Annotated in this window: 52 protein-coding genes, 1 tRNA gene and 2 pseudogenes (2 of these 55 running past the window's edge); 26 read left to right on the top strand and 29 right to left on the bottom strand. The window is 59.1% G+C overall.

Going from position 1 to position 57,671, the window contains the following annotated elements; all coding sequences use genetic code 11:
* The 3 genes and pseudogenes from FZE95_RS07430 to FZE95_RS07420 form a co-directional block, all read left to right on the top strand.
* A pseudogene (locus tag FZE95_RS07430) lies at nt 1-1,198 on the top strand (DEAD/DEAH box helicase); its annotated part reaches 284 nt to the left of the window's first position; the annotation flags it as partial.
* Between the two features lie 187 nt (nt 1,199-1,385).
* A complete protein-coding gene (locus tag FZE95_RS07425; protein ID WP_150300224.1) occupies nt 1,386-1,982 on the top strand; it encodes a DUF3617 family protein in 597 nt (198 codons plus the stop codon).
* Nucleotides 1,983-2,096: 114 nt separating this feature from the next.
* Nucleotides 2,097-2,888, top strand: coding sequence for a universal stress protein (locus FZE95_RS07420; protein ID WP_150300223.1), 792 nt, complete (start codon nt 2,097-2,099; stop codon nt 2,886-2,888).
* An 89-nt stretch (nt 2,889-2,977) separates the two neighbouring features.
* Here the strand turns inward: FZE95_RS07420 and FZE95_RS07415 are convergent, their stop codons facing one another.
* A complete protein-coding gene (locus tag FZE95_RS07415) occupies nt 2,978-4,162 on the bottom strand; it encodes an acyl-CoA dehydrogenase (protein ID WP_150300222.1) in 1,185 nt (394 codons plus the stop codon).
* Between the two features lie 245 nt (nt 4,163-4,407).
* Here FZE95_RS07415 and FZE95_RS07410 point away from each other — a divergent pair, with 245 nt between their 5' ends.
* Nucleotides 4,408-5,328, top strand: coding sequence for a LysR family transcriptional regulator (locus FZE95_RS07410; RefSeq protein ID WP_150300221.1), 921 nt, complete (start codon nt 4,408-4,410; stop codon nt 5,326-5,328).
* A gap of 9 nt (nt 5,329-5,337) precedes the next feature.
* Here FZE95_RS07410 and FZE95_RS07405 read toward each other — a convergent pair whose 3' ends face one another.
* From FZE95_RS07405 to FZE95_RS07305, 21 genes and pseudogenes are all read right to left on the bottom strand, one after another.
* Nucleotides 5,338-5,844: a nuclear transport factor 2 family protein gene (locus tag FZE95_RS07405; RefSeq protein WP_150300220.1), complete on the bottom strand. Its 507-nt coding sequence runs from the start codon at nt 5,842-5,844 to the stop codon at nt 5,338-5,340.
* Nucleotides 5,841-6,935: an NADP-dependent oxidoreductase gene (locus FZE95_RS07400; protein ID WP_150300219.1), complete on the bottom strand. Its 1,095-nt coding sequence runs from the start codon at nt 6,933-6,935 to the stop codon at nt 5,841-5,843. Before FZE95_RS07400 ends, FZE95_RS07405 begins: the two co-directional genes overlap by 4 nt.
* Before the next feature lie 41 nt (nt 6,936-6,976).
* Nucleotides 6,977-8,359 carry a DUF1329 domain-containing protein gene (locus tag FZE95_RS07395; RefSeq protein WP_150300218.1) on the bottom strand — a complete coding sequence of 461 codons (1,383 nt, stop codon included), beginning with the start codon at nt 8,357-8,359 and terminating at the stop codon, nt 6,977-6,979.
* 116 nt (nt 8,360-8,475) lie between these two features.
* Entirely contained in the window at nt 8,476-8,970 is a 495-nt protein-coding gene (locus FZE95_RS07390) for a nuclear transport factor 2 family protein (protein WP_150300217.1), read from the bottom strand.
* Nucleotides 8,971-9,072: 102 nt separating this feature from the next.
* A complete protein-coding gene (locus FZE95_RS07385; RefSeq protein WP_150300216.1) occupies nt 9,073-9,819 on the bottom strand; it encodes an SDR family NAD(P)-dependent oxidoreductase in 747 nt (248 codons plus the stop codon).
* A gap of 32 nt (nt 9,820-9,851) precedes the next feature.
* Nucleotides 9,852-10,271 carry a hypothetical protein gene (locus FZE95_RS07380; protein ID WP_150300215.1) on the bottom strand — a complete coding sequence of 140 codons (420 nt, stop codon included), beginning with the start codon at nt 10,269-10,271 and terminating at the stop codon, nt 9,852-9,854.
* 443 nt (nt 10,272-10,714) lie between these two features.
* Nucleotides 10,715-11,479: an iron ABC transporter ATP-binding protein gene (locus FZE95_RS07375; RefSeq protein ID WP_150300214.1), complete on the bottom strand. Its 765-nt coding sequence runs from the start codon at nt 11,477-11,479 to the stop codon at nt 10,715-10,717.
* Nucleotides 11,476-12,441 (bottom strand): iron chelate uptake ABC transporter family permease subunit, encoded by a 966-nt coding sequence (locus FZE95_RS07370; RefSeq protein ID WP_218573640.1) that lies wholly within the window; start codon nt 12,439-12,441, stop codon nt 11,476-11,478. Before FZE95_RS07370 ends, FZE95_RS07375 begins: the two co-directional genes overlap by 4 nt.
* Nucleotides 12,432-13,445: an iron chelate uptake ABC transporter family permease subunit gene (locus FZE95_RS07365; protein ID WP_150300213.1), complete on the bottom strand. Its 1,014-nt coding sequence runs from the start codon at nt 13,443-13,445 to the stop codon at nt 12,432-12,434. Before FZE95_RS07365 ends, FZE95_RS07370 begins: the two co-directional genes overlap by 10 nt.
* 117 nt (nt 13,446-13,562) lie before the next feature.
* Nucleotides 13,563-14,507 carry a siderophore ABC transporter substrate-binding protein gene (locus FZE95_RS07360; RefSeq protein ID WP_150300212.1) on the bottom strand — a complete coding sequence of 315 codons (945 nt, stop codon included), beginning with the start codon at nt 14,505-14,507 and terminating at the stop codon, nt 13,563-13,565.
* A 206-nt stretch (nt 14,508-14,713) separates the two neighbouring features.
* Complete coding sequence (locus tag FZE95_RS07355; RefSeq protein ID WP_150300211.1) at nt 14,714-15,289, bottom strand: YceI family protein; 576 nt, start codon at nt 15,287-15,289, stop codon at nt 14,714-14,716.
* Nucleotides 15,290-15,306: 17 nt separating this feature from the next.
* Nucleotides 15,307-15,879 (bottom strand): cytochrome b, encoded by a 573-nt coding sequence (locus tag FZE95_RS07350; RefSeq protein ID WP_150300210.1) that lies wholly within the window; start codon nt 15,877-15,879, stop codon nt 15,307-15,309.
* A gap of 155 nt (nt 15,880-16,034) precedes the next feature.
* A complete protein-coding gene (gene trpC / locus FZE95_RS07345; RefSeq protein WP_150300209.1) occupies nt 16,035-16,829 on the bottom strand; it encodes an indole-3-glycerol phosphate synthase TrpC in 795 nt (264 codons plus the stop codon).
* A complete protein-coding gene (trpD, locus tag FZE95_RS07340; RefSeq protein ID WP_150300208.1) occupies nt 16,826-17,872 on the bottom strand; it encodes an anthranilate phosphoribosyltransferase in 1,047 nt (348 codons plus the stop codon). The genes trpC and trpD overlap by 4 nt, the downstream gene beginning before the upstream one ends.
* Nucleotides 17,873-17,939: 67 nt before the next feature.
* The gene (locus tag FZE95_RS07335) at nt 17,940-18,536 is read right to left on the bottom strand and encodes an aminodeoxychorismate/anthranilate synthase component II (protein ID WP_150300207.1); all 597 of its coding nucleotides are present in this window, start codon (nt 18,534-18,536) and stop codon (nt 17,940-17,942) included.
* A gap of 10 nt (nt 18,537-18,546) precedes the next feature.
* Complete coding sequence (gene trpE / locus FZE95_RS07330; protein WP_150300206.1) at nt 18,547-20,025, bottom strand: anthranilate synthase component I; 1,479 nt, start codon at nt 20,023-20,025, stop codon at nt 18,547-18,549.
* 71 nt (nt 20,026-20,096) lie between these two features.
* Nucleotides 20,097-20,882, bottom strand: a pseudogene (locus FZE95_RS07325) (phosphoglycolate phosphatase).
* Nucleotides 20,883-20,884: 2 nt separating this feature from the next.
* Complete coding sequence (gene rpe, locus FZE95_RS07320) at nt 20,885-21,559, bottom strand: ribulose-phosphate 3-epimerase (protein WP_150300204.1); 675 nt, start codon at nt 21,557-21,559, stop codon at nt 20,885-20,887.
* Nucleotides 21,560-21,650: 91 nt separating this feature from the next.
* Nucleotides 21,651-22,439: a DnaJ domain-containing protein gene (locus tag FZE95_RS07315; RefSeq protein ID WP_150300203.1), complete on the bottom strand. Its 789-nt coding sequence runs from the start codon at nt 22,437-22,439 to the stop codon at nt 21,651-21,653.
* A gap of 2 nt (nt 22,440-22,441) precedes the next feature.
* Nucleotides 22,442-23,110, bottom strand: a complete 669-nt coding sequence (gene murU, locus FZE95_RS07310) for an N-acetylmuramate alpha-1-phosphate uridylyltransferase MurU (RefSeq protein WP_150300202.1) — start codon at nt 23,108-23,110, stop codon at nt 22,442-22,444.
* Nucleotides 23,107-24,132: an aminoglycoside phosphotransferase family protein gene (locus tag FZE95_RS07305; RefSeq protein WP_371923566.1), complete on the bottom strand. Its 1,026-nt coding sequence runs from the start codon at nt 24,130-24,132 to the stop codon at nt 23,107-23,109. The genes murU and FZE95_RS07305 overlap by 4 nt, the downstream gene beginning before the upstream one ends.
* Nucleotides 24,133-24,272: 140 nt before the next feature.
* On the opposite strand from FZE95_RS07305, the gene FZE95_RS07300 reads away from it, so the two are divergent.
* From FZE95_RS07300 to FZE95_RS07250, 11 genes are all read left to right on the top strand, one after another.
* Nucleotides 24,273-26,936 carry an LPS-assembly protein LptD gene (locus FZE95_RS07300; RefSeq protein WP_150300200.1) on the top strand — a complete coding sequence of 888 codons (2,664 nt, stop codon included), beginning with the start codon at nt 24,273-24,275 and terminating at the stop codon, nt 26,934-26,936.
* Nucleotides 26,926-28,215, top strand: a complete 1,290-nt coding sequence (locus FZE95_RS07295; RefSeq protein ID WP_150300199.1) for a peptidylprolyl isomerase — start codon at nt 26,926-26,928, stop codon at nt 28,213-28,215. Before FZE95_RS07300 ends, FZE95_RS07295 begins: the two co-directional genes overlap by 11 nt.
* Entirely contained in the window at nt 28,215-29,201 is a 987-nt protein-coding gene (pdxA, locus tag FZE95_RS07290; RefSeq protein ID WP_150300198.1) for a 4-hydroxythreonine-4-phosphate dehydrogenase PdxA, read from the top strand. Before FZE95_RS07295 ends, pdxA begins: the two co-directional genes overlap by 1 nt.
* A gap of 2 nt (nt 29,202-29,203) precedes the next feature.
* Entirely contained in the window at nt 29,204-30,013 is an 810-nt protein-coding gene (gene rsmA, locus FZE95_RS07285; RefSeq protein ID WP_150300197.1) for a 16S rRNA (adenine(1518)-N(6)/adenine(1519)-N(6))-dimethyltransferase RsmA, read from the top strand.
* Nucleotides 30,010-30,393 (top strand): Co2+/Mg2+ efflux protein ApaG, encoded by a 384-nt coding sequence (apaG, locus tag FZE95_RS07280; protein ID WP_150300196.1) that lies wholly within the window; start codon nt 30,010-30,012, stop codon nt 30,391-30,393. Before rsmA ends, apaG begins: the two co-directional genes overlap by 4 nt.
* 14 nt (nt 30,394-30,407) lie before the next feature.
* Nucleotides 30,408-31,229 (top strand): symmetrical bis(5'-nucleosyl)-tetraphosphatase, encoded by an 822-nt coding sequence (locus FZE95_RS07275; protein ID WP_150300195.1) that lies wholly within the window; start codon nt 30,408-30,410, stop codon nt 31,227-31,229.
* Complete coding sequence (glpE, locus tag FZE95_RS07270) at nt 31,222-31,548, top strand: thiosulfate sulfurtransferase GlpE (RefSeq protein ID WP_150300194.1); 327 nt, start codon at nt 31,222-31,224, stop codon at nt 31,546-31,548. The genes FZE95_RS07275 and glpE overlap by 8 nt, the downstream gene beginning before the upstream one ends.
* A 305-nt stretch (nt 31,549-31,853) precedes the next feature.
* Complete coding sequence (locus tag FZE95_RS07265) at nt 31,854-33,776, top strand: PrkA family serine protein kinase (protein ID WP_150300193.1); 1,923 nt, start codon at nt 31,854-31,856, stop codon at nt 33,774-33,776.
* 126 nt (nt 33,777-33,902) lie between these two features.
* Complete coding sequence (locus tag FZE95_RS07260; RefSeq protein WP_150300192.1) at nt 33,903-35,171, top strand: YeaH/YhbH family protein; 1,269 nt, start codon at nt 33,903-33,905, stop codon at nt 35,169-35,171.
* The gene (locus tag FZE95_RS07255; protein ID WP_150300191.1) at nt 35,168-36,721 is read left to right on the top strand and encodes a SpoVR family protein; all 1,554 of its coding nucleotides are present in this window, start codon (nt 35,168-35,170) and stop codon (nt 36,719-36,721) included. The genes FZE95_RS07260 and FZE95_RS07255 overlap by 4 nt, the downstream gene beginning before the upstream one ends.
* A gap of 233 nt (nt 36,722-36,954) precedes the next feature.
* Entirely contained in the window at nt 36,955-38,160 is a 1,206-nt protein-coding gene (locus tag FZE95_RS07250) for a multifunctional CCA addition/repair protein (protein WP_150300190.1), read from the top strand.
* Between the two features lie 10 nt (nt 38,161-38,170).
* On the opposite strand, the gene folK is transcribed toward FZE95_RS07250, so the two are convergent.
* Together folK and folB are read right to left on the bottom strand one after the other, a co-directional pair.
* Nucleotides 38,171-38,719: a 2-amino-4-hydroxy-6-hydroxymethyldihydropteridine diphosphokinase gene (folK, locus tag FZE95_RS07245; protein ID WP_150300189.1), complete on the bottom strand. Its 549-nt coding sequence runs from the start codon at nt 38,717-38,719 to the stop codon at nt 38,171-38,173.
* Nucleotides 38,713-39,072, bottom strand: a complete 360-nt coding sequence (gene folB / locus FZE95_RS07240; RefSeq protein WP_150300188.1) for a dihydroneopterin aldolase — start codon at nt 39,070-39,072, stop codon at nt 38,713-38,715. The genes folK and folB overlap by 7 nt, the downstream gene beginning before the upstream one ends.
* A 50-nt stretch (nt 39,073-39,122) precedes the next feature.
* On the opposite strand from folB, the gene plsY reads away from it, so the two are divergent.
* A complete protein-coding gene (gene plsY / locus FZE95_RS07235; RefSeq protein WP_150300187.1) occupies nt 39,123-39,707 on the top strand; it encodes a glycerol-3-phosphate 1-O-acyltransferase PlsY in 585 nt (194 codons plus the stop codon).
* A 181-nt stretch (nt 39,708-39,888) separates the two neighbouring features.
* Here the strand turns inward: plsY and tsaD are convergent, their stop codons facing one another.
* Complete coding sequence (tsaD, locus tag FZE95_RS07230; protein WP_150300186.1) at nt 39,889-40,914, bottom strand: tRNA (adenosine(37)-N6)-threonylcarbamoyltransferase complex transferase subunit TsaD; 1,026 nt, start codon at nt 40,912-40,914, stop codon at nt 39,889-39,891.
* Between the two features lie 90 nt (nt 40,915-41,004).
* Nucleotides 41,005-41,961, bottom strand: coding sequence for a DegV family protein (locus FZE95_RS07225; RefSeq protein WP_150300185.1), 957 nt, complete (start codon nt 41,959-41,961; stop codon nt 41,005-41,007).
* Between the two features lie 288 nt (nt 41,962-42,249).
* Here FZE95_RS07225 and rpsU point away from each other — a divergent pair, with 288 nt between their 5' ends.
* The 5 genes from rpsU to FZE95_RS07200 all read left to right on the top strand — a co-directional run bounded on the left by rpsU (nt 42,250) and on the right by FZE95_RS07200 (nt 49,319).
* Entirely contained in the window at nt 42,250-42,465 is a 216-nt protein-coding gene (gene rpsU, locus FZE95_RS07220; protein ID WP_150300184.1) for a 30S ribosomal protein S21, read from the top strand.
* A gap of 221 nt (nt 42,466-42,686) precedes the next feature.
* Nucleotides 42,687-44,540: a DNA primase gene (dnaG, locus tag FZE95_RS07215; RefSeq protein WP_150300183.1), complete on the top strand. Its 1,854-nt coding sequence runs from the start codon at nt 42,687-42,689 to the stop codon at nt 44,538-44,540.
* Between the two features lie 85 nt (nt 44,541-44,625).
* Nucleotides 44,626-46,479: an RNA polymerase sigma factor RpoD gene (gene rpoD, locus FZE95_RS07210; protein WP_150300182.1), complete on the top strand. Its 1,854-nt coding sequence runs from the start codon at nt 44,626-44,628 to the stop codon at nt 46,477-46,479.
* Nucleotides 46,480-46,613: 134 nt separating this feature from the next.
* Nucleotides 46,614-46,690, top strand: a tRNA-Ile gene (locus tag FZE95_RS07205).
* A gap of 328 nt (nt 46,691-47,018) precedes the next feature.
* Nucleotides 47,019-49,319, top strand: a complete 2,301-nt coding sequence (locus FZE95_RS07200; protein ID WP_150300181.1) for a putative bifunctional diguanylate cyclase/phosphodiesterase — start codon at nt 47,019-47,021, stop codon at nt 49,317-49,319.
* Nucleotides 49,320-49,403: 84 nt separating this feature from the next.
* Here the strand turns inward: FZE95_RS07200 and FZE95_RS07195 are convergent, their stop codons facing one another.
* A complete protein-coding gene (locus FZE95_RS07195; protein WP_150300180.1) occupies nt 49,404-49,721 on the bottom strand; it encodes a hypothetical protein in 318 nt (105 codons plus the stop codon).
* A 190-nt stretch (nt 49,722-49,911) separates the two neighbouring features.
* Here FZE95_RS07195 and katB point away from each other — a divergent pair, with 190 nt between their 5' ends.
* Complete coding sequence (katB, locus tag FZE95_RS07190) at nt 49,912-51,375, top strand: catalase KatB (protein ID WP_397387117.1); 1,464 nt, start codon at nt 49,912-49,914, stop codon at nt 51,373-51,375.
* An 83-nt stretch (nt 51,376-51,458) separates the two neighbouring features.
* Here the strand turns inward: katB and FZE95_RS07185 are convergent, their stop codons facing one another.
* A complete protein-coding gene (locus tag FZE95_RS07185; RefSeq protein WP_150300178.1) occupies nt 51,459-52,886 on the bottom strand; it encodes a threonine/serine exporter family protein in 1,428 nt (475 codons plus the stop codon).
* Between the two features lie 203 nt (nt 52,887-53,089).
* Nucleotides 53,090-54,040: an adenosine deaminase gene (locus tag FZE95_RS07180; RefSeq protein WP_150300177.1), complete on the bottom strand. Its 951-nt coding sequence runs from the start codon at nt 54,038-54,040 to the stop codon at nt 53,090-53,092.
* A 444-nt stretch (nt 54,041-54,484) separates the two neighbouring features.
* On the opposite strand from FZE95_RS07180, the gene FZE95_RS07175 reads away from it, so the two are divergent.
* The 4 genes from FZE95_RS07175 to ureC all read left to right on the top strand — a co-directional run.
* Nucleotides 54,485-55,342, top strand: a complete 858-nt coding sequence (locus FZE95_RS07175; protein ID WP_150300176.1) for an urease accessory protein UreD — start codon at nt 54,485-54,487, stop codon at nt 55,340-55,342.
* A gap of 13 nt (nt 55,343-55,355) precedes the next feature.
* Nucleotides 55,356-55,658: an urease subunit gamma gene (gene ureA / locus FZE95_RS07170; RefSeq protein WP_150300175.1), complete on the top strand. Its 303-nt coding sequence runs from the start codon at nt 55,356-55,358 to the stop codon at nt 55,656-55,658.
* 9 nt (nt 55,659-55,667) lie between these two features.
* Nucleotides 55,668-55,973, top strand: coding sequence for an urease subunit beta (locus tag FZE95_RS07165; RefSeq protein WP_150300174.1), 306 nt, complete (start codon nt 55,668-55,670; stop codon nt 55,971-55,973).
* A gap of 61 nt (nt 55,974-56,034) precedes the next feature.
* Nucleotides 56,035-57,671: the 5' portion of an urease subunit alpha gene (gene ureC, locus FZE95_RS07160; protein WP_150300173.1), read on the top strand. It continues 64 nt past the right edge of the window; 1,637 of the gene's 1,701 nt are visible here — the first part of the coding sequence; the start codon lies at nt 56,035-56,037; its stop codon lies beyond the right edge, outside the window.

The raw sequence follows: 57,671 nt of genomic DNA, 5'->3' as shown, positions 1-57,671 counted from the left end.
TCACCAGAGCTTCCAGACCTACGGCGGCGAGCTGGCCATGAAATCCGCCTGCGTCTTTGGCGGCGTGGGTGCCAATCCGCAGATGAAAGCGATCGCTCCAGGCCTCGACGTACTCGTCGCCTGCCCCGGCCGCCTGCTGGATCTGGTCGGACAGCGCGCGGTGGATCTGTCCAAGGTCGAAATTCTCGTGCTTGACGAAGCAGACCGCATGCTCGACATGGGCTTCGTTCATGATGTCAAGAAAGTCATCGCCAAGCTGCCTTCTGCCCGTCAGACGCTACTGTTCTCGGCGACCTTCTCCAAAGACATTACCGACCTGGCCAACAAGCTGCTGAACAACCCGGCACGTATCGAAGTCACCCCGCCCAATACCACCGTCGAGCGTATCCAGCAGAGCGTGTACCGCGTCGCTGCTGGCCACAAGCGCGCGCTGGTTGCCCACCTGATCACTCAGGGCGCGTGGGAGCAGGTGCTGGTATTTACCCGTACCAAGCACGGCGCCAACCGTCTGGCTGAATATCTGGACAAGAACGGCCTGCCCGCATCAGCCATCCACGGTAACAAGAGCCAGAGCGCCCGCACCAAGGCCCTGGCGGACTTCAAAGCCAACAAGCTGCGAATTCTGGTTGCGACTGACATTGCTGCGCGCGGCCTGGATATTGATCAGCTGCCGCACGTCATCAATTTCGAACTGCCTAACGTCTCGGAAGACTATGTGCACCGTATCGGTCGTACCGGCCGTGCCGGTCGCAGCGGCGGCGCGGTTTCACTGGTCAGCCCCGACGAAGAGAAGTTGCTCAAGGCCATCGAACGGATGACCCGCCAGCGCATTGAAGAAGGCGATCTGCAGGGCTTCGAGCCGCCGGCTCAGGCCGAGCTCAACAGTGACCGTCCGGAACGCCCGCGGGGCGCGCCAGGTGGCGGCCGTGGTCGTTCTGCAGCGAACGGCGCTCAGAAACCTGCTCGCAGCCCGGGTCGCAACGATAAGCCGCGCGCTGACAAGGCACGTTCCGACAAGCCCCGTTCAGACAAGCCACGCACTGGTGGTCGTCCTAACAGCGAGCCGCGTGCGGCGCGCCCGGGTATCAGCGAACCCCGTGACGCAGTAGCAGAAGAAAGACGCTTGCAAGCCTACGGCAACCGGGCAGTCCCGCCGAGTACGTCTCAGCGTGACAGTGCACCTCGCCCAAGCCGGCCCCAGCGGGAAAAACCAGCGCTGTTCAGCCGTTAACCGATAAGGCTTACCCAAGGCCCGGCAATGCCGGGCCATTTGCCATCTGCACCCAATGTAGCGTCGGTCTGTTCGCAGATTTGCCCGCCTTTTTTGCCCGCACTGCTCCCTCTATCTATAGTTGGCGAAGCCATACTATTCAGAGGAAATCTCGATGAATCACCCCCAGCGGCTTCTATTCGGCGCTTGCCTGTCAGCGGCAGCCGCTGTGTCGCAGGCTCAAACCATCACCCCACAACCCGAGCCAGGGCTTTGGCGCAGTCACGCGACTACGCTGGTCGACGGCAGGGACGCCCAGGCTGATATCCGCAAACAGCAGGAAGCGGTGTTGGCGCAACTTCCCCCCGAGCAGCGCGCCCAGATGGAATCAACGCTGGAGTCGGAAGAAGACCTGCGAACCACCACCGACTGCATAACCGCCGACGATGCCGCCCTGATGATCAACCCGCAGGCGCTCCTGGCCGAAGCACAGCAAAGCATGAGCGGCTGTGATCTACAGATCGAACAGGACGGCAAGTCGCGCCTTGCTTTTCATGGCACCTGTTCCGGAGATCATGGCTTTGTCGGTGACATGCGCGGCGACCTGGAGATGATCAGCAGCCGTGAGATGCGCTCGTCGTTTTCGGGCAAGAGTAATCACGCCGCCACAGCCAGTGAAGACGAGCCTGTGCTGATTGAGCATACGGAAGTATCGAAATGGATAGCAGCCGATTGCGGCGCGCTCGCTACGCAGGGCAATACGGCAGAGTGAGAAGAGCCAGCTTGACCGCCGTCGTCGCGCCCCCGCACCCAACCGGCAAGGAATTAAGCCGCCAGCGCAGGGTCAGATTTTCAAAGAGGCCGTCAAGATTCGCAAGGAGATACCATGCTGAAGCACTGCGTTCTGAGCGTCGATTATTCAGAGAAATGGGACAAGATATTTGATCACCTGCCGGGAATCATAAAACTGCTCGGCGTCGAACGGCTGAGCCTGACCCATGTGGTCGAGACACATAATCGCAAGCGTCTGGAAGATAACGACTCGGCGATTGCCCACCATCTGGAAAAGATCGAAAAACGGCTGCAAACCGAACTTGATGTGCAGGTGGATCATGTGGTGCGCCATGGCTTTCCTGCTGCGGAACTCGCGGCTGCGGCGCGCAAGCTCAATGCCGACGGAATTATTGCACTGAATCGCAACCACTCAGCGGGGCGCGCCGCGCTGTTTGGCAATGTGGTGTTGAATCTGACGCGGGTAAGCAGCGTTCCGGTAGTCGTGATTCCTGCCGATGCCGAACAGGCCGTGGCGGATTCACCGCTGATGCTGGCGACCGACGGCTCTGATTCATCGCGTAATGCCCAGCGCGCCTTCGAGAAGATGCTGAGCAGAATCGATCATGGATTTGTCGTCTGGATAAAGGCCGACGATGATGACGATCACGACGAAGAACGTGTCCAGCCGGTGCTGAAACACTTCGCTGAGACCTATCCGAAGGTTCAATCCAGACGGATCATGGGGGACCCTGCAGAGAAACTGGTCTCATTCGCCGAGCAGGAACATGTGGCGCTGCTGATTATCGGTAAGCGCGGCAATACACCCATTGCCGAACTACTGGTCGGCAGCACAGCTGAAGCGGTGGCCAGGGCCAGTCATCGTCCGGTATTGCTGATGCCCTGACCGCCCTGCGCCTCGTCAACCGCCCGGGCAGAAACAAAAACGGGGCTGAAGGATTTCTCCTTCAGCCCCGTTTTGTTTGCCTGGCAACCTTAGAAGAATGCCTGCAGGCCAGTCTGCGCGCGACCCAGAATCAGTGCGTGCACATCATGAGTACCTTCGTAGGTATTGACCACTTCAAGGTTGACCACGTGGCGAATCACGCCGAACTCGTCGGAGATACCGTTACCACCAAGCATGTCACGGGCAACGCGCGCTATGTCCAGCGACTTGCCGCAGGAGTTGCGCTTCATGATCGAGGTGATCTCAACTGATGCAGTGCCTTCGTCTTTCATGCGACCCAGACGCAGGCAGCCTTGCAGCGCCATCGTGATCTCGGTCTGCATGTCGGCCAGCTTCTTCTGTACCAGCTGGGTTTGCGCCAGCGGGCGGCCAAACTGCATGCGATCCATTGTGTACTGACGAGCCGTGTGCCAGCAGAACTCGGCGGCGCCCAGTGCGCCCCACGCGATGCCGTAACGGGCCGAGTTCAGGCAAGTGAACGGGCCACGCAGACCCGTCACGCCAGGCATGAGGTTTTCTTCAGGCACGAATACATCTTCCATCACGATTTCGCCGGTGATGGAGGTACGCAGGCCGACCTTGCCCTTGATAGCCGGAGCGCTCAGACCTTCCCAGCCCTTCTCCAGAATAAAGCCGCGGATGACGTCGTCTTCAGTCTTCGCCCAGACAACGAATACGTCAGCGATCGGGCTGTTGGTGATCCACATCTTCGCTCCGCTCAGACGATAACCGCCATCGACCTTGCGAGCACGAGTTACCATGGAACCCGGATCAGAACCGTGGTTGGGCTCGGTCAGACCAAAACAGCCGATGAATTCACCGCTGGCCAGCTTGGGCAGATACTTCTGTTTCTGCTCTTCGGTACCAAACTCGTTGATCGGTACCATCACCAGCGAGGACTGCACACTCATCATGGAGCGGTAACCGGAATCGACGCGCTCGACTTCACGGGCGATCAAACCGTAGCAGACATAGTTCAGCCCGCTTCCGCCGTACTGCTCGGGAATGGTCGCGCCCAGCAGACCCAGCTCGCCCATTTCACGGAATATCGATGCATCGGTCTGCTCATGACGGAAGGACTCAAGCACCCGTGGCATCAGTTTCTGCTGGCAATACTGAGCAGCTGAGTCGCGCACCATGCGCTCTTCTTCGGTCAGCTGCTGGTCCAGCAACAGTGGATCACTCCAGTTGAAACTCGCTTTCGAATCGGCCATGAGAACTCCGTATGTCGTTGTATCGGGAAGACACTGGGGCAGTGCCTCGGTTTGCGTTGGATGGTAGGGGCGGCACCGGCGATGAGCAACCGCGTTTTTTTCAGGTATCTGTGCTATTTTCGAACTCCGAAACTGACCAAGCCCCAGGGCTTTGGCGTCAGGTGCTCATCTGATGGTCATTAAAGTGAATTCCGAGGTGCTTGTCCCGTCCGGGCCTGAGCTCGTCGTTGTACATTGGAGACTCCATGCGTCGCAAGATTCCCCCGACTCAGGCGTTGATTTGTTTCGAATCATCGGCCCGGCACGAAAGCTTTACCAAGGCGGCTGAAGAACTGTCACTCACGCAAAGCGCTGTGTGCCGACAGATTGCCAACCTGGAGGAATTCCTGGATGTACAGTTGTTCCGGCGAACCCGCCGAGGCGTAAAGCTGACCGAGGCCGGACAGACCTACAGCCGGCGCGTAGCCAGTCGCCTGGATGCCGTGGAACGCGACACTCTTTCGGTGATGGGCAACCAGGGCACGGCGACGCTGGAGCTGGCGCTGGTGCCAACCTTCGGCACCCAATGGCTACTGCCGCGCCTGGGGCAGTTCATACAGGCTAACCCGCAGGTGACGGTCAACTTCACCAACCGCACGCGGCCTTTCCTGTTCGCTGATACCGAATTCGATGCATCCATCTATTTCGGTGACGGGGATTGGTCAGGTACCGAAGCGCATTTTCTGATGAAAGAGCATCCTGTGCCTGTATGCAGCCCGGCGCTGCTGGGCGATCGTGCCGAACTCGCCCCGGCTGACATAGCAAACATGCCGCTGTTACAACAAAGCACTCGCCCCTACGCCTGGCGGCAGTGGTTTGCCTCGCAGGAGATGCGCGTCGAACACGACCTCAACGGCACCCGTCTGGAACTGTTCTCCATGCTCGCCCAGGCCGCCATGCTGGGCATGGGTGTCGCGTTAATCCCGCCGTTTCTGATTCGCAACGAACTCGAAACCCGGCGCCTGGTCATCGCCAACCCGCATACTTTCGAAAGCGACAAGGCGTATTACCTGGTCATACCAGAGCGCAAGGCTGAGTCGGCTACTCTTCAAGCATTTCGAGACTGGATCACCACCGAAGCAGATACGTATCGTCGATCTGTCAACGGGGCCGCTGAAAAGCCATAAATCTACACGTCAGCCATTTTCGCCACGGGCGGCCAAATGCAGCGCGGGCTGGCCGGCGAGGAAACTATCGGCTGAGGGATCAGTTCGGACCCAGTCGACGATTTCCTTGCGCAGAGCAATCTTCCAGCCATCACCACGGCTCTCGTATTCGTCGTGGTAGCGGCCGGCCACAAACAGATCGTATTTCTCACCGTTTTCGGTGGTGCGATGGTGCGCGATGAAATACACCTCGCCGGTGGCGCGGTTGCCGTTCAGCTGGATATCAATCTGGCCGATGAGATGCTGGCTGGAATCAAAGTTTGCAAGAAAGCCCTGGGCGAAGTCGACGAAGCCAGCCGCCGAGCCAGCGTAAAGTCCGCAGTCCACCCAGGCATCGTCGTGAAAGGCACTCAGGTGCAGTGCGGGCAGCAAGCGGTCCTGACCGCGCATGTAGTTTCGCGCAGCTTTTTCGATATCTCGCCGTGCCGTCAGGTCGGCGACTTCGTCGCGCAGGGCCTGGAGCTCTTCTTCGCTCATGCTCTTGCCTCCTCGGTGTCGGCCGGCTCAGCGGCGGCACGAATCTCGTCAAGGGTCGGCGCCGGCTCGCTGATGTCGCGCAGCTTCACCATCAACTTTCCCTTGTTACTGCCATCGAACAGACGTGCGAAGGTGGCCACTGTATTCTCGAAGCCCTCGGCAATTTCCTCGGCAAACTGCAGGCGGCCCGCATCCAGCCAGCCGCGCATCTCGGCGACCGCCTCGGGAAAGCGGTCCTGAAATTCCAGCGCGATGTATCCACGCACCGTGAGGCTGCGGGCGAGTATCTGCCAGTAGTTGAACGGGCCAGGCACCGGCTCATCGGTGTTGTACTGGGCGATCGCACCACAGAATACGATGCGTCCGAAATTGTTCATATTCAGCAGTGCGGCGTCGAGAATGTTGCCAGTGACGTTATCGAAGTAGATGTCCACACCGTTCGGACAGGCCTCGGCAATGGCCTTCTGCATGTCACCGCAGGTCTTGTAGTTGATTGCGGCGTCGAACCCCAGCTCCTCGACGATCCAACGGCACTTTTCGTCACTGCCGGCGATACCCACCGTGTGGCAGCCTTTGATCTTGCCGATTTGTCCAGCCAGCGAGCCCACCGCCCCAGCGGCGATGCTCACCAGCAGAGTTTCGCCGGGCTTCGGCTTGCCAATTTCCAGCAGGCCGAAGTACGGCGTCAACCCCACTGCGCTGAACACGCTCAGGTGATAATTGACCGGGAAACCCTCGTCAGCGCTTACCACATAGTTCTGTTCGGGATCGATCAGGCTGAAATCTTCCCAGCCGTTACAGGCGATGCCCACAGCGTAGTCACCCACGCTGAACTTCGGGTGGTTGCTCTCAACGATGCGCCCCAGGGTCGAGCCGCGCATGGTCCCGCCGATGGGGATCGGATCCATGTAGCCGGGCTTGTCGCTCATCCAGAAGCGTGCCCCCGGGTCCATCGACAGGTAAAGGTTCTGCATCAACACCTGACCGGGGCCTGGACGCTTGAGCGGAACGCTGCGCGGACGGAGGTTGTCTTCGGTCGGCACAGCCTCGGGGCGGCTATGCAGGTACCACTGGCGATTCTGGAGAGTCATTTACACAGTCCTTCTTAGTTGTATTTATTGTGGGAGGTAGATCAGCGCACGCCGCTGCCTGTCAATGCACCCGGCTGATAGAACCTCGACGACTTGGCGTCGGCCGGATCGGTCACGATCATCATGCTCTTGCCGGCCTCGTTATAGTCCTGGCGCACATAGGCACCTTTGGTCAGGTCATAGGTTACGAACTCATGGGTGTTGTGACCGTAGGTTTCATAGAACGGGAAGTAATGGGTGGCAGTGACCCGATAGATGTCGCCAGCATCGTCATAGTTGTCGGCCATACCGACAGCGGGAAGATCTTCGTCCCAATAGAACACGCGTCGGGGATATACGTGGCGCTTGCCCTGCTTGAGGGTGGCTTCTACGACCCAGACCCGATGTTTTTCCCAACGCACGCAATCGGGATTGAGGAAGTTCGGCTGGAGCAACTGGTCGTCGCTGCAGCGCTCTGGATCCTGCAGGCTGAAGGTATTGTAAGGAATGTACATCTCCCGCTTGTCGAGCAGCTCGAAGTCATAGCGGTCGAGCGCGCCGTAGAACACCTGTGTCTCGTCAACCACTCCGACGCCGCCGCCGGAGGGACTTGGTGTGTCGTAGGCGATGTCAGGTGACAGCTTGACCCGACGTTGGCCGGGCAGATAGCTCCAGGCACGACGCCCCACGTTCTGCATATCCACCGAGTCATGGATGATGAGCTTCTCACCGGCCTTGCGCGCCGGAGAATCGTAGCTGATGCGCAGCATCTCGATGATTTCGTCGTCAGCGATCGGCTCTGTCCGCGCCGGGTCGTACGGCGGGAAGGTCTGATGCAACGACCATTGCCCGGTGAGCGTGCGACGCCCGCTGGAATCGATCAGCACCGAGTACTGACCTGGCGAGGCATAGGCATACTGGTCATATTTCAGGGTCCGGTTCCACATCACCTCGGAGCCGGTCTCCGGAAGTGGAAACGGCACGCCGGCATAGCAGGTTCCGGCCAATTGCAGACCGTTTTCGGTAAGCCGGCAGGTCTCGGCGTTCTTCAGCGTGTTAGCAATGACATAGTCGGGGTACTTGGCGGTGCGGTGCGAAGGATAGACGTCCATGCGAAAGCCGGGATACTTGCGCAGCATTACCTTGAAACCCTCGCTCACATGCTCAGCATGGTCGTCCAGGTTCTCCGCGGTGACGCTGAACAACGGCTTCTCGTCGGCGAACGGGTCCGGTCGAAAGCCCGGCCGGCTTGGGTCATAGCTTGACGGCGGTTCAAGCCCGCCGTTGTAAGGCGCAATGGTGCCGTCCTCATTGCCCGCCACAATGGCCCCCCAGGGCGTAAGGTCATTGCCCAGCCGAGCGATTTCATCGGCGCCGGGGGCCGCCCAGCCTTCACTGGCAATGCCCACCAGCAACAGCGGAGTCAAGCAGAGCTTCTTGTTCATCGGATCACCTGTTTTGCTTTTTGTTGTTGTCAAGTTAGTGGTTCGACAGCTTGGATAAGCGCCAGAACTCGCCCTTCACAGTGACGGCCGTAGCGCAATTCCGTGACGTTTGTCGGTTATCCCGGATCGCCCGGATTGCCCCAGAGTGCGGTGTACGCCTCGACCACAGCCGGGTCGACAAAGGTGGTTCTGACCCTGACCATGCGGAATTGCCAGTCGCCGTCCGTCCGCACGTACTGATCTTCATAGAGATTGGAAAACCACACCGGTTGCGGCCGCGCCTGGGTGGTAAAGGCAAATAGCCCTGACACTTGCCCCTCGGCCTCGTCGCCTTGCAGATCGATCACCGGGTTGAGCATGTAATGCATGGCGCACTGCCAGTCGACCGCTGCCGCGCGCAGCATCGAAGCGATCTCTTCCCGACCGCGCGCCTGGCCCATTCCAAAATCCAGCACACCGTCGACGCAGAACAGCGAAGCGAAGGCCTCGGCATCACCGAGCTGTCCGTCGACCACATTGGCCAGGTACGCGTACCGGTACCGCAAAGTGCGTATCGCCTCTAGATCGGTAAGGCGCTGTAGTTGCGCCTGCATTTGCTGCAGATCGGTCATTGCGCTTCCTCCGCTCCCAGTCTGGAAGCATTTTGAGTTCTCTCCATCGGCACGCCGTCACCAAGGCGAGACGCGATGTCCGCGTTTCGCTGGCGCTCTGACCTACCTGATGGTTTCGCAATTATCGATCACCAGCTGCGCGCCGTTGATATTGCGTGACTCGTCGGAGGCGAGGAACAGCACCAGGTTGGCTACGTCGACCGGCTGACCTTGACCCAGACTCTTGATCTGCTCCATCCCATTACTGTCGTCGTCCACCTGCTGCATTGCCTGGGCAGTCATCGGGGTGTCGTGGGCACCGGGCGCGATAGCATTGCAGCGAATGCCGTAGCCGTGGTTCTGGCAGTGCACCGCAATGCTGCGGGTCATTGAAAGAATGGCGCCCTTGGCCGCTGCGTACGCAACGATTTCACCGATGCCCTTGACCGCGCCAACGGACGAAACGTTGATGATCGAACCGCCACCGCCCAGCCGCATCGTCGGGATGGCGTACTTGCAGCCGAGCAGCGTGCCCTCGGTCATGACCGCATGGTGGAAACGAAACTCGTCCAGCTCAATTTGCTCGATATCGGCGAATCGTACCAATCCGGCATTGTTCACCAGCACGTCGAGACGGCCGAAGTGAGCCATCGTCTCGGCGATCACCGCTTCCCAGCGCCGTTCATCCCTTACGTCCTGCACCAGAAACAGCGAACCGGGAATTGTTGAGGCCACTTCCCGCCCCATTTCTTCGTTGACGTCCGTGAGCACCACCTTGGCGCCCTCTTCGGCCAAGCGCTGAGCGTCGGCGTAGCCCAACCCGGAGGCCGCACCTGTGACCAGGGCCACCTTGTTCTCTATTCTTCCCATTGTTTACCTCGCGTGTGCATCGATTGTTTTTGTTAGGAGGGCAAAGCCCTGCGCGACGTGCTTTTGGCGGCGACGCGGTACGGCCGCGCCTCGATCTCGCTTGATCGGTCTAATGATGGCCGGCAGGTCACAAGATCTGGCAGCCCTCGATGATCATGAAAAACACCATGTAAGGAAACGGGACGCAGTTTGCTCTTGAACTTGTAGAAATCGTTGAGAGGCACATGAAAGCCGCGTTCCAGCACATCGGTCGGCGAGGTAATGACCACCACGGCAGGTTGTATTGGCTTCTCGTGTGGAGCCCACTCGATTTCGGCGCGATGGCGCCTCAAGGAGACCGTCTGACAACAATCCATGCGATTCATGACGCAGATCAACCGGTCGTTGAGCGCCGTTAGCGTATGGTTGGCCTCAGCCTGCCTGAGCAGAGCGAGAATGGATGGATCGGTCAACTGCCTTTACCTTGTTGTTAGAAAAATCAGGTATTCGGGCTCTACGAGCAGATCTATGGCTACTCGTCTCGTGGATTCAAGCTAGCCCTGCTCTTAAAACAAGTCAAACTGTTTTTTATTTATTTCTAGACTGTCGAACGACGACCTGAAAACCGCGCACATCAGACCCGACGTCAGCCATTCATCAGCGGGCTTCGGCTCTCAAGGAAAGTAGTGAAGCGAATGTGTTCGAGCAGTACCAGGCATCATCGCCCAGGAACATCTGTTCCTGGGCTCTCCTCAGAGCAGCAGCTGCGGTGTTGAGCTGCTTCAACTGCTACGCAACAGTGGCTATCACCAGCCTGACATGCCAATAAGCACTGCTGCCCGCGCAGTACCAGCCGGGACTCACTGCAGGACTGGACAAGCGCTGACGACCCACACAGCAGAAATACTCCAGCTGATCACCCCATCCGGAAATAAACACAGATCCGCTGCCCATCCACGTCATGCACGCCGATATTCATTTGGTACAGGTCGCGCAATACCTCAGTGCGGATAATCTCCTCGGGCGTGCCCTGATACGCCGGTTTGCCATGGCGCATGGCGATGATGTGGTCGGAATAGCAGGAAGCAAAGTTGATGTCGTGGAGCACGACGACCACGGTCTTGCCCTTCTCGTCTGCGGCACGGCGCAACAGTTGCATCATGTCTACGGCAAAGCGCATGTCGATATTGTTCAAGGGCTCGTCGAGCAGTACGTATTCGGTGTCCTGGCACATAACCATGGCGACATAGGCGCGCTGACGTTGCCCACCGGATAACTCATCGATCGGCCGATCGCGGTAGTCATCCAGCCGCAGGTACTCCATTGCCTCGTCCACATGGCGATGATCCTCCGCGGTCAGGCGTCCGCCGGAATGCGGGAACCGGCCGAAGGCAACCAGATCGCGCACGGTCAAGCGTAGAGAGGTCTGGTTATCCTGGCGCAGGATCGATAGCCGCCGCGCCAGGACGTTTCCAGGCGTACGGGTTACGTCCATCCCGTCGACCATGACGCTGCCGGACGACATCGGCGTCAGCCGGCTGATCATCGATAACAGCGTCGACTTACCGGCACCGTTGGGGCCGATAATGGAGGTGAAGCCGCCACGGGGAATACTCAGAGAAACGTTGTCGACTACCAGTGTGTCGCCATACCGTTTGGATACTGCATGGGTTTCGATCATTGTCTGACTCCGCGCATCAGCAGCGCTATGAACAGCAAGCCGCCGGCCAGCTCGATGACCAGCGCCAGCGGCAAGGTTGAGGCAAAAACATGCTCCAGGAGCAACTGGCCGCCGACCAGACAGATCACACCGGCCATCACACTGGCCGGCAACGTCCAACGGTGGCGCTGAGACCCGGTAAACCAGTAAGCGAGATTGGCAATCAGCAAGCCGAAGAACAGCGTCGGACCGACCAGCACGGTGGCGACAGAGACCAGTATGGCGACCACCGCCATCACGCCCAGCACGACACGCTCATAGGCCACGCCCAGATTGATTGCTATATCTCGCCCCAGCGCCAGCACATCCAGACTGCGACGCCAGCGCATGAGCAACAGGCACGCCACCACCAGAACCACGACTGCGACAGCCAGTAACTCGGTATTCATGCGGCTGAAGCTGGCCTGGGCGACGCCCTGACTGATACCGAACTCACTGGGATCCAGCACTCGCCCACCCAGCTCGGACAGTTCCCGGAACAGCATGCCCGCGAGCATACCGAGCAGGATCATCAGGTGCAGGCTACGCACCGATCCGGAAAACAGCACCCGGAACAGCACCAGCGCCAGCGTCACCATGATCACCACCTGCACGGCGAAGCGCAGCGAAGGCGACCATTGCGCCAGTTCGCCGCCGAGCAGCAGCATGCCCAGGGTCTGCACCAGCACGTACAACACATCGAACCCCATCAACGCCGGCGTCAGCAGGCGACTGTGAGTGATGGTCTGAAACAGCACTGTGGAAATACCAATAGCGCAGGCGGCTAGCAGCATGGCTGCCAGGCGGCTGCCCCGGTATTCGAGAATGAAAGCCCAGTCACTCTTCACGTTGAGGGTCATGTAGCCCACCGCGCACAGCAGTGCCAGAGCCACCAGTATCGCCAGCCGAAGCGCGGCGGGATCACGCGATTGCTTCACGCCCACCTGGACCTCCCGTGCAACAGGACGACCAGAAATATCAGGCAGCCGGCAATCGACAGGAGGTTCGACGAGGGCACTTCATAGGGATGAATCAAGAGACGTCCAAGAAGATCCGCCACCAACAACAAGGCCGCGCCCATCAAGGCAATCAGCGGAACGGCCCTGCGCAGGTTGTCTCCAGTAATCAGACGCACCAGGTTCGGCGCCACCAGACCAATGAATGGAATGACGCCCGCGGTCACCACCACGCTGCCGACGATCAGCGATACCAGCACAACGCCCGCAACAAGCAGGCGCGTATAGTTCACACCGACGTTGGTCGCAAAATCGCGGCCCATGCCGATCACGGTAAACCGGTCCGCCAACAGCATCGCTGCGATGGTGAGTGCGGCGGCAATCCACAGCAGTTCGTAACGGCCGCGCAGCACCGCGGAGAAATCTCCGCTGCCCCAGGCGCGCAACGATTGCGCCAGGTCGAAATGGTGCGCCAGCAGGCCGCTGCCGGTATGTACCACAGCTGCGATTACCAGCCCAACCAGCGGAACAATCAGCGCCGAACGCAGCGGCATACGTTTCAGCACGCCCAGGAACAACAGGATACCGCCCGCGGCAAAGCTGCTTACCACAAGAAAACGCGCCAATAATGGCAGGCCTTCCGGCAACAGGATGGCCAGCACCAACATGCCCAGGGCAGCTGCTTCCATGGACCCGGTAGTAGAGGTATCCACCAACCGGTTGCGCGCCATCATCTGCAAAATCGCACCCGCTACCGCCAATGCGGCGCCAGCAAGGATCAGCGCAACAGTGCGCGGCAGCCGGCTGACGAACAGCAGCTTGGAGATACGGTCATCCGGATCGGCGCCGAAGACATTCAGCAGGTTCATGCGGCTGGCGCCGACATTCAAACTGCACAGCCCGAGCACAACGACCAGTGCCAGCAACAGAAACAACCACAGGGCCGCCCGCGAAGGCGACCCTGTGGAGGGTGAAGAAAGGTTATTGGTCATGCTTCCTGCCTGAACGACAAAAGAACCAGGTCTACAGAAACGTCTGCGAACGTAGCGCGCGCGGGTCAGGCATGGCGAAGCACAGCCTGACCGAGCGCAGCAGCGTTACAAAGTCCCTCAACGAGCGGCGGAGAACACCTTGATCAGTTCATCAACGCTGTTCTGCATGACGCCGATACCGCTGTTATCCAGCAGGTACCAGCTGGCCGGATCGAGGTAGACAATCTGATCCTTGCTGCCGGCCGTCGTGGCTTCGACCAGTTCGTTGTCCATCATCTCTGCAGCGGCGGTGCCTTCACGACCAATGGCGGCATCCCGATCCATGACGAACAGCCAGTCCGGGTCGGCTTCCAGCAGGAATTCAAAGGACACTGCCTGGCCATGGCGACCGACTTTGAGGTCTTTCACTGCTTCCTCAACACCGAACACATCGTGGATTAGACCAAAGCGAGTGCCAGGCCCGAATGCTGCCATGCGGCCGCCAGTGGTCAAAATCAATAAGCCGTCGCCGCGGTCAGCGGTCAGCTTTCTCAGTTCGGCAACCGACGCCTTAAGCTCCGCCGTCAGTTCGGCAGCCTTGTCCTGCTTGCCGAATATCTCACCCAGCAACAGCGTGTTGCGCTCGACGCTGCCCAGCAGGTCGTTCGGATCCGGCGTAAGGTCGATGGTGGTACCGAACTTGGTGACTTCCTCGAACTTGCCCTGGGCGCGGCGGCCGAGAATGATCAGGTCGGGCTTGGCATTTTTCAGCGCTTCGAAATCCGGTTCGAAGAGTGAGCCTGCCCTGACGAAATCGCCATCACGGTACTGCTTGAGCATTTCCGGCGGGTTGGACGAGGGAATACCATTCACCTGTACGCCAAGTTGTGCCAACGTATCGAGGGTCGACCAGTCCAATACCACCACGTTCTGAGGATTGGCCGCCACCTGCGTTTCACCACTGTTGTGCGTTACCTTGATCTCCGCTGCCGCCAATGCCGGGCTGGACAGACCCCACATCATGGCAGTAACCAGAAGGCAGCCGGAAAGACGGGCGGAAATACGACTTTGACGAAACGACATGAATAGCATCCTGTGTAAGTTGATGAGCAGATCTGGCCCCTCGCGGCCGGCGTCAGGTAGTTTTAGGGACCGAACCCCTAAACGCGATCAATTCTTGTTTGCATCCTATCAGCATTCGTTTCGCTTGGCTTCATCAGGTTGACAACGGATAGTTCCAGAAACGAAAACGGCGAGCTGAATGCTCGCCGTTTTATGGGATCAGTCGCTTACTGACGGATGCCTTCGATGCTCATTTCCAGCTCTACTTCGGCCGCCGCTGGGCCGAGATCCATGGAAATGTCAAAGTCTTTCATTTTGATAGTGGTGGTTCCTTCGAAACCTGCGCGGTAGCCACCCCAGGGATCCTCTCCCTCACCAATGAACCGGGCATCCAGCACCACCGGCTTGGTCACGCCGTTCAGGGTCAGGTCACCGGTCACCTTGGCGGTATTTTCACCGGTCATTTCAACGTCGGTGGAGATGAAGGTCGCCTGCGGATGCTCGCTGGTGTTCAGAAAATCGTCGCTGCGCAGGTGCTTGTCTCGCTCCGAGTGATTGGAATCGACGCTTGCTGTGTTGATGGTGACATTCACCTCGCTGGCTTCCGGCTTTTCCTCATCCCAGGTAAAAGTGCCGTCGAAGTCGTTGAAGCGGCCATGAAGCATGCTGAAACCGAGGTGGCCCGTCTTGAAGTTGATGAAGGCGTGCTGGCCTTCCTTGTCGATAATATAGTCCGCTGCCTGAAGCGAACCGGACAAGGCGAGCAATCCGCCCAACGCAATGCCTGCAAAGGTCTTTCTCATCTGAATCTCCTGTTTTTTCATGAACTTTGCCGAGGCGCACGTGGCCGCATGCCGAGCATGCGGCGCAGCGTGTCGTCCCGATCGATAAAATGGTGTTTCAACGCGCCCAGAGCATGCAGTCCGGCCAGTACCAATACACTGATCGCTACCCAGTAGTGCACAGCGCCGGCCCGGTCGGCCTGTTGAGGCAGGTCAGTCAGCACTGCGGGAATCTCGAACCAGCCAAACACACTGACACCCTGGCCCTTCGCGGTCGAAATAAGAAACCCACTGATCACAATCACGGCAATCAGAACGTAGAGCAGCGTGTGCACTACGGTGGCCATTCGTTTCTCCCATGGCTGATGGTTCGGGAGCGGCGCAGGACGGGGATTCACCAATCGCCAGACAAGCCGCAACACCATCACAGCGGCCAGGGTGATCCCTATGCTCTTGTGCCAGAAGGGTGCGCTGCGGTAGTAGGCGCTGTAGTAGGTCAGGTCGACCATCCATAGACCCAGAATGGCCAGTCCGATCACTGTCAGGGCGACTGTCCAGTGAAGGGCGACCGCAATCGCGCCATATCGACCGGGAGTATTCTTGAGGTGCATGAAGCCGTCCGTCCGTTGAGATGACAAGGATTCTCACATCGAAACGGTGGGAGTTAAAGCGCAATATGTAAGTAGGAGTTATCGATTAATTCGATGCTCAGCGATCACCGACTCCCGGGTCCTTTGGATCCTGAGTCGGTGGCTGCAGAGAACTACTAGAAGAACAAGCGTTTGAGCTCGGCGCCCGGGTCTTCAGCGCGCATGAATGCTTCACCGATAAGGAAGCCGTAAATGTCATGGGCGAGCATCACTTCCACGTCGGCGCGATTGAGAATGCCACTTTCAGTGATCAACATACGGTCTGCCGGAACCTGCGGGTACAGATCGAGAGTGGTCTCAAGGCTAACATCAAAGGTATGCAGATTACGGTTATTGATGCCAATCAGCGGAGTGTCGATCTTCAGTGCCCGATCCAGCTCGGCGCCGTCATGCACCTCGACCAACACATCCAGCCCGTGGTCCGCCGCAACGCTGGCGAGTTCCGCCATCTGGCTGTCCTCAAGCGAAGCAACAATCAGGAGGATGCAATCGGCGCCAATCGCGCGGGCTTCAACGACCTGATAAGGATCGACCATGAAATCCTTACGGATCACCGGCAGACTACAGGCCGCCCGTGCCTGGCGCAGGTAGTCGTCATGTCCCTGGAAAAAATCCACATCGGTCAGCACTGATAAGCAAGCCGCCCCGCCCTGCTCATAGCTGGCAGCAATATCAGCGGGGACAAAGTTTTCGCGGATGACGCCCTTGCTCGGCGAGGCTTTCTTGATCTCTGCAATGACTGCCGGCTGGCGCTCGGCGGCGCGCTTGCGCAGCGCATCCGCGAACCCACGCGGCGCATCGGCGGCGGCGCTCAAACGTTCCAGCTCGCTAAGTGGCGTCTGCGCGCGACGTTCTTTTACTTCCTCATGCTTGCGCGCAACGATGTTCTGCAAAATGGTCGGCAGACTCACTGGGCGGCCTCCTCTCTGAACACCTCGGTGAAGGCAACCAGCTCCGCCAGCTTTTCCCGCGCCATACCGCTATAGAGCGCATCGGAAGCCAGCTCGACACCTTCTTTCAGGGTAGAAGCGTGATCCGCTGCATAGAGCGCCGCGCCGGCGTTCAGAATGATCATATCCGCAGCCCGCTCGCCCGCCTCGGTCTGACGCTTGCCCAGCGCGTCGCGGATCAGGGTGAGGGATGCTTCGGGGCCGTCAACCATCAGTCCGATCAGACTGCGGCTCTCGATACCCAGATCCTCGGGGGTGACATCATATTCGGTGATTTCGCCATTACGCAGTTCGGCGATATGGGTTGCCGACGCCAGACTCAGCTCGTCCAACCCATCCCTGGCCGCCACGACCAGCACATGCTTGCTGCCGAGACGTTTGAGCACTTCAGCCATTGGCCGGCACAACTTGTCGCTGAACACTCCGAGTACCTGATGCTCGACATTGGCCGGGTTGGTCATGGGGCCGAGGATATTGAACAGGGTGCGCAATCCGAGTTCGCGGCGTGGCCCTACGGCGTGCTTCATTGCACCGTGATGCGCCGGCGCGAACATGAAACCGACCCCCACGCTGTCGACACAACGGGCGACCTGTTGCGGCGACAGATCCAGATTGACCCCCGCCGCTTCGAGCAGGTCGGCGCTACCGCTCTTGCCTGATACCGCGCGATTGCCATGCTTGGCCACCTTGGCGCCGGCTGCGGCAACAACAAAGGCCGCGGCCGTTGAGACGTTGAAAATATTCGCCCCATCGCCGCCGGTACCGCAGGTGTCGACCAGACGCTGGCCCGGGATATCCACGCCGGAGGCCAGTTCGCGCATGACCATGGCCGCACCGGTAATTTCGTCAATGCTTTCGCTCTTCATGCGCAGGGCGACCAGAAATCCGCCAACCTGCGCATCAGTGCACTGTCCGGTCATGATCTGGCGCATCACCGCCTGCATTTCCTCGGTGCTCAGATCGATGTGGTCGACCACGCGGGCCAGTGCTGCCTTGATGTCCATGGGTGCTCCTTGTGCAATCAGCCCGAGAGTCTGCCGAGGTCTTGTCGCGCGCCGCGACGCAACCTCGTCAGCTTCTCAGACCGCCCTGTTGTTTGAGGAAGTTGTCCAGCAGCTCGTGGCCCTGGTTGGTCAGGATCGATTCCGGATGGAACTGTACGCCTTCGATCATATAGTCGCGGTGGCGCAGCCCCATGATCTCATCGATCGAACCGTCTTCGTGCTGAGTCCAGGCGGTGATTTCCAGGCACTCAGGCAACGGCTCGCGGCTGACCACCAGCGAATGATAGCGTGTGACGGTCAAGGGATTCTCCAGCCCGGCAAACACCCCTGTGTTCTCGTGGTAGACCGGGCTGGTTTTGCCATGCATGACCTGACGCGCGCGAATGACTTGCCCGCCGAATGCCTGGCCAATGCTCTGGTGCCCCAGACAGATACCCAGAATCGGCAACTTACCGGCGAAATGCTTGAGCACCGGAACCGATACGCCAGCCTCGTTCGGTGTGCAGGGGCCGGGCGATACAACGATGCGCTCGGGCTTGAGCGCTTCGATCGCCTCCAGGGTCAGCTCGTCATTGCGAATGACGGTGACCTGCGCGCCAAGCTCGCCGAGGTACTGCACCACGTTATAGGTGAAGGAATCATAGTTATCGATCATCAGCAGCATGTCTTGATCCTCACTCGACGGACTGTTCAGCCAGGGCGACAGCCCTGAACATGGCACGGCGCTTGTTGATGGTTTCTTCCCACTCCAGCTCGGGAACCGAATCGGCAACGATGCCGCCGCCGGCCTGCACATGCAGTTCACCATTCTTGATGACTGCCGTGCGAATGGCGATGGCGGTATCCATATTACCGTTCCACGCCCAGTAGCCGACCGCGCCGCCATAGACGCCGCGCTTGACCGGCTCCAGCTCATCGATGATTTCCATGGCGCGAATCTTCGGCGCGCCGGACAGCGTGCCTGCGGGCAGTATGGCGCGCAGCGCGTCCATCGCGGTGAGCTCCGGAAGCAGCTGCCCCCGCACATTCGACACAATATGCATGACGTTGGAATAGCGCTCGATCACCATTTTCTCGGTGAGCTGCACCCTCCCGATCTGCGACACGCGGCCTACATCGTTACGACCCAGATCGATAAGCATCAGGTGCTCTGCCAGCTCCTTGTCATCCGAGAGCAGGTCCTGCTCCAGTGCCAGGTCAGCTTCCTCGGTGGCGCCGCGCGGCCGGGTACCGGCAATCGGGCGCACCGTCACTTCGCCGTCTTCGACGCGCACCAATACTTCCGGTGAGCTACCCACCACATGAAAGTCGCCGAAGTTGAAGAAGTACATATAGGGCGTCGGGTTCTGGCTGCGCAGCGCACGGTACAGATCGATGGGCTCTGCCTTGAAGTTGATACTCATGCGCTGGGACGGCACGACCTGCATGCAATCGCCGGCAAGAATATATTCCTTCACCCGATCGACTGCCTGCTGATAGTCCTCCCTGGTAAAGGTGGCGCGATAATCCAGCTCGCGGTCCAGCGGTACGTCCAGATTCAGGTTTGAACGCTGCGCCAATGGCTGGCGGAGTTTGCCGAGCAACAGGTCGAGCCGCGTGCAGGCTTCCTCATAGGCCTCGGGGCGAGCCGGATCAGCCACTACGATGGCGTGCAGCTTGCCGGCCAGATTGTCGAACACCACGATTTCCTCGGACACCATCAGCAGGATGTCAGGTGTTTTCAAGGGATCAGGATTCGGACACTGAGCCAGGCGTTGCTCGACGTAACGCACACAGTCATAACCAAAATAGCCAACCAGGCCGCCATTGAAACGCGGCAGGCCGGGAACGTCGGCGACCCGATAGCGCGCCTTGAAGGTCTCGACGAAGGCCAGCGGATCGGCGCATTCATGGCGCTCGGTCTCGACGTCGTCCACCAGCACCTGACACAGATGTCCGGTTACCCGCAGAACAGTCCGGGCAGGCAAGCCGATGATCGAGTAACGGCCCCATTTTTCACCGCCCTGCACCGATTCCAGCAGGTAGGAGTACGGACCATCGGCAAGCTTGAGATAGGTTGATAGCGGGGTGTCCAGGTCTGCCAGCACATCACGCACAACAGGTATGCGGTTGTAGTCCTGGCTGGCCAGATGGAGGAATTCTTCGCGGGTCATGATCAGCCTCACAGGGCGGGGTAATTGTCAGACACAAACCGGTGCCCGCGTAATACGCAGGCGGAACAATTTCAGGTACGCCAACGCCAGCGGGCGAGCGCCTTCATCATTCTCATCAGTATGCGGTTGCTGACAAACACGGCTGATCCATGGAGTACGGGGTGGAAGCCGTAAGGCTATATGAGCGCGTCAAGTGAATCAACCAGCAGATCGGGGTTTTCCTCAGCTATGGGGCGCCCGTGGTTATAACCGTAAGGCACCGCAACCACCCGCACACCGGCAGCACGCGCCGCCAGCACATCGTTGCGCGAGTCGCCGATGAACAGGCTGTGCTCTGGCTCCACCTGCGCCAGTCGCATGACGTGAAGCAGCGCGGCAGGGTCGGGCTTTTTAACTGGCAAGGTGTCGCCACCTATCAACCACTCGAAAAACCCTGCGATACCCATCTCCGCCAACAAGGGCGCAACGAAACGCTGCGGCTTGTTGGTGACCACCGCCATTTTCAAGCCCTGATGCTGCAGCCAATCGAGACATTCCGCGACGCCGGGATACAGGGTCGTGAGTTCGTGCGCGCCACCGTAGGCCTGCAGAAACACCTGCAGCGCCGCCTCGGCCTCATCGTCGTCGACACCGGCGTGATCCACCGACCCCGCCAGCGCCCGGCGCACCAGTACCGGCGCACCGTTACCCACCCAATCACCAACCTGTTCGAGACTGGCGGGCGCACGGCCGCGCTGACCGAGCATATGGTTTACCGCAGCGGCCAGATCGGGCACCGAGTCAACCAGCGTGCCGTCCAGATCGAACATCACCAGTTGCGGCAAACCGCCATCGAAGAGTTGGCGCAGTACTGACATGCTCAGCGCTGGACCTTGGCCAGCTCGGCGCGCATCTGGTCAATCACAGCCTTGTAGTCCGGCTTGTTGAAAATGGCCGACCCGGCAACAAAGGTATCGGCGCCTGCTTCGGCGATTTCGCGGATGTTGCCCTCGTTCACGCCACCGTCGATTTCCAGACGGATGTCACGTCCGCTGGCATCGATCAACGCCCGCGCCTCGCGCAGTTTATCGAGCGTGCCGGGGATAAACTTCTGCCCACCGAAACCGGGGTTGACGCTCATCAGGAGCACCATGTCGACCTTGTCCATCACATGCTTGAGGCTATCCAGCGGTGTGGCCGGGTTGAATACCAGACCGGCCTTGGCGCCCCCTTCCTTGATCAGCTGCAGTGACCGGTCGATGTGTTCGCTGGCTTCCGGGTGAAAGGTGATATAGCTGGCGCCGGCGTCGAGAAAATCGCCAATGATGCGGTCGACCGGTTTGACCATCAAATGCACATCAATGGGCGCGGTGATGCCGTATTTGCGCAGCGCGCTGCACACCATCGGACCTATGGTCAGATTGGGTACGTAATGGTTGTCCATTACATCGAAGTGGACGATATCCGCCCCGTCGGCCAGTACGCGATCGACTTCCTCGCCCAGGCGGGCAAAATCGGCTGACAGAATGGATGGGGCGATCGCGTATTCAAACATGACAGGACCTCAGCGGTAAATTCGGGACCGCCATAGTCTACCGCAAGGATTGCGGTCAGTTTTCATTTCGTGCAGCCGCTAGTGCCGCACATCAACGAAAATCACGGTGCCGTTTAAGCCGTTCGTAGGCTTGCTGAATGGCATGCATGCGCTCGCCAGCGGTGGCCAGTTCCTGCTGGCTCGCACCGATGAGCTTGTCCGGATGGTGTTTGCTGATCAGCCGGCGGTAGGCGCGCTTGATGGCGTCAGGCCGAGCGTCCGCATCGATCCCGAGCACACTTGCCGCCTCGTTCACCAAGTGTTGGGTAGAGACCGGCGCGCGCCGTGTGGTGTCGCTACCGCTGCGAGCCCGGTGGCGTTGATGCATCCGCTGCTGTTCTGGCCGGCTAAGCCTTGCCCGCTGCGCCCAGCCGTCCAGCAAGCGGGCAGAGGCAGGCCCCAGCGAACCGGAAAGGAGTGCCATACGCCAGCAGCAATCCATCAAATCAGCAGCGCGCGCCGGCTCGGCTTCACAGAGGCGCTCTATCATTCGATCAATCTTGATTCGCGGATCCTTGCCCCGATTGAATGCCTTCATCGCCTGCACGCGACCCGCATCCGATAACCGAAACTGCGACATGATTTCGCGCGCGAGCTGCAGATGCGCCGGCTGAACCTGCCCCTCGGCCTTGGCTAGCCTGCCCAGACTGATGAACAACACCTCTTCAAAGGTGTGCTGACGGCTTGCCGCTCGGCTCAGACGCTGCGGTAGCTCGCTCCAGCTTTGCAGGGCAAGATGGCGATCCAGCGCATGTCCCAGCACCGCGCCAAGAATGCAGCCCGGCGCGCCGCCTGCGAGTCCGCCCAGGAAGGTTCCCGCTACCGTTACCGGCCACAGCATGGTCAGCGCGCCTGCGCCTGTCGGTCGGCTTCAGCCAACCTTTCCGGCGTGCCGACATCAATCCAGACGCCGGAGAAGTACTGCCCGGTCACCCGGCCCTGGTCTGCCGCCTGGCGCAAAAGCGGTGCCAGCGCCGCTGCGCCCGGCTTGAGGCCATCGAACAATGCCGGATGCAATACCGCAATGCCGCTATAGGTCAGCGCGGCTTCGCCGGTCTGGGGGTTGCGGATCTGCCCATCAGCCAGAACGAAGTCGCCCTGAACCTTGTGCGCAGGGTTATTCACCAGGACCAGATGCGCCAGACTATCGCGGTCTTCACGCATGCCGGAAAAGTCGAAATCAGTAAAAATATCGCCATTCACCAGCAGGAACGGGGCATCACCCAGCAAGGGTAACGCCTGGAAAATACCGCCTGCAGTTTCCAGCGGTTCGCCTTCGGCTGACCAGTCGATCCGCACGCCGAGATGCTCACCGTTGCCGAACGTTCGCTCCAGTTGCTCGCCCAGCCAGGCATGATTGATTACCAGACGGGTCAGTCCGGCTTTGGCTAGCGCTTCGATATGCCACTGGATCAATGGTTTACCGGCAACAGGCAACAGCGGCTTAGGGGTCGTCAGGGTCAACGGGCGCATCCGCTCACCTTTCCCGGCAGCCAGGATCATCACCTTCATGCATGCAATCCCAGACTGTCCAGCAGCCGGGCCAGAGGCGCAAGACGGGCATCCTGCACGCAGGCTTCACGCAGGTATCGAATAAAGCGCGGCGCATCTTCAAGATAGCGGGCCTTGCCATCGCGATAGCGAATGCGTGCAAAAATGCCCAGTACCTTGAGGTGCCGCTGCACGCCCATCAAGCGCGACTGGTCAAGAAATGCCTCCGGATCGTCAGGGACCGGAACCCCGGCCTCCTTCGCCTGTTGCCAGTATTCGCGCAACCAGGCATCGCGCTCGGCAGCCGGCCAGCTGAAAAACGCGTCGGCAAACAGGCTGGTCGCGTCATAGCTCACCGGGCCGTATAGCGCGTCCTGAAAATCCAGCACACCCGGCTCGCCCGCAGCGGTCATCAGATTGCGCGGCATGTAATCGCGATGCACAAATACCCGGGCTTCATTAAGAATGCTGCCGAGCAGAACCGTGCAGACTTCGTTCCAATCCGCGGACTCCTCCGCCGTCATTGCACGGCCGATATGCTTGCCGACGTACCAGTCCGGAAACAGCGCCAGCTCGCGGCTCAGCACCGCCTCGTCATACTCAGGCAGCACGCCGGGGCGGCTGGTCGCTTGCCAGCGAACCAGCACCGCTATTGCCGCACTGAACAGCCGCTGGCGTTCGGCATCACTGATCCCGGCCTGGATACTTTCCAGGAAGGTATGACTGCCCAGATCTTCCATAAGCAAGAAACCCTGCTGGAGATCCGCTACATATATATGTGGCACGCGTACGCCAGCCTCGGCCAGTAGATCCGCCACCTTGACGAAGGGCGTCGAGTCCTCCCGCTCCGGAGGCGCATCCATGATCACCAGGCTGCGGACGCCATCGCGCCACCTGAAGTAGCGGCGGAAACTGGCGTCGGCGCTCGCGGTAGTGATTTCACCTACCGGAACAGTGCCCCAACTCTGTTCGCGATAGGCTGTTTCCAGCGCCGCAGGCAACCATTGGTGCAGTATCGTCTGTCTTGAATCCATCATTCCCATCCCGAGCGGACGGCGCTGGCTCTGGCGCCGCACAATGCTTTATTATCCACGATCTCTTTACGCAAACGCAGCATGCATGTTGCATTCTTCTCGCACAAGCAGAGCGAGCTCGCACCGACTGGAAGCCCGGAATAATTACAATGGCCTACCGCATACCTCCGTTTCGTTCTTCATTTCCCATGATGCTGGCAAGCGGATTGCTGTTGGCCCAGCCCATGACGAGCCTGGCCAACGATCAGGTGGAATGTCGCGCCAGCACTGACGGTTCGGGATGGAATTGCAATCCTCTGAGCACGCCAGCGACGCTGCCTCCACGCCCCGCACGGAGCGAGCCTCCAAGACCGGTCAAAGCAGATACCCGACCTGTCGACGAGACACTTGCACCGCGGGAAGCGTCCCGAACTCCCCCGCCGCCAGCGCAACCCACTCCCTTCAGCGAGCTGGACTGGGTACCCCGCGAACAGCTTGATGCCGCCCAGCTAGCAGCCATCGCGCCCTATTGCGGCGGCGCTTATATCGAGCCGGAACGCGCCGGACGAGACGATGAAACACCTTTCTCGGACTTGCCAATCCACGCCACCGCCGATACCAGCCGCTTCGAACAAAGCAGCCAGATCGGCGTTCTGCAAGGCGACGTAGTACTGCGCCAGGGCCGACTGCAAGCCCAGTCCAACAGGGCCACCTATGACCGTGGCGAGGATCTGGTGCGCCTGGAGGGCAACGTACGGCTACGCGACCAGGGCGTGTTGATGATCGGCGACGAAGCACAGATGCGCGTCGATACCGGCGAGACGCGCGTCAACCGCGTGCAGTATGTGGTACATGACGCCGCAGCCAGAGGTACCGGGGACAAGGTGATGCGCCGCGACGACGCGGTCATCGTCATGACCAACGGCACCTACACCACTTGCGAGCCCGGCGAGAACACCTGGTCGCTGCACGCCAAGGATATTGAACTGGATCGTGAGGAGGGCTGGGGCGAGGCCAAGCATGTGCGCCTGCATGTCAAGGATGTGCCGGTGTTCTATACGCCCTACTTCAATTTCCCGCTGGATGACCGCCGCAAGACCGGCCTGCTCGCGCCCAGCTATGCAAGCAGTACCGACAACGGCAACGAAGTCACCATTCCCTATTACTTCAACCTGGCCCCGAACTACGACGCAACCCTGTACCCACGCCTGATGTCAAAGCGCGGCGCGTTGATTGAGGGCGAGGCTCGCCATATGAGCCGGGTAAGCCAGAGCCAGCTCAACGCGGCGTTTCTGGACGACAAGGAGTTCGGCGAACAGCGCTGGATGTATCACGTACTGCACGCCCAGTCTTTGACCGACAGATTGTCCGCCCATATCGATACCGCGGACATGAGCGATCCTTATTATTTCCATGATCTGTCCTCGGCGCTGGAGTCGCGCCCGGATGATTATGTGAATCAGCGCGCCTCGATGAATTATGCCGGCGACACCTGGCGCCTGCAGGCGCTGGTACATGGTTATGAGCTATCCACCGTTACTGCCGTCACCCCCTACGAACGCTTGCCGCAGCTGCAACTGGACGGAGGTAACGGGCTGGGTGAGACCGGCTTGAGACTGGACTATAGCGCTCAGTACAGCTATTTCGATCGGGATCTGCGTACCGGCACTGTTATTGACGAGAACGGTTTCGCCATCGGCCAGCCCGATATCGGCCTGAGCGGCTTACAACGGGCCAACGGCCATCGGGTTAACGTGAGCCCGGCGCTGAGTTATCCGCTACGCAACAGCTGGGGTTTCATCATTCCGAAGACGCGGCTGGAATCGACCCACTACGATCTGGAGTTCGATGAGCGTGCAGGCGACGGTTTCGACTACGCCAGCGCCGACCGGACGCCCTCCACTACCGTTCCAGTCAGCAGCCTCGATACCGGCCTGTATTTCGATCGCGACACCAGCTGGTTCGGCAATGACATGCGCCAGACGCTGGAGCCGCGCGCCTTCTACGTTTACGCGCCGTACAGAGAACAGAGCGATCAGCCTCTGTTCGATACCAACGAAACCACGTTCAGCTACAACTCGCTGTATCGCGATGACCGCTTCAGTGGACGCGACCGGACTGGCGATGCCAATCAGGTCACACTGGGCGCAACCAGCCGCTTCCTCGATGACGCTGGCCGCGAGCGCATGCGCGGCAGCCTGGGCCAGATCTTCTATCTGAATGATCGCCGGGTGCAGCTAACCGACGTGACCGGCGAACCCGACCCGCGCGACAGCAATTCCACGTCCGCCTATGCGGCGGAATTCATGTACCAGATGCATGATGACTGGCGCCTGAGCAGCAACCTGCTGTGGGATCCGGATGACAGCGACAGCAATGCCGGCGACGTGCGCGTCAACTATCAGCCCGAGCCGCGCAAGGCAATCAACGTCGGTTACCGTTTCCGTAATGAGCTGAACACATTCGATACCCGCACCGGCGCCTATCGAAGTGATCTGAATAACAAGATCGACCAGTCAGACCTTTCCTTCATGTGGCCGCTCAGTCAACAATGGAGCGTTATCGGCCGCTGGCAGCACGATTTCGTCGAAGACCGAACCCTCGAAGCCATGGGCGGTCTGGAATACGACAGCTGCTGCTGGAAACTCCGCATCGTCAACCGCTACTGGGTCGATTACGACGAGTATGAATCGCTCGCCGACGACGAACCCAATCGCGGTATCTTCCTGCAAGTGGTCCTCAAGGGACTTGGCAGTGTCACCGGCAACCGTGTAGAAACCCTTCTCTCGGAAGGAATCCCAGGTTACAGAGAGCGTGAAAATAATGCCCTTTAAGTTATACACAGCAGTAATCGGCCTGTGTGCCGGTTTGTTTTTCAGCTCGAGCGCAGCGGCACAGGTAGTGCCGCTGGACCGGGTAGCAGCAATCGTGGATAACGATGTCGTCATGCTCAGCCAGGTGGAAGAGCGGATGGGCGCGGTACGTCAGCAACTTGACGAGCGTGATGCACAATTGCCGCCCGAAGACACACTGAAGCGTCAGGTGCTGGACCGACTGATTCTCGAAAGCATCCAGCTGCAGATGGGTGAGCGCGCCGGTATCCGAATCGACGACGCCAGCCTGAACCAGACCATGCAGCAGCTGGCCCAGCGTAACGGCGTGTCGCTTGAACAATTCCGCGCCGCGCTGGAGCGCGACGGCATCAGTTACCAGCAGGCACGCGAACAGATCCGCCGGGAGATGATCATCAATCGGGTGCGTCAGCGTCGGGTGGCCGAACGCATTCAGGTGTCCGATCAGGAAGTGCGCAACTTCCTCAGCTCCGAAGTGGGTCAGTACCAGACCTCCGCGGACTATCGCCTGGCGATGATCGTGCTGCCGGTATCTGAATCCGCCAGCGAATCGGAAGTCCGGGCGAAAGCTGAACTGGCCAACGAGCTGTATGACGAATTGCGCGCCGGTGCCGATTTCACCACGCTGGCGGTCAGCCGCTCGGGCGGAGACACGGCGCTGGAAGGCGGCGAACTTGGCTGGCGCAAGGCTGCGCAACTACCGCGCCCCTTTGCCCAGGCGGTCGGCCAGCTGGAAGTCGGCGAGATCACACAGCCGCTGCGCTCGCCTAGCGGCTTTCATATCCTGAAGCTGCTTGAGCAACGCGGCGGCGAAGGCCAGGTAGTGGATGAATACAACGTCCGCCATATCCTGATCAAACCAAGCGAAATCCGTACTGAAGGCGAGGCCGCGCAACTGGCTCAGCGTCTGTACGAACGCGTCCAGGCCGGCGAATCCTTTGCCAACCTGGCTCGCTCCTTCTCGGAAGATCCCGGATCAGCACTCAACGGTGGTTCGCTGAACTGGGTGACCGCCGATGCCATGGTGCCGGAATTCGGTGAGGTAATGACCCGCACACCAGTCAATCAGGTCTCCCAGCCGTTCGAGAGCCAGTTCGGCTGGCATATTCTGGAAGTGCTCGACAAGCGCAGCGTCGACATGACGCAGGACATGCGTAAGCAGCAGGCTGCGAACATGTTGCGCAACCGCAAGTTCGAGGAAGAACTGCAGACCTGGCTGCTCGAAATTCGCGACGAAGCTTACGTTGAGACAAAGATCTAGTGGCGGTTAACGCCATTGCAATCACCTCGGGCGAACCCGCCGGTATCGGGCCGGATCTATGTCTGATGCTGGCCGCACTTCCCTGCCCGCATCAACGCGTGGTGATAGGCGATGCCCGGCTGCTGGAAGAACGTGCGCGACAGCTCGGATTGACGGTTACCTTGAGTGCCTTCGATCCGTCGCAGACAGCCCGGCCCCAGGCAGCCGGAGAGCTAAGCGTGCTGTCGGTTCCGCTTGACGCACCCTGTCGCCCGGGAGAACTGAACAAGGCCAACGGCGCTTACGTGCTGGAAACGTTGCGCCAGGCCGGCCAGGGCTGTCTCGATGGTCGGTTTGCAGCGGTCGTTACCGCTCCCGTGCACAAGGGCGTGATCAACGAAGCCGGCGTGGCGTTCTCGGGTCATACCGAATTTTTCGCCGAGCTGACCGGCACCGATCAGGTGGTCATGATGTTGGCCTGTCCGGGCCTGCGCGTGGCACTCGCGACAACACACCTGCCGCTGCGCGCCGTGGCCGATGCGATAACAGGCCCCCTGCTCGACCGCGTCATACGCATACTCGATGCGGATCTACGCAACAAGTTCGGCATCGACAACCCACGAATACTGGTGTGCGGGCTCAATCCGCATGCTGGCGAAGGCGGCCATCTCGGCCGGGAGGAGCTCGACGTGATCATCCCGGCGCTCGATACACTGCGCCGAGACGGCATTCAGCTCGAGGGCCCATTGCCCGCCGATACGCTGTTCACACCAAAATATCTCGACCATGCTGATGCAGTACTGTCGATGTTCCACGACCAGGGGTTGCCGGTGCTCAAGCACAAAGGATTCGGCCAGGCAGTGAATATCACCCTGGGCCTCCCTATCATTCGCACCTCGGTGGACCATGGCACAGCGCTTGACCTCGCCGGCACCGGGCGCGCCGACCCCGGCAGCCTGCATGTTGCGCTGGACACCGCCATCAGCATGATCGAAGCCAGAGGATAAGCATGAGTCAGTTCGCACCACACCGGGCGCGCAAGCGCTTTGGTCAGAATTTCCTGCACGATCCGGGCGTCATCAACCGTATCCACCGTGCTATCGCGCCGCGTGCCGGCCAACACCTGGTCGAAATCGGGCCGGGTCAGGGCGCGCTGACCGAAGGCCTGGTCGATAGTGGCGCCAGGCTGGATGTCGTCGAGCTGGACCACGACCTGCATCCAATCCTTCAGGCCCGCTTCGGTCATCAACCGTTATTCCAGCTGCACAAGGGCGACGCGCTGAAGTTCGATTTCAGCCAGCTTACGGCGGATGGCGTAAAGCTGCGCGTAGTGGGCAACTTGCCCTACAACATCTCCACACCGCTGATGTTTCACCTGCTCAGCCAGTCTGAATGCATTGCTGATATGCATTTCATGCTGCAGAAGGAAGTGGTGCAACGGCTGGCTGCCGGCGCCGGCATGAACCATTACGGCCGTCTCGGCATCATGGTGCAGTATCACTGCCAGGTCGAACACCTGTTTGATGTTGGTCCTGGCGCGTTCAGCCCGGCGCCCAAAGTGGATTCAGCCATCGTCCGACTGACGCCCCATACGCAGTTGCCCCATCCGGCGGATGATCCCAAGCTGCTCGAACTGGTGGTACGCGAAGCCTTCAACCAGCGACGCAAAACACTACGCAATACACTGAAACCGCTACTGGATGCCGACAGCATCGCTGAAGAAGGACTGGATCCGACGACCCGTCCCGAGCAGGTGGACCTGGCCGGATTTGTTCGACTGGCCAATCGTCTGGCACGCCAGCAAAAGGATCTGACATGAACGCTTCACCTACCCATGCCATCACCGTCAAGGTGGAAACACGCTATCTGCGCGAACAGTCCGACCCCAGTGCCAGCCGGTATGCCTTCGCCTACACTGTCAATATCCATAACGAGGGCGCCGTTACGGCGCAGCTGATCGACCGGAAATGGATTATCACTGACGGTAACGGCGAGGTTCAGGAAGTCGAAGGGCCAGGCGTGGTCGGTGAGCAACCGGTGCTGGAGCCCGGCGCAAGCCACACATACAGCAGCGGCTGCCTGTTACCCACGCCCGTTGGCACCATGCAGGGCAGCTACGGCATGCGCGCCGAAGATCAGCACGAATTCCGCGCCGAGATACCACTATTTCGCCTGGCACAACCCAACGCTTTGAATTGACGTAAGGCTACGGCATGACTACCTACGCAGTCGGAGACATCCACGGTTGCCTGAAGCAACTGAAATGTCTCCTTGAACGAGTGGACTTCAATCCGTCGCGTGACGTGCTCTGGTCAGTTGGCGATCTGGTCAACCGCGGCCCACAATCCCTGGATACCTTGCGTTTCCTGGACGGCCTGGGGAATGCCTGCGTTGCTGTGCTGGGCAATCATGATCTGCATCTGCTGGCTGCCTCGCGTGACGCTAGCCGCTTGCGCAAATCCGATACGCTGTTGCCCATACTCAAGGCCGCCGACCGTACGACCCTGCTCGGTAATCTGCGGCAGCGCCCGCTGGCCTATTATGACGACTCGCTGAAATATGCGATGACGCACGCCGGGATTCCGCCTATCTGGACAGTCGCCGAGACCCTCGAGCGCGCCGCCGAAGTTGAGGCTGTATTGCGCTCCGGCACGCTACTGCCTGGCTTTCTGGATCAGATGTACGGCAATACGCCGGTACGCTGGTCGGCAGACCTACAAGGAGTCGACCGGCTGCGCGTGATCACCAATTACCTGACGCGCATGCGGTTTTGCAAAGCGGACGGCACCCTGGAGCTCAAGTCCAAGGAAGCCATTGGCAGCGCACCCACCGGCTTTGCTCCCTGGTTCAGCTTCCCGCGGCCTGATCCGCAGATCCGCCTGATCTTTGGACATTGGGCGGCGCTGGAGGGCAAGGTGAACGTCACCGACATCCACGGACTGGACAGCGGGTGCGTATGGGGCAACAGCATGACGCTGATGAACCTGAACACAGGCGAACGTTACGAATGTGACTGCGGAGATGAACATGACTGATTTCAAACGCATAGGCCCGGATGACGCAGCCAGGCTCATGGAACAGGGTGCCAACGTGGTAGATATCCGCGACGAGCAATCCTTTGCCAATGGGCATATGCCGTCTGCGACCCGCCTGGACAATACCAATCTACCGCAGTATCTGGCCGCCACGGACCACAGCAAGCCGCTGGTAATCTGCTGCTACCACGGCAACTCGAGCCAGTCCGCTGCGGCGTACCTGGCCAGCGCCGGCTTCGCCGAGGTGTATAGCCTGGACGGCGGCTTCGAACTGTGGCATCGCCAATATCCCGATCAGTACGAACGCGACGACGACTGACGCGCAAAAAATACCTTGCCATAAACTTTTTTTCATTTCCCCCCTGCCACTCTTCCATAAAACAACTATCCTGAAATCAAGGCGAATTATTAAGTGAAGGCCGGTCTGCCGGCTTCCGATAAAAAGGGAGCTGCCGGATCCGGCGCCGGCTCAGCGGCGCCCGGATCTTGCGGCATCCCCAAATGTCCGTTTTGAAGTGGTATGGGGGGATTCATGCGTAAAGAAATGCCGTCGCCCTGTACAGCGTCAGGCGGACAGCTGCCCGGAAGCCACAGACCTTATCCAGGCAACAGCGAGGTCGCGCCATGAGCATATTCAGCCACTTTCAGAACCGATACGAGACTACCCGGCAGGAAGAGTATTCCCTTCAGGAATACCTCGATCTATGCAAAGCGGATCCCACGGCGTACGCCTCGGCTGCAGAACGGCTATTGATGGCGATAGGCGAACCTGAGCTTGTCGATACGTCGCTTGACCCTCGATTGTCGCGAATATTCTCCAACAAGATGATCAAGCGCTACCCGGCCTTCGCTGACTTTCACGGCATGGAAGACGCCATCGAGCACATCGTGTCGTTCTTCAAGCATGCGGCCCAGGGCCTGGAAGAAAGGAAACAGATCCTTTACTTGCTGGGCCCGGTGGGCGGCGGCAAATCTTCACTCGCCGAAAAACTCAAGTCGCTGATCCAGCAGGTGCCCTTCTACGCCATCAAGGACTCCCCGGTCTTCGAATCGCCGCTTGGCCTGTTCAGCGCCGAAGAAGACGGTGCGATTCTCGAGGAGGACTATGGCATCCCACGGCGCTATATCAACAGCATCATGTCGCCCTGGGCGGTGAAACGCTTGCACGAATTCAACGGCGATATCAGCCAGTTCAGAGTCGTCAAGCTGTACCCTTCGATTCTGCAACAGATCGCCGTGGCGAAAACCGAACCGGGTGACGAGAACAACCAGGATATTTCCTCGCTGGTGGGCAAGGTGGATATCCGCAAGCTTGAAGAATTTCCGCAAAACGATCCGGACGCTTACAGCTACTCCGGCGCGCTGTGTCGGGCCAACCAGGGCCTGATGGAATTCGTCGAGATGTTCAAGGCACCGATCAAGGTGCTGCATCCGTTGCTCACCGCCACTCAGGAGGGTAACTACAACAGCACTGAAGGCCTGGGCGCGATTCCCTTCAACGGGGTGCTGCTGGCCCACTCCAACGAATCGGAATGGCACACCTTCCGCAACAACAAGAATAACGAGGCCTTCATTGACCGGATCTTTATCGTCAAGGTCCCGTACTGCCTGCGCGTCAGCGATGAGATCCAGATCTATCAGAAGCTGCTTTCGAACAGCTCCCTGGATACAGCACATTGCGCGCCTGACACGCTGAAGATGCTGGCACAGTTCACCGTGCTGTCGCGCCTGAAGGAACCTGAGAACTCGAATATCTATTCGAAGATGCGCATCTATGATGGCGAAAACCTGAAAGATACTGATCCCAAGGCCAAATCCATCCAGGAATACCGCGATGCCGCGGGCGTAGATGAAGGCATGAATGGTCTCTCGACCCGATTCGCCTTCAAGATCCTGTCCCGGGTGTTCAACTACGACCATAGCGAGATTGCGGCCAACCCGGTTCACTTGTTATATGTGCTTGAACAGCAGATCGAACAGGAGCAATTCCCCAACGAGGTCAGCGAGCGCTACCTGCGCTTCCTGAAGGAGTATCTGGCACCGCGCTACGTGGACTTCATCGGCAAGGAAATCCAGACCGCCTATCTCGAGTCCTACAGCGAATATGGGCAGAATATTTTCGATCGCTATGTAATGTACGCCGATTTCTGGATCCAGGATCAGGAATACCGCGATCCGGACACTGGCGAGATCCTCAACCGCGCTGCCTTGAATGAGGAGCTGGAGAAGATCGAGAAACCCGCAGGCATCAGCAACCCGAAGGATTTCAGAAACGAAATCGTCAACTTCGTATTGCGGGCCCGGGCGCACAACAACGGCAAGAACCCGTCGTGGCTGTCCTACGAGAAACTGCGGGTGGTTATCGAGAAGAAGATGTTCTCCAACACCGAAGACCTGCTGCCCGTCATCAGCTTCAACGCCAAGGCATCGACGGAGGATCAGAAGAAGCACAGCGACTTTGTAACGCGCATGGTAGAGCGTGGCTATACAGAGAAGCAGGTTCGCCTGCTGTCGGAATGGTATCTGCGAGTGCGCAAGGCGCAATAGCCCGACAAGGGCTGCGGCTGCAAGCGACAAGCAGTCTGCGTGACCGTAGCAGTACCCGAAGCAGCACGGTCAGCTTCAAGTAAGTCGCTTGCAGCTTGAAGCTGACCCTCCCCCGGAGGGGCTTGAATGAGCTATGTGATCGACCGACGTTTGAATGGCAAGAACAAGAGCACGGTAAACCGTCAACGTTTTCTGCGCCGTTACAAGGCGCACATCAAGAAAGCGGTTGAGCAGGCGGTGGGCCGGCGCTCCATTACCGATATGGAACACGGCGAACAGATCAGCATTCCCGGCCGTGATATCGACGAACCCATTTTTCACCATGGCCAGGGCGGACGCCAGACCCGGGTACACCCGGGCAACCGGGAATTCACTTCCGGCGACCAGATCGCGCGACCTCAAGGCGGCGGCGGTGGAGGTGGCTCGCAGGCCAGCAATAGCGGTGAGGGCGAAGACGATTTCGTCTTTCAGATCACCCAGGAAGAATTCCTCGACTTCATGTTCGAAGATCTGGCGCTGCCCAATCTGATCAAGCGCCATCTGGCTGGAACCGACACCTTCAAACCCGTCCGCGCCGGGATCACCCAACAGGGCAACCCGTCGCGTATCAATATCGTGCGCTCCATGCGCGCAGCTCATGCCCGGCGCATCGCACTCAGCGGCGGCAGTCGTTCCCGGTTGCGTCTGGCAGTACGGGAACTTGAACAGTTGCGCCTTATCCAGCCGGACAATCTTGACGATATCAAGGCACTGGAAGAAGAGATTCAGGTGCTGCGCCGGCGTGTTGCGCGCATTCCATTCCTCGATACGTTCGATCTGCGCTACAACCTGATCACCAAGGTGCCGCACCCCAGCTCCAAGGCTGTGATGTTCTGCCTGATGGACGTCTCCGGCTCCATGACCCAGGCCACCAAGGACCTGGCCAAGCGTTTCTACATCCTGTTATATCTGTTTCTGCAGCGAAATTACGAGCGCATTGAGGTGGTATTCATTCGTCACCACACCAGCGCCAAGGAAGTCGACGAAGAGGAGTTTTTCTACTCGCGCGAAACCGGCGGCACCATCGTCTCCAGCGCGCTGCGCCTGATGCAACAAATCGTTCAGGACCGCTATTCGCCGAATGAATGGAATATCTACTGTGCCCAGGCTTCTGACGGGGACAACTGGAATGACGACTCGCCGATCTGCCGCGATCTGTTGATCAACGAGATCATGCCGGCGATGCAGTACTACTGCTACGTAGAGATTACCCCCCGCGAACATCAGGCGTTGTGGTACGAGTACGAACAGGTCGCTGCGAAGTTCTCGGAAAGCTTCGCCCAGCAACAGATTGTCGGTGCCGGTGATATCTATCCGGTGTTCCGCAATCTGTTTCAGAAGAGGATGGCCTCATGAACCGGCAACCGATTTCAACCGGCTCGGAATGGACCTTCGACCTGATCCGTGAATATGACAGGGAGATCGGCCGCATCGCGCATGACATCTACGGCCTGGACACCTACCCGAACCAGATCGAGGTCATCACCGCAGAGCAGATGATGGATGCCTACGCCTCGGTAGGCATGCCGCTGGGCTACCACCACTGGTCCTACGGCAAGCACTTCCTGCACACAGAGAAAAACTACACCCGAGGCCAGATGGGCCTGGCCTACGAGATCGTGATCAACTCCGATCCCTGTATTGCCTATCTGATGGAAGAGAACACCATGACCATGCAGGCGCTGGTCATTGCCCACGCCTGCTACGGTCATAACTCCTTTTTCAAGGGCAACTATCTGTTCAAGACCTGGACAGATGCCAGCGCCATTGTCGACTACCTGGTCTTTGCCAAACAGTACATTTCGCGCTGCGAAGAACGTCACGGCATCGACGCGGTGGAAGATCTGCTCGACTCCTGCCATGCCCTGATGAATTATGGGGTTGACCGGTACAAGCGGCCCTATCCGATCTCCGCTGAGGAAGAACGCCGGCGTCAGATTGAGCGCGAAGAGCATATGCAGCGGCAGGTCAACGATCTGTGGCGGACTATCCCGGTCAATCCGAACCATGCCAGCGAACAGCGCGAAGAGCCACGCTATCCCAGCGAGCCGCAGGAAAATCTGCTGTATTTCATTGAAAAGAACGCGCCCTTGCTTGAGCCCTGGCAGCGTGAAGTCATTCGTATCGTGCGTAAGATCGCACAGTACTTCTATCCCCAGCGCCAGACCCAGGTAATGAATGAAGGGTGGGCCACCTTCTGGCACTACACCCTGCTCAATCATATGTATGACGAAGGCAAGGTCACCGATGGCTTCATGATCGAGTTCCTGCAATCGCATACCAGTGTCATCTACCAGCCGCCCTTTGACAGCAACTGGTACAGCGGCATTAACCCATACACCCTGGGCTTCGCCATGATGCAGGACATTCGCCGCATCTGTGAGGACCCTACAGAAGAAGACCGCCGCTGGTTCCCGGACATTGCCGGCAGTGATTGGCTGGAAACCATCAAGTTCGCCATGCACACCTTCAAGGATGAAAGCTTCATCCTGCAGTTTTTGTCGCCCAAGGTGATCCGTGATCTGAAGCTGTTTGCAGTCGTCGATGATGAAAAGCGAGACTATCTGGAAATTGCCGCGATCCATGACGATGAAGGGTATCGGGTCGTACGCGAATACCTCGCGGCGCAATACAACCTGGGCAATCGCGAGCCGAACATCCAGGTCTGGGAAGTAGACCGGCGCGGAGACCGCTCACTCAGCCTTCGCCACCAGCGACACGAAGGCAAACCGCTTGGTGAGACCACCGACGAAATGCTGCGGCATCTGCACAGGCTGTGGGGTTTCGATATCCATCTGCAAAGTCTCGATGGCGATACCGTGGTCGGCGAAGCACATATTCCGCCGCGCCCATCCCGGGAAGAGGAACGGATTCCCCGTTTCGATATGAACATTCCACCGATCTGATTGCATCTCTGGGGCTGTCGAGCGCCTCGGGCCGCGATCGGACTCGACGGCAATTGCATCAGCGACAAACTCAAACCCGGCGTAACGCAGGCGCGCTACACCCCCAGGGACATCCGCTGCCTCCTGGGGCTGTCGAGCGCCTCGGGCCGCGGGCAATCGTGCCAGCGATAATCTCCAACCCAGGCGACGGCCTTCCCGTGGTCTGGCCGCAAAAAATGCCTTAGAGTCTGCGCATGAAAAAACACTTCACCAAATATCTGGTGGGCGGGGCCGTGCGTGACCAGTTGCTCGGCAGGCCCGTGACTGAACGCGACTGGGTTGTTGTGGGCGCCACGCCGGAAATGATGCGAGAAGCTGGTTTTCGGCCCGTTGGGCAGGATTTCCCGGTTTTCCTCGAGCCTGGCTCCGGCGAGGAATACGCGCTTGCCCGCACCGAACGCAAGAGCGGCCGCGGCTATGGCGGTTTCACTTTTCACACCAGCCCCGACGTGACCATCGAAGAAGACCTCATACGCCGCGACCTGACAGTCAACGCCATGGCTCAGGCTGAAGACGGAGCATTGATCGATCCCTATGGCGGACAAAGGGACCTTGAGGCGCGCGTCCTGCGTCACGTTTCACCGGCATTCGCCGAAGATCCTCTGCGCGTGCTACGCGTCGCGCGATTCACTGCGCGCTACGCAGGCCTGGGGTTTACCGTGGCCGAGGAAACCCGCGAACTGATGCGACAGCTGGCGACTTCCGGCGAGCTCGAAGCATTAACCGCCGAGCGCAGCTGGAAGGAGATCAGCCGCGCCCTGATGGAACCGTATCCCGAGGTCTTCGTGGAGGTTCTGCGTGCGTGCTGCGCGCTGGAAAAACTTTTCCCTGAACTCGGCGAGCTATTCGACGACCCATTCCCCGAGCCCATCGGGAGCTTGGGCAAGCGGCTGTTGGAACGGCTGCGCATTGCAGCCAATATGGATATGCCGCTCGCCGGTCGCTGGGCCTGCTTGCTGCTTGATGTGGGGAGAGACGCCTCGCCGCAAGACAGCGCGCACGCCCTGGTGAAGCGAGTAAACCAGCGCTGCAAGGCGCCCCGTGACTGCCAGGATCTAGCCCTGCTGGCCTGCGATCATCTTCCATCGATCCATAGCGGTCCCGAGCTGTCGCCAGAAGCGTTGATGCAGCTGTTCAAATCCGTGGATATCTACCGCAGGCCAGAGCGCTTCGAACAGCTGTTGTTAGTTGGTGAAGCGGATGCCAGGGCAGTAGCCAGTCCCGATACTCGGTCTTACCCACAGGCTGAATATCTGCGTTCGGCAGCCGATACGGCACGCCAGGTCAGCATTCAGCCATTGCTCGAGCAGGGATTTCAGGGCGCAGAGCTCGGGGCAGCGCTGGATCGCGAGCGCAGCCGCGCATTGGCTGCTTATCGAGAAGCTTTCGGTAACCCCTGAGGAGAGAGGATCAGAGCGCCTGGGAGGGCCGATGCGCCGAGATCAACTCGCCCGGTGTCAGTGCCCGGCCGCACCATTCAAAGGGCACGGGCCACAGCGACTGATCGCCCTGCCAGCCAGCCCATAGCTCGGCGTAGCGCTGAGCGGTGCCGGGAAGAATCGCATGCGGGGCGAGCAGCGCCAACGGCCAGAGCACAAAGGCGTTGCGTGCAGTTTCACGTCGGGGCAACAGAATGCCCTGATGTATCCCGGTCAAACTGCCGTATACCAGAATATCGATATCCAGCGTTACTCGCCCCGGGACATTGGTTTCCCGGCGACCGCAAGCGGCCTCGATTGCTTTCAATGCGGCCTGCAGATCGGCGAGCGGCAGGCGCGTCTCGGCGCCGACCACCATATTGAAGAACCGTCGGCCCAGCACCCCTACCGCTTCGCTCTCAAAAACCGGTGACAGATCAAGGGGGCCCAGCAATTGCTCAAGCGCATCCAGACCGCGTGTCAGGTGACGATCACGGTCAAGATTGCTGCCAACGCCCAGGAAGATCGCGGTCATCAAGATTGAGCTCCGCGCTCGATCAGCACACCAACACCGCCGGCCGCCCCCGGCACAGCACCCGGTTTATTGATGCGCAAACGCAACCAGGGTACCGAGAACTCCTGCATGATCAATGCTGCCAACCGTTCTGCCAGCGTCTCGACCAGACCGAAGCTGCTGGCTGAAACATAATCAGTGATGCGCTGGCTTACTGCGGCGTAGTTCAGCGTGGCGCCTAAATCGTCAGTGGCGGCCGCAGGGGCGATATTCCAACCCATATCCAGATCAACAATCAGGCGCTGGCGTATATCGCGCTCCCAATCGTACACGCCGATTACTGCGTCCACGGCCAGGCCGTTGATGAATATCTGGTCCACTGATTACTCCGCTATCGACTACAATCTGGTTTTCGTCATGACTCAGCGCCATGTCCGTCGCACTGCCATTGTTACTTATCGCTGCCTATCTGCTCGGCTCGGTGTCCTTCGCCGTGCTGTTCAGCCGCCTTGGCCATTTGCCTGATCCGCGCCATATCGGATCCGGTAATCCTGGGGCGAGCAATATGCTGCGCCTGGGTAACCGTCCGCTGGCCTTCGCCACCCTGATCTGCGATATCGGCAAGGGCGCTCTTGCCGTTTGGCTGGCAGCTCGCTGCGAGCTGGGGCTGTTTGCCCAGGGGCTGGTCGGACTGGCAGCAGTTACCGGCCACGTTCTACCCCTCTATCATCAGTTTCGCGGCGGCAAAGGCGTAGCCGCTGCCGCAGGGGTGATGCTGATGCTTTCCTGGCCCGCTGCACTACTTGCCGCAACATTATGGCTGATAACCTTTAGCGTAGAACGCATGGCGTCTCTTGCCTCGTTGGTCGCCAGCATAGGAATGCTGCCCTGGCTCGCCTGGTATGCACCAGAATTGCTCGGCCCGGTCAGCTTGATGGTTGGTCTCATATTGCTGCGTCATCGACTCAATATTGGCCGCCTGCTCGACGGCACAGAGAACCGCTTCAAGCGTTAGGGTCTCTGTTCCCGTTTCATCGCGAGCCGCGTTGCTGTGTCAAATGGCGCCAGGCCGGGCGGCGTTCCGCAAGGCGCGAGGCGCAGGTAATGGTTGTTCCCTTACCGAGTCCCGCAACGCCGCATGGCGTCATTTGACACGCAACCCTTGGGGCGGGGCCGCGATGAAACGGGAACAGACCCTAAAGCGGCGGCAGCTGATCCATTGGCCAACGTGCCCGCGCCTCGATACCGCCCTGATCAGACTGCCCAGCCTTCAAACGCTGCCATCCAGCATAGGCGATCATCGCGCCGTTATCCGTACAGAACGCCGGACGGGCATAGAACAGTTCACCTTTGAGCCCAGACGCCATGTGCTGCAAGGAATCGCGCAGATGGCGATTGGCACTGACGCCGCCGGCTATCACCAGACGTTTCAGCCCGGTGCTCTTCAGCGCGCGTCGGCACTTGATGGTCAGGGTGTCCACCACCGCCTGTTCGAAGGCAAGGGCGATATCGCAGCGCGTCTGCTCGGAGTCGTCGCCCTCGCGCACGCCTTTCTGCCATGCATTCAAGGTAGCGGTCTTGAGGCCGCTGAAGCTGAAATCCAGACCCGGCCGATCGGTCATCGGGCGCGGAAACACAAAGCGTCCGGCCTGACCTGTCTGCGCCATCCGAGCGATTTCGGGCCCGCCGGGATACGGCAGACCCATGAGCTTGGCGGTCTTGTCGAAAGCCTCACCCGCTGCGTCGTCCAGGGATTCACCCAGCAGCTGATACTGGCCAATACCGTCCACCCGGACCAGCTGCGTATGACCGCCGGATACCAGCAGAGCGACGAAGGGAAACGCCGGAGGATGCTCTTCCAGCATGGGAGCCAACAGGTGACCTTCCATGTGATGGACTCCAAGCGCGGGCACTCGCCATGCAAAGGCCAGCGCGCGGGCACAGGCGCCACCCACCAACAGAGCGCCGACCAGTCCTGGGCCAGCGGTGTAGGCCACACCGTCAACATCGCCATGGGCAATGCCGGCACGCTCGAATACCTCGCGCATGAGCGGCACCAATCGCTTCACGTGGTCGCGCGATGCCAGCTCCGGCACAACCCCACCGTATACGCGGTGCAGATCGATCTGACTGAACAGAGCGTCAGCCAGCAGCCCACGCTCGCTGTCATACAGCGCAATGCCGGTTTCATCGCAGGAGGTTTCGATACCCAGGACACGCATAAACAACCCAGCCAGAGGAGAATCAGGCGCGCATGATAATCGCCGCGCCCGCCCCAGACCAGCCTTTCCAGCCCAACCGGGCTTACTGTCTCAGCGCATGTCCTCGAAGCGATGCGGCTCGGCAGCCAGCGCCAGGCCCGCGCCGCCAGGCCCTACGTAGATGTTGCTGGTGATATTGGCTGGCGAGGCCAGCAGCGTGACGTCATGCTCCTTGCATGTCTGAATCAGCCGATCGAAGCCCGGCAGGGCGAACATTTCGTGCTCTTCCATTCCGGCGCTGAACACCACGTAGGGCGACAAAAGTCCTTGTCGTATGCGTGCGCAGGCATAGTCGATCATGCGCTCGACCGCCGCTTCGAAGCTGCGACCCCGATAAACCGGTCCACCCCCCTCGCCCGACCCCGCGCCCCACAGTAGCGGTGTGATCTTCAAATGCTTGGCCAGGAAAGCCTGAAGCGCAGACACACTTTTATCGCCCCGCTGCCTGCCGCGCTGCCTGATGTACTCGAGATCGCGCGGAATGGCGCAGCCAAAAATGTGCTGGGTAAAATGACTTACCTCTTCACGCAACTGGTTCTTGCCGATCCCCTGATTGATCAGATGAACGGTGTGCGCCGCAAGCAATCCCTGCCCGGAAAAAAAGGTTTTGCTGTTAACTACGCGCATCGAGAACTTGCCGCTAAGCCCAGCGGCCTGCCGGTGCGGCCGATAGCTGGCGATAATCCGGTGCATCGCCGCTATCGCGTTCTGATAGATCTCGCTACGGTCTTCGGCAATGGTTTCAAGGAATGCAAAATCGTACTGATTAACGATTTCGCCCATGAACAGATTGTAGATCTGGTCGACGGTGTAGGCTTCTGTCGTAGCCTGGTGGCCCAGCTGCATGGAGCCGCTATCATAGAAGCGCCGGGTGGTCTGGGGATCGTGGTCATCGACGAAGGTGTGGCCGTCGACCTTGACCGTGACCGGAAGAATGAAGATGTTGTTTTCCTTGATAAAGGAATACGGCAATTCGCAAGCCGAATCGACAATCAGACCCACACGCATGGCAACACTCCATTGTTAGCAATAACTGCGTTTGCTCCGCTGACTGTTTTCCATACGCAGCGGTCGTTTCATTCTGGTACAGCCTGACGATACAATACAAGCGTCTCGCCCCCTACAGATTCCTTATGCAAAGCGCCGGGCGCTGGTCCACGCGAAACAAGCCAATCACCCTTTGCTTTTCCCCAATGAAGGCGGTAACATCCGGTCCCCTTGAAATGCATTCGCTGAAGGCAACCGCCAACAGCGTTGTAATGACACTCACAGCACAGTTTCTTAGAAAGGTACGAAATGCCTGCCGTCAAAGTAAAAGAGAACGAACCCTTCGACGTGGCCCTGCGTCGTTTCAAGCGCTCCTGCGAAAAAGCTGGCGTCCTGGCTGAAGTCCGCCGCCGCGAGTTCTATGAGAAGCCTACTACCGAACGCAAGCGCAAAGCCGCAGCTGCCGTCAAGCGTCACGCCAAGAAGTTGCAACGCGAGCACCGCCGTCGCGAGCGTCTGTACTGAGTTTAGCCGCTTGACCTGTCGGGCCTGATCACAGGCCCAGCGAATGTACGCCATCTGGCGCAGCATTCAACAGGCTGACACTAGAAGCTGAGCACGCATGTCCGGCCATCCAGAGCATGGAGTTGGCTGGATTTTTGCGTTCCCTGCTATAGTGTCTTGCCTCCGGTCAACCACTCGTCGACCGGAGCGCAGCCACTCAGAATCTCGCAAGGCACGCTTGAATGGCCGGGTTGATCCCTCAAGGCTTCATCGACGATTTGCTTGGACGGTCTGATATCGTCGAGGTTGTCGGTTCACGTCTGAAGCTGAAGAAGACCGGCAAGAATTATTCTGCGCTCTGCCCGTTCCATAACGAAAAATCGCCCTCGTTCAGCGTAAGCCCGGACAAGCAGTTCTATTACTGTTTCGGATGCGGCGCCGGCGGCAATGCGGTCAGTTTCATCATGGACTTCGAGCGCCTGGACTTTCCCCAGGCGGTTGAGGAACTGGCTCGAAACCTCGGCGTCGACGTGCCACGCGAAGAGCGCAACGGGCGTCAGCAAACGCCCCGGGCGCCACGCCAGGACAGTCCGCTTTACGCCTTACTTGATCAGGCCGCGGCCTTTTACCGGCAACAGTTGCGCCAGCATTCGCAACGCCAACGCGCAGTGACCTATCTGAAAAAACGCGGGCTGTCAGGGCAGATTGCCAAGCTATACGACATCGGCTTCGCCCCGCCCGGCTGGAATAACCTGATGGGTCATCTGGCTACCGACAGCACCGAAGAGAAGGCGCTGATGGAAGCGGGACTGGTGGTTGAAAACGAGAATGGCAAACGCTATGACCGTTTTCGCGATCGCATCACTTTTCCTATTCGCGACAGCCGCGGACGGGTTATCGGTTTCGGCGGACGGGTATTGGGTGACGACAAGCCCAAATACCTGAATTCACCTGAAACGCCGGTATTTCACAAGGGCCGCGAGCTATACGGGTTATATGAAGCCCGTCGGCAGAATCGCCAGCTCGATGACATCCTGGTGGTTGAAGGCTACATGGACGTGATCGCCCTGGCTCAACATGGCATTTCCAATGCCGTGGCGACGCTGGGCACCGCGACCAGCGAGGAGCATCTCAAGCGGCTGTTTCGCATCGTGAACAGCGTGGTGTTCTGTTTTGATGGCGACAATGCCGGACGCCAGGCAGCCTGGCGCGCCCTGACCTGCTGTTTACCGGTCCTCGACGATGGTCGGCACGTGCGCTTCATGTTCCTTCCGGAGGGCCAGGATCCGGATAGCCTGGTACGCAACGAGGGCCAGGATGGCTTTCGTGCACGCATGGCGCAGCAATCTGTGACGCTGACGGATTATCTGTTCCGTCATCTGGCGGAACAAGCCAACCCGGACAGTCTTGAGGGCAAAGCACATCTTGCCAGCCTGGCTTTGCCGCTTATCGAGCAGGTGCCGGGCACGCTGCTTCAGCGATTGCTCAGGCAATCCCTGGAAGCCAGAACCGGCATGGATCTGGATGCATTGCCGGCAGCGCCGCCGGGCACCGACCATCAGGAATTCGAGCCGCAGCCCTCAAGCTCATGGGCAGATCAGCCGATACCTGATTCATCACCGCGCGGCAGCTATCGCAAGCGTTCAGCACCAGCGGCCAGGTCCAATGGTGTTGAAAATCCGCTGCTTAACGCAGCGAGAACACTATTGCATCACCCGCATCTCGCCGGCCTGGTGAATCAGGCCAGCCAGTTTGCAAACGAGGACGAGGATGAAGCTGTTTTGCTTGTGGCATTGGTGGATGCCCTGCAAAAAAATCCAACGCTGACTACAATTCAATTGCTGGCCCGCTGGCATGGGACGGCAATGGGGGATCAGTTGAATCAGCTCGCAGAAAAGGAATGGTTGTTAAATATTCCCAGTGCGAACCTTGAACAACAGTTTTTTGACACCATTAATAACTTGCTGGCACGACAGACCGATCGCCAGATTCAGAAGCTCCTCGACAAGTCGGCGGTTTCGCCGCTCATTCCCGAGGAAAAACAGCAGCTACGAGACCTTCTAAATAGTCGTAAAACGTCGTCTACCGCCAAGTAACAGGTGGCCAAGTGGCGCTGAAGACTGAAATAAAGGTATAATCCGCAGCTTACTTTTTTGCACACCAAGGCATCCAAGGGTTGTTATGTCCGGAAAAGCGCAACAGCAATCCCGTCTCAAAGAGCTCATCGCCCGCGGTCGCGAGCAGGGCTATTTGACCTATGCGGAAGTCAACGACCACCTACCGGAGGATATCGCCGATCCGGAGCAGGTTGAAGACATTATTCGCATGATTAACGACATGGGGATCACGGTTTTCGAGGCCGCACCCGATGCCGATGCCCTGCTCCTGGCAGATAACGACGCCGACGAAGCCGCTGCCGAAGAGGCCGCCGCTGCGCTGGCCGCTGTCGAGAGTGATATAGGCCGAACGACCGATCCAGTACGCATGTACATGCGTGAAATGGGTACGGTGGAACTGCTGACCCGCGAAGGCGAAATCGAAATTGCCAAGCGCATCGAGGAAGGCATCCGCGAGGTCATGGCTGCCATTTCGATGTTCCCTGGCACCGTCGACAGCATTCTTGCCGACTACCATCGCGTAGTCGAGGAAGGCGGACGCCTGACCGACATCTTCAATGGCTATATCGATCCGGACGACGACGGCATGTCCGCGACGGGTGCCGTTGAGGCGCCTGCGCCGGCCGCCAAAGCCAAGACCGACGAAAAGTCTGACGACGACGAAGAGAACGAAGACGACGACACCGCTGAAGAAGAAGGCGATGGCGGCCCGGATCCGGAAGTCGCCCGTCAACGTTTCACCGCCATCGATGACCAGCTGGCCAAGGTCAAGAAAGCGCTGAAAAAGCACGGCCGCGGCAGCCAGGACGTTACCGACGAGCTGGAAGCGCTTGCCGTTCTGTTCATGCCGATCAAGCTGGTGCCCAAGCAGTACGAAGCACTGGTTCGACGCGTCCGCGGCACCCAGGATCAGATCCGCGCCCAGGAACGCGCCATCATGCAGCTCTGCGTGCGTGATGCGCGCATGCCGCGTGCAGATTTCCTGCGCAGTTTCCCTGGCAACGAGACCAACGAACAGTGGGTCGACAGCCTGCTGGCTGACAGCCCGCGTTATGCCGAAGCACTCGAAGCAGTCAAGCCTGACGTCATCCGTACGCAGAAGAAACTCGCTGCGCTGGAAGACGAAGTCGAGCTGAAGCTGTCCGAGGTGAAGGACATCAACCGTCGCATGTCGATCGGTGAAGCCCGTGCTCGTCGCGCCAAGAAGGAAATGGTCGAGGCCAACCTGCGTCTGGTTATCTCGATCGCCAAGAAATATACCAACCGTGGCTTGCAGTTCCTCGATCTCATCCAGGAAGGCAACATCGGCCTGATGAAGGCCGTGGACAAGTTCGAATACCGTCGCGGTTACAAATTCTCGACCTACGCCACCTGGTGGATTCGTCAGGCGATCACCCGGTCTATCGCAGACCAGGCGCGCACCATCCGTATTCCGGTGCACATGATCGAAACCATCAACAAGCTGAACCGCATCTCGCGGCAGATGCTCCAGGAAATGGGCCGCGAGCCTACGCCTGAAGAACTGGGCGAACGGATGGAAATGCCTGAGGACAAGATCCGCAAGGTACTGAAGATCGCCAAAGAACCGATCTCCATGGAAACACCGATCGGCGATGATGAAGACTCCCATCTGGGCGACTTCATCGAAGACGGTGCCATGGAATCACCTATCGACTCAGCGACTGTCGAGAGCCTGAAGGAAGCGACCCGCGACGTCCTCTCCGGACTGACTGCACGGGAAGCCAAGGTTCTGCGCATGCGCTTCGGCATCGACATGAATACCGACCATACGCTGGAAGAGGTCGGCAAGCAGTTCGACGTCACCCGCGAGCGGATCCGGCAGATCGAAGCCAAGGCCCTGCGCAAGTTGCGTCATCCGACGCGCAGCGATCACCTGCGCAGCTTCCTTGACGAATAAGCAACTGCACTAACGAAAACGCCCGGCTCACCGGGCGTTTTCCGTTGTGGAACAGGTATTTAACTGTCGTAGCGCCAAGCTATAGCCACCCGCCACGTCAATCCGTATAATTCCCCGGCTGTTGCACTATCAGTGGGCCTATAGCTCAGTTGGTCAGAGCAGTCGACTCATAATCGATTGGTCGTAGGTTCAAGTCCTACTGGGCCCACCATTCTCTTCTGTCGCGCAAGATCTCGTGCCCTGGTAACCATTGTTACCCGAGCTGGACGCCACCGCTCCCTCTCCGCCATTGCTCGCATTCGCGTTTCCAGATGACGAACTGAACGGTCTTCTGCTGTGATCAGACGACTGCATAGCTTCAGCCGGAGGCGATCCGCACGCATGTTAGTCCGGAAATGGCTGAGCCCACTGAGGTTGACTGCTGCCCTAATTGGCGCGGCCGCCCTCTAATTCACTGATCGATCGCCTATGCTGTGTTGACAGGATCCGCCGAACCGCGAGCCAACCTCAGGCCGGAGCAAAACGGAGAGCGAGTAGCAATGGATGTCCCGAGAAAAAATATATGGCTACTGTTCTTCGTGCTCGTACTTTCAAGCACGGTCCTGCTGGTAAGCATCTCGGTTTCTCGCTGGAACAGCCTCACCGAATATTACCGTGTCAGCCAACAAGGGCTGGCGGCCCAGTGGTTCGGTGCATTCTCGTCGATTCTGGAACAACAGGAAGTCATCCTCACCCTGATGGGCGAAGATCTGCTCAAGCCAGGGACCGATGAGCCTGAAGATCTCCAGGCCCGGCTCGACGAATTGATGAATCTGAACCCGGACTTTTTCTCAGGGTTCGCAGTGATTTCTCCCCGGGGCGAGGTGCTGGAACGCACGGCAAGTCTCGACAACGACGTGACCAACATCTTGCGCGCGCCTGAGGTGCGCGACTCCTTCGCCTACGCCCTGGAAACAGACAAGATGGTCCTTGGCCGCACCTACTTCGCGCCCCGCCTGGTTGTTCCCGCACGCAAGGCAATTCGCAACGACCAAGGCGAAGTCCTCGGGGTCATGACTGGAGCCCTTAGCGTCATGGGCGCAGACGGCTATTTTTCGCGAGGCCACATCCTGGGGGGCTTCCATCGTATTACCATTTTTCGCAGTCGCGATCATTACGTCCAATACGCCACCAGTGATGAGCTGGTCAAAAACTTCCACGAGCAGCCCATGGCCCAATCGGCCTATGGAAATCTCATGGGGATATTGCAGGATTTCTCGGAGCCTGATCGCTCCAGCAGCCGATCTGGTTTGGGGCCGATAGCTTTCCGTTGGGATGCGGGGGCCGAGCGAGGCATGGTCAGAGGCGTAGCCATATACCATCCCCGATATGAATTCTGGCTTATCTCCGAGATTGAAGATGCCTTCCTGATACGAGAGTTTCTCAATATCTTTGCCAGTTACCTGCTGGTCATGTTGGCGTTCACGGTGAGTATGTATTTGCTATTCCGTTACATTGACCGGATAGAAAAGGGCCGACGCAGGGAGCTCATATTTCAGGCCAACCATGATGCCTTGACCAGTCTGCCGAACCGCAACTACCTGATTTCAACCTTTGACGAGTGGATGCATGAGAAACCAGCTTTCTCACTTCTGTTCATCGATCTGGATAGCTTCAAGGGGATCAACGATAACTTTGGCCACAGCATCGGTGATGGCATTCTTGTTGAACTTGCCAAACGGTTTCACGCCAATACCAACCATAATGAATTACTGGTTCGCCATGGCGGTGACGAGTTTGTCCTTCTGACAGCGGGCGCTGACCGGGACCAGAACGAACAACGAGCAGCCACCCTGGTGTATCAGGCCTGTGACAACATCCGCGCCTTCGATATGACCTTCTCTCCCGGCTGCAGCATTGGCATCGCCCATTTTCCAGAGCATGGTACCCGTCTGGACGAACTGCTCCGGGCTTCAGACATCGCCATGTATGAGGCGAAGAAGAAACGCAACAGCGTCGCCGTTTTCAGGCCCAGCCTGGAAGAACATTACCTGCAACGGCTCAAGATTGAACAGTTACTCAGGGGCGCCGAACAGCGCGGTGAGATTTACATGACCTACCAGCCCCAGATCAATGCCGCAGGCCAGCTCCATGGCGTTGAAGCGCTGGTTCGTTGGCACCACCCTGAACTGGGACTTATCCCACCGGATCAATTCATCGGCGTAGCGGAACAGTCCGGCGGAATGGGCGAACTCGGCAACTATATAGTTGATCAGTCACTCCACCAGATCCAGACCCTTTCTCAGCGCTACAAAATGGATTTCAGGCTATCAATCAACATCTCTCTGCGCCAGTTTGCCGAGCCTGACTTTGCGGAAGATTTTCTGGCGAAGCTCAGCAACGCAGGCGTGCCGGTGCACGCTGTGTGTCTGGAAATCACGGAGAATCTGTTGATCGAGGATCTCGATCACTTCCGTGGCGTTCTGCAGACATTGCATTCAGCGGGCGTCCGGATCGCTCTGGATGACTTCGGAACCGGGTACTCCTCCCTCAGCATTCTTCGTGATCTACCTATTGATGAACTAAAGATCGACAAGAGCTTCGTCAACAACATTCTGTCGGACGATACCTCTCTGAAGATGGTCAAGAACATCATCAACATTGGCCGTATCTACGAGATGGCCATTCTCGCCGAAGGCGTAGAAACCGAGGAACAGCGGCAGATACTCGAAGATTGCGGCTGTGATCTGTTTCAGGGCTACCTTTTTGCGCGTCCGATGACAATTGACGCTCTCGAGAAATATATTCAGGACGAGGCCTCAGAACCTGGATCCAGGGTAAGCGTTCATTCCCCGAGATAGTGGACCTGATGCCCTTCACGCAGCGGCCTGAGCAAGCCTGGCGAGACCTTGTATTGCTTCCTGCTCTCAGTCAGCTTGCCCCACTCAATCCAATCCTTTCGCCTTCCCCGCACCCGCCGGCGTCAGCAACACATACAACGCCGGCACCAGAAACAGTGCTAACGCCGATACCGGGATCAAGCCGAGATAATCACCAAGGGTGAGCGGCTGGTAGAAGGGGCTGCTGATTGCGAGTGGAGCCAGGCCAACGATGGTGGTGATGTCGAAGGTCCAGAAGCCCAGGGCGGCGCCAATGACTGTGAGAGGCCTGGCGGCGATCACCAGTGCAATCAGCGCGGAGCCAAAGGTCTCGCTGGTGCGCGCCTGCATCCTGGCACGCGGCGCGGCGTTATCTATCTGCACACTGGCTCAAGTATTTGTGGAATATTAGCCTATCACCTTGATTATAAAGTTCTATTTAGATCAAGCGGACCGGCAACCTATAGTCGCTTGCGCAACCAATCAAGTGGACTATCAGGAGATAGAAATGTCGTTATTAGGTCGGACAGGTCGCGGGCTGAGCATATTCGCCGCCTGTTTTTTGAGCATTTCCATGGCGGTAGCATCGCCTTTGACCCGGGACAACGGGGCACCGGTAGGTGATAACCAGAACTCACAAACCGCCGGCGCCAACGGTCCAACCGTGCTGCAGGATGTGCACCTGATTCAGAAGCTCCAGCGCTTCGATCGTGAGCGCATCCCTGAGCGCGTTGTACACGCCCGCGGCACTGGCGTGCACGGCGAGTTCGTCGCGTCAGAGGACATTTCCGCGCTGACCAAGGCCAAAGTCTTTACGCCGGGAGAGAAAACGCCTGTGTTTGTGCGTTTTTCCGCGGTAGTACACGGCAACCATTCCCCCGAAACACTGCGTGATCCCCGGGGTTTCGCTACCAAGTTCTATACCGCTGATGGTAACTGGGACCTGGTAGGCAACAACTTTCCGACCTTCTTTATCCGCGATGCAATCAAATTCCCGGATATGGTCCACGCCTTCAAGCCTGACCCGCGTTCCAACCTGGATGATGACTCACGCCGTTTCGACTTCTTCTCCCATGTGCCGGAAGCTACGCGCACGCTGACCCTTCTGTACTCCAACGAAGGCACTCCGGCCAGCTATCGACTGATGGACGGCAACAGCGTGCATTCCTACAAATTCGTCAATGCCGATAACGAAGTTCACTACGTGAAGTTCCATTGGAAGAGCTTGCAGGGGATCAAGAACCTGCGCCCGCATGAGGTTGAAGAGGTCCAGGGCAAGGATTACAGCCACATGACCAATGATCTGGTCTCTGCAATCAACAAAGGCGACTTTCCGAAGTGGGATCTGTACATCCAGGTGCTTGAACCGGAAGATCTGGGCACGTTCGATTTCGACCCGCTGGATGCCACCAAGATCTGGCCGGATGTTCCCGAACAGAAGATCGGCCAGATGGTGCTGAACCGCAACGTCGACAACTTCTTCCAGGAAACCGAACAGGTAGCCATGTCGCCAGCCAACCTGGTACCAGGTATCGAGCCTTCCGAGGACCGCCTGCTGCAAGGCCGCCTGTTCGCCTACGCAGATACGCAGATGTATCGGGTCGGCGCGAACGGCCTGAGCCTTCCGGTTAACAAGCCACGTGTCGCAGTGAACAACGGCAACCAGGACGGCGCGATGAATGCCGGCCACACCAGTTCCGGGGTGAACTACGAGCCCAGCCGTCTGGCGCCGCGGGAACAGGTTGAACGTGCCCGTTACAGCGAGACTGCATTGCAGGGCACAACCCAGCAGAAAAAGATCCAGCGCGAGCAGAACTTCAAGCAGACCGGCGAGCTGTATCGCTCATACACCAAACAGGAGAAGTCTGACCTGGTGCAAAGTTTCGGGCAGGCCCTGGCGATCACAGATGACGAAAGCAAGCACATCATGCTCTCGTTCCTGTACAAGGCTGATGCCGACTATGGCACCCGCGTAACCAAGGTTGCCAATGGCGACCTGAGCAAAGTGAAGGCTCTGGCTGCCCAGCTGGAAGACTGACCAGGATGATGCCAGCCCGGCGGGCTGGCATCAGCTTTCTCCGACCTGATGCACTGCCTGTGCTGATCAGTCACCGCTGCGAACTACTTCCTGGCATCCTTTCGGTAAAACACACTGCCTAAACGCCGATACCAGGGCGCAGCAAACTGCTCCTCGGGCGTCGGCCAGTTAATCTTTTTGCTTTCGCATTTCACTATCCCGCTCGGCCCCAGCCGCAACCGCCAACGTTGGGCCTGGGAGAAGGGCTGACCTGCCTCGGTGTGCACCACCAATAGATTGTAGTCGAGCTGCTTTTCGATAGGGTGCGCCTCAATGGAAGCAAAGGGGTCTGCCTCGTTAGCAGGAACGAACAGGCGGTGCTTGCTGGTCTGAATCATTTCGCAGAGCTGTTCGCAATCCAGGCTCAACCGTTCCTGAATCTCATCCTGCTCCAGGGCATCCTTGTCCAGGTTGAGCTCCGAGCGGTAGCAGATGATCTGCCGTTCATCGTTGGATGCCCAGTTCCCGGAGTGCTCGAGTATCTGACGCGGCAATGCAGGCAGCCTGCGGTAGTCCAGCCAGACTCTTTGCAAGGCCAGTAGTTTTTGGGTGTATGGCATGAACAGGCGGATTTTCCAGCGCGGCTTACCCTTGCGTAGCCACCGGGTTATCCCGGTAATCATATCGTCACGCAACAGATCGCGGATGGCATAGACCAGTGCGATTCCCAACAGCAGCGCCAGCGAAAGCTTTTCACTGGCATCCCGCGCATTGAACAGGAAATAGGTAAACAGCGACATGATCAACATGGTCGACGCTGCCTTGACCAGCTTGCGCGTGCCCGCACCCAGCTCGGTGACTTTGGAGCGCAGCAATACCGGATATTCGAGCAGCCGGTGGTACAGACTCATGCGGTTCCAGACCCGGGTTGGCGAACCGCGGAAGTCACTCAGGTATTCGCGCTCCTTGCGATACTTGTGTTCCTGCCGCAAAAAGTCCGCTACCGCTTGTTTCAGCTCCTCGTCCAGCTCAGCAAAGCCCGGATGGGTCATGCACTCCAGCAGAAACTGCTCGGCACGCCACGAAAAATAGATATCCATCTGCCGGAAATAACGGCGCTGGTTGCTCTGCTCCGGACTGGATTTACGCACTCGCTGGGCGAAATTCTGACTTAACCGAAGTGCTCGCTTGAGCGGTTCGTCGAGGACGTCCGCGTTCTGAACCTGCTGGCGCAGGCGGTCGATAGACGCGCGATACTGGAACAGCCAGGAGCCGTACATGATCTCGTAGTAGGGAGAAAGGAGCACGAACGAACGGTCGGCCTTGCTCACGCGGTCCTTGTCCGGCAGCCCCAGCAGGCCGAAGCGGTGCTCCAGAGACGTGAAGAAGAATTGTTGCTCGCTCAGCGTCCAGACCGACAGATTGCTGTCGTGCGGGGTGAACAGGTACATCTCGACCTTATGCCGACCCGGCTTGCGCAGAGTTCGAGTCAACTGCAGACGGTAATCGCCCTTGCGCTTGAGTGAATACACGCCCCCTCCTCTGACATGCGGTGAACAAGCCGAGAAACTGATACCTGGCCCGGTTATCTTTGCGTGCGGTACGCGCCCGGGCGGGATCAACCCGAAGGGAAGTCTGCTGAATCGATCCGCATGCCGTCCCCCAGGTCCGTCGCCATCCTAGCATAGAGCGTGGACGCCGATGGTGAGGCCCGCCTGTGCCCAGGGGCGCGATTTCAGACCAGCCTGGCATCGAGACTATTCTGCGCGAGCAGCCTGGCCTGGTCGTCAGTCATCCCCAGGCTTTCGTGCAATGCCATGAAGTTTTCCAGTACATAACCACCGAAGTACGCGGGGTCGTCTGAATTCACCGTGACCTTCACGCCCTTCTCAAGCAGCTGCAAGATGTTGTGCTCGCGCATACTGTCAAAAACGCAAAGTTTGATGTTGGACAAGGGGCAGACTGTCAACGGGATCTGCTCCTCGACCAATCGTTCGATGAGCCGCGGATCCTCCGCTGCCCGCACGCCATGGTCAATGCGGCTCACCTTGAGCAGATCCAGCGCTTGCCAGATATATTCCGGCGGGCCTTCCTCCCCTGCGTGGGCCACTGCCAGCAAGCCCTCGGCACGCGCCTTGGCGAAGACGCGTTCGAATTTGCTGGGTGGATGGCCCATCTCGGAGCTATCCAGCCCGACGGCGAAAAAGGAATCCCGGTACGGCATCGCCTGCTCAAGCGTGTTGAAAGCCTCTTCCTCAGACAAGTGACGCAGAAAGCTGAGGATCAGCCCACCATTGATGCCCAGCTTCTCGCGCCCGTCGCGCATGGCCGAGCTGATGCCTTGAAGCGCGACCTCGAACGGAATGCCGCGATCGGTATGTGTTTGCGGGTCGTAGAAGGGCTCAACATGCACCACACCCTGGGCTTTGCAGCGCTGCAGATACGCCCAGGTGAGGTCATAGAAATCCTGCTCGGTGCGCAAAACGTCTGCCCCCTGGTAATACAAATCCAGAAATTCCTGGAGGTTATTAAAGGCATAGGCCTGGCGCAGCATCTCGACATTCGCCCAGGGCAAGCCGACCGCGTTGCGCTCCGCAAGCCTGAACAGGAGCTCCGGCTCGAGCGACCCTTCCAGATGCAGGTGCAGTTCAGCCTTGGGTAAATCCACCAGCCATTGTTCGTCCATCTTTACCTCCGGGTCGGGCTGCGCCATTGAGCGGCGCCGTTCCGTTGATCCAAGCATGAGCTGTGCCATGCGCAATGGCGGCGCATGGTAAAGGTTCCTGACTCTCTGGCCAGCTTTTTTGATCACGGCCTGAGCCTCAATCGACGAATCGATCCGGCGTTTGGCCCCGCTCGAACGTGGCCGCTCCGGACGAGAGCCGAATTGAACAACATTGGTGCAGCCCCTCAACTCACTGCTCTATTTTAGCGCACGCATTGCCGCGCGGTCGCGCGCAGTGCCCCGCTGAAGCAGGTTTTGCCGTGATATCAACCTTGGCCCGGTTTATGCCTGTCTGGTAACTGCACCGCTGCGTTCGCTGCCTCACGCCCTGGCGCAGCGCTGAGCGCGGCTGGAAAGCGCTGAAGCTTGTACTGTTCAGCCAAATGTTATGAATGAGGAAGGTCGATGACTGCAGCCTGGCATCTCGAACAGGTCGATAGCGCCATTAGCTGGCAGGCTGGCCTGGACATTGGCGTCAGTCGCCGGGCAGGACGCACCGTTATCGACCGGTTGCACCACCGTGGCCCGCTGCGCATACAGCGTCCGCTGCATCCGGAAGGCCCGGACTGTCCGCACTTGTATATCCTGCATCCGCCAGGCGGTCTGGTCAGTGGCGACACCCTGCGATTGAACACCCACATCGGCGCTGACGCAGCCGCGTTGCTCACTACGCCGTCATCAGGCAAGTGTTATCGCGCACGCGAGAACGGCACTCTGCAACAACAGCTCACCCGTCTCACCGTCGAAGCGGGGGGCTCGCTTGAATACCTGCCGCAGGACACGATCGCCTTCGAGGGTTGCAACGCGCGCCTCTCCACACGGGTTGATCTGCAAGCTGATGCGCGGATGTGTATGTGGGATTTGCTGTGCCTGGGCCGGCCGGCTGCGGATGAGGGCTTCACCAGCGGCTGTGTCAGTCAGCACCTGGATATCTGGCGCGACGGCCGGCCGGTCTACATCGAGCGTAATCGCTTCATGGGTGACGACGCGCTGCTGTCAGCCCGCTGGGGGCTGGGTGGCTGCTTCGTCAGCGGCACCTGGTTGGCCACGCTGACGCTGGATCGCGACGCGCTGGACGCGCTGCGGGAGGAGTACGCCGACGTCCCGCAACTGGTTTTTACCCAGCGAAATGGCCTCTTTATCGGCCGCTACCTCGGCCACTGCGCCGAACATGCCCGACTTACCTTCATGCGGCTGTGGCAACAGCTGAGGCCGCGCATCAATGGGCGGCGCGGTTGCGCGCCGCGGATTTGGAATACCTGAACGGAGTGTACCCATGGAGCTTTCGCCCCGTGAGAAAGACAAGCTCATGCTGTTTACCGCAGCACTGGTCGCCGAGCGCCGTCTGGCGCGAGGCGTGACCTTGAACTACCCCGAAGCCATGGCTTACATCAGCGCCGCCATTATGGAAGGCGCCCGTGACGGCCGCAGCGTGGCAGACATGATGAGCTACGGCCGCACGCTGCTCAGCCGCGAACAGGTCATGCCCGGCGTGCCGGAACTGCTCGGCGAAGTGCAGGTTGAAGCCACTTTCCCGGACGGCACCAAGCTGGTGACCGTTCATGATCCGATCATATGAGGCGCACCGATGATACCCGGAGAAATCCAGACGCTTGAAGGCTCGCTGACCCTGAACGCCGGGCGCGAAACGCTACGCCTGAGCGTGGCCAACACCGGTGATCGGCCGGTGCAGGTCGGCTCGCATTACCATTTTGCCGAAACCAATGCGGCGCTGCGTTTCGATCGCGACGCCGCCCGGGGCTTTCGGCTCAACATAGCCGCCGGCACTGCGGTGCGTTTCGAACCCGGCCAGAGCCGGGAGGTGGAGCTGGTAGCACTATCCGGCGAGCGCAAGGTGTTCGGCTTTCGCGCACAGGTCATGGGCAGTCTCTGATGCCGCCTGAAAATCAATTTGTAGCAGTCCGTCACCTGGCTGGACCGCACGGGGAGGCAACATGGAAATAAGCAGGCAGGCCTATGCGGAGATGTACGGGCCTACCACCGGCGATAGGGTGCGGCTCGGCGATACCGAGCTGTGGATCAGCGTCGAGAAGGACTACACCCGCTACGGCGAGGAGGTGAAGTTCGGCGGTGGCAAGGTTATCCGTGACGGCATGGGGCAGAGCCAGCGCGGCCGCACAGATACGCCTGACACCGTGATCACCAATGCGCTGATTCTGGACTGGTCGGGCATCTTCAAGGCGGACGTCGCAATCAAGGACGGGCTTATCCAGCAGCTGGGCAAGGCCGGCAATCCGGACATCCAGCCCGGCGTGGACATCATCATCGGCCCGGGCACCGAGGTCATCGCCGGCGAAGGCATGATCCTTACCGCCGGCGGCATCGATGCGCATATCCATTTCATCTGCCCGCAGCAGATCGATGAGGCGCTGATGTCCGGCGTCACCACCATGCTCGGCGGCGGGACCGGGCCGGCTACAGGCACCAACGCTACTACCTGTACGCCGGGCGCCTGGCATATGGCGCGGATGCTCGAGGCGGCCGAGTCGTTGCCGATGAATGTGGGTTTTCTCGGCAAGGGCAACGCCAGCCTGCCTGATGCGCTGGAAGAACAGATCGAAGCCGGTGCCATGGGCCTGAAGCTGCACGAGGATTGGGGCACCACACCGGCGGCGATCGATTGCTGTCTGAGTGTCGCCGATGCCTACGATGTGCAAGTGGCGATTCACACCGATACGCTGAATGAATCCGGCTTCGTCGAGGACACACTCGCAGCCATCAAGGGGCGGGTGATTCATACCTATCACACCGAAGGCGCGGGCGGCGGTCACGCCCCGGACATCATCAAGGCCTGTGGCGAGCCAAACGTGCTGCCCTCCTCCACCAATCCGACGCGCCCCTACACCATCAATACCGTCGACGAGCATCTCGACATGCTCATGGTCTGCCATCACCTGGACCCGGCCATTGCCGAAGACGTCGCCTTCGCCGATTCGCGCATCCGCCGCGAGACCATCGCCGCCGAGGACATCCTGCATGACCTCGGCGCGTTCAGCATGATCTCGTCGGACTCCCAGGCGATGGGCAGGGTCGGCGAGGTGATCACCCGCACCTGGCAGACTGCACACAAGATGAAGGTGCAGCGCGGTCCATTGCCGGAGGATAACGACTGGTCGGACAACTTCCGCGCGCGCCGCTACATTGCCAAGTACACCATCAACCCGGCTGTCACCATGGGTATCGGGCACCTGGTTGGCTCGGTGGAGCCAGGCAAGCTGGCGGATCTGGTGCTCTGGAAACCGGCCTTTTTCGGTGCCAAACCCAGCCTGATTCTCAAGGGCGGAGCCATCGCCGCCGCCCCCATGGGCGACCCGAACGCGTCAATTCCGACACCCCAGCCGGTGCATTATCGGCCCATGTTCGGTGCGCTCGGCAAGGCCATGAACCACACCTGCGTCACCTTTGTCTCCCAGGCGGCGCTGGACGCCGGCATCAAGGAACGGCTCGGGTTGCCCCGGCGCCTCGAAGCCGTACGCAACACGCGGACCATCAGCAAGGCGGATATGAAACTCAACGACTACCAGCCGACGATCAGCGTGGATCCGCAGACCTACATTGTGGAGGCAGACGG

Origin of the sequence: Pseudomonas profundi (genome assembly GCF_008638305.1) — a bacterium.
Classification (GTDB): Bacteria; Pseudomonadota; Gammaproteobacteria; order Pseudomonadales; family Pseudomonadaceae; genus Halopseudomonas; species Halopseudomonas profundi.
This window is presented reverse-complemented; position numbering and strand designations above follow the sequence as displayed.

Bases quoted from the DNA above. Each gene is read 5' to 3' on its own strand.
- FZE95_RS07425 (WP_150300224.1), top strand. From the start codon at position 1,386: ATGAATCACCCCCAGCGGCTTCTATTCGGCGCTTGCCTGTCAGCGGCA.
- FZE95_RS07420 (WP_150300223.1), top strand. From the start codon at position 2,097: ATGCTGAAGCACTGCGTTCTGAGCGTCGATTATTCAGAGAAATGGGAC.
- FZE95_RS07415 (WP_150300222.1), bottom strand. From the start codon at position 4,162: ATGGCCGATTCGAAAGCGAGTTTCAACTGGAGTGATCCACTGTTGCTG.
- FZE95_RS07410 (WP_150300221.1), top strand. From the start codon at position 4,408: ATGCGTCGCAAGATTCCCCCGACTCAGGCGTTGATTTGTTTCGAATCA.
- FZE95_RS07405 (WP_150300220.1), bottom strand. From the start codon at position 5,844: ATGAGCGAAGAAGAGCTCCAGGCCCTGCGCGACGAAGTCGCCGACCTG.
- FZE95_RS07400 (WP_150300219.1), bottom strand. From the start codon at position 6,935: ATGACTCTCCAGAATCGCCAGTGGTACCTGCATAGCCGCCCCGAGGCT.
- FZE95_RS07395 (WP_150300218.1), bottom strand. From the start codon at position 8,359: ATGAACAAGAAGCTCTGCTTGACTCCGCTGTTGCTGGTGGGCATTGCC.
- FZE95_RS07390 (WP_150300217.1), bottom strand. From the start codon at position 8,970: ATGACCGATCTGCAGCAAATGCAGGCGCAACTACAGCGCCTTACCGAT.
- FZE95_RS07385 (WP_150300216.1), bottom strand. From the start codon at position 9,819: ATGGGAAGAATAGAGAACAAGGTGGCCCTGGTCACAGGTGCGGCCTCC.
- FZE95_RS07375 (WP_150300214.1), bottom strand. From the start codon at position 11,479: ATGATCGAAACCCATGCAGTATCCAAACGGTATGGCGACACACTGGTA.
- FZE95_RS07365 (WP_150300213.1), bottom strand. From the start codon at position 13,445: ATGACCAATAACCTTTCTTCACCCTCCACAGGGTCGCCTTCGCGGGCG.
- FZE95_RS07360 (WP_150300212.1), bottom strand. From the start codon at position 14,507: ATGTCGTTTCGTCAAAGTCGTATTTCCGCCCGTCTTTCCGGCTGCCTT.
- FZE95_RS07355 (WP_150300211.1), bottom strand. From the start codon at position 15,289: ATGAGAAAGACCTTTGCAGGCATTGCGTTGGGCGGATTGCTCGCCTTG.
- FZE95_RS07350 (WP_150300210.1), bottom strand. From the start codon at position 15,879: ATGCACCTCAAGAATACTCCCGGTCGATATGGCGCGATTGCGGTCGCC.
- trpD (WP_150300208.1), bottom strand. From the start codon at position 17,872: ATGGACATCAAGGCAGCACTGGCCCGCGTGGTCGACCACATCGATCTG.
- FZE95_RS07335 (WP_150300207.1), bottom strand. From the start codon at position 18,536: ATGCTGCTGATGATCGATAACTATGATTCCTTCACCTATAACGTGGTG.
- trpE (WP_150300206.1), bottom strand. From the start codon at position 20,025: ATGACCCGCGAAGAATTCCTCCATCTGGCCAGCCAGGACTACAACCGC.
- rpe (WP_150300204.1), bottom strand. From the start codon at position 21,559: ATGTTTGAATACGCGATCGCCCCATCCATTCTGTCAGCCGATTTTGCC.
- FZE95_RS07315 (WP_150300203.1), bottom strand. From the start codon at position 22,439: ATGCTGTGGCCGGTAACGGTAGCGGGAACCTTCCTGGGCGGACTCGCA.
- murU (WP_150300202.1), bottom strand. From the start codon at position 23,110: ATGAAGGTGATGATCCTGGCTGCCGGGAAAGGTGAGCGGATGCGCCCG.
- FZE95_RS07305 (WP_371923566.1), bottom strand. From the start codon at position 24,132: ATGGGAATGATGGATTCAAGACAGACGATACTGCACCAATGGTTGCCT.
- FZE95_RS07300 (WP_150300200.1), top strand. From the start codon at position 24,273: ATGGCCTACCGCATACCTCCGTTTCGTTCTTCATTTCCCATGATGCTG.
- FZE95_RS07295 (WP_150300199.1), top strand. From the start codon at position 26,926: ATGCCCTTTAAGTTATACACAGCAGTAATCGGCCTGTGTGCCGGTTTG.
- rsmA (WP_150300197.1), top strand. From the start codon at position 29,204: ATGAGTCAGTTCGCACCACACCGGGCGCGCAAGCGCTTTGGTCAGAAT.
- apaG (WP_150300196.1), top strand. From the start codon at position 30,010: ATGAACGCTTCACCTACCCATGCCATCACCGTCAAGGTGGAAACACGC.
- FZE95_RS07275 (WP_150300195.1), top strand. From the start codon at position 30,408: ATGACTACCTACGCAGTCGGAGACATCCACGGTTGCCTGAAGCAACTG.
- glpE (WP_150300194.1), top strand. From the start codon at position 31,222: ATGACTGATTTCAAACGCATAGGCCCGGATGACGCAGCCAGGCTCATG.
- FZE95_RS07265 (WP_150300193.1), top strand. From the start codon at position 31,854: ATGAGCATATTCAGCCACTTTCAGAACCGATACGAGACTACCCGGCAG.
- FZE95_RS07260 (WP_150300192.1), top strand. From the start codon at position 33,903: ATGAGCTATGTGATCGACCGACGTTTGAATGGCAAGAACAAGAGCACG.
- FZE95_RS07255 (WP_150300191.1), top strand. From the start codon at position 35,168: ATGAACCGGCAACCGATTTCAACCGGCTCGGAATGGACCTTCGACCTG.
- FZE95_RS07250 (WP_150300190.1), top strand. From the start codon at position 36,955: ATGAAAAAACACTTCACCAAATATCTGGTGGGCGGGGCCGTGCGTGAC.
- plsY (WP_150300187.1), top strand. From the start codon at position 39,123: ATGTCCGTCGCACTGCCATTGTTACTTATCGCTGCCTATCTGCTCGGC.
- tsaD (WP_150300186.1), bottom strand. From the start codon at position 40,914: ATGCGTGTCCTGGGTATCGAAACCTCCTGCGATGAAACCGGCATTGCG.
- FZE95_RS07225 (WP_150300185.1), bottom strand. From the start codon at position 41,961: ATGCGTGTGGGTCTGATTGTCGATTCGGCTTGCGAATTGCCGTATTCC.
- rpsU (WP_150300184.1), top strand. From the start codon at position 42,250: ATGCCTGCCGTCAAAGTAAAAGAGAACGAACCCTTCGACGTGGCCCTG.
- dnaG (WP_150300183.1), top strand. From the start codon at position 42,687: ATGGCCGGGTTGATCCCTCAAGGCTTCATCGACGATTTGCTTGGACGG.
- rpoD (WP_150300182.1), top strand. From the start codon at position 44,626: ATGTCCGGAAAAGCGCAACAGCAATCCCGTCTCAAAGAGCTCATCGCC.
- FZE95_RS07200 (WP_150300181.1), top strand. From the start codon at position 47,019: ATGGATGTCCCGAGAAAAAATATATGGCTACTGTTCTTCGTGCTCGTA.
- katB (WP_397387117.1), top strand. From the start codon at position 49,912: ATGGCGGTAGCATCGCCTTTGACCCGGGACAACGGGGCACCGGTAGGT.
- FZE95_RS07180 (WP_150300177.1), bottom strand. From the start codon at position 54,040: ATGGACGAACAATGGCTGGTGGATTTACCCAAGGCTGAACTGCACCTG.
- FZE95_RS07175 (WP_150300176.1), top strand. From the start codon at position 54,485: ATGACTGCAGCCTGGCATCTCGAACAGGTCGATAGCGCCATTAGCTGG.
- ureA (WP_150300175.1), top strand. From the start codon at position 55,356: ATGGAGCTTTCGCCCCGTGAGAAAGACAAGCTCATGCTGTTTACCGCA.
- FZE95_RS07165 (WP_150300174.1), top strand. From the start codon at position 55,668: ATGATACCCGGAGAAATCCAGACGCTTGAAGGCTCGCTGACCCTGAAC.